Genomic DNA, 57,303 nt, shown 5'->3' with positions numbered 1-57,303 from the left:
CGCGCAACCTGTTCAACCTGTCGCTTCAAGTTTCAGTCGTCGCGATCATGGCGTCCGGCATGATCCTGGTGATCGTGACCCGCCATATCGATCTGTCGGTCGGTTCTCAAGTTGGCTTTCTTGGCGTTCTCGGCGGCCTCGTTCAAAGCGTATGGCTGCCCGACAGCATCCATGCATGGTGGATCGCCAGTCTGGTCATGCTGGGCGGAGGCGTGTTCATCGGCCTTATTCAGGGGGCCCTGGTGGCCTATGCGCGGATACCCTCCTTTGTCGTAACGCTCGGAGGGCTGCTCTTCCTGCGGAACGCGGCCTATGAACTGAACGACGGGACGACCATCGCGCCCCTGACTGAGACTTTTCAAATTCTGGGGGGCGGTCAGAATGGTGTCCTAGGCGGTCCGTTGAGTTGGCTCTTTGCCTTCGTGGTCGCAGGACTTGTCGTGGGAAGCCTGGTGCGCAAACACCGGCGCAAGAGACGGCTCGGAATCCAGAAAGCTCTTCAGGCATCTGATTACTTCTCCGCTGCAGCCTGGTGTACCTGCGCATTCGGTTTCGTCGCGATCATGAATAGCTACAACAAGCCAAGCACGGATGAACCGATGGGGATGGCGTTCCCCGTCCTGATCCTCATCGCAGCGACGGCGGCGATGACGCTTGTCGCCAAACGACACAGGTTCGGACGACACGTGTTTGCCGTCGGTGGTGATCCACAAAGTGCGCGTCTAACCGGCATCAACACCCAGCGCGTGGTCCTCAAGGTGTTCGCTCTGATGGGGCTGCTTTCGGGCCTTGCATCCGTAGTTCTGACCGCGCGGCTCAATGCGGCGGCGAGCGGCGCAGGCACGATGATGGAACTTTACGTGATTGCCGCGGCCGTCATCGGCGGAACTTCGCTTGCCGGAGGCGCGGGGACGATCCTTGGGGGATGCGTCGGCGCTCTCATCATGCAGAGTCTGCAAAGCGCCATGGTCCTCCTTGGCATTCCAAGCCCCACCCAAAGCATGGTCCTTGCAGGCGTCCTCGTCCTCGCTGTCTGGATCGATACGATGTGGCGCGAAAGGAGGCTATCATGACGACCCCTTTGCTTGAGGCCCGTAACGTCAACAAGGCATTTGGAGGCGTTCACGCCGTCGAGAATGTTAGCGTTTCACTCATGTCGGGCGAGGTCGTGGCCTTGCTCGGTCACAACGGCGCGGGAAAGTCCACCTTCATCAAGATGCTCTCGGGCGTCTTTCCGGCGGACAGCGGACAAATCCTGATCGACGGAAAGGCGGTCGACATCCGCTCACCGCATGACGCCCAGGAACTGGGAATCGAGACGATTCATCAGACGCTTGCGCTCGCCGACAACCTTGACGCCGTCTCCAACCTCTTCCTTGGGCGCGAGCAGACCGATCGCTTCGGCTTTCTCGACACGGAAGCGATGGAACATGGCGCTCGGCAGACGATCGAGCGCATGCGCTTGAGAATCCCATCGCTCAACGCTTCCGTCCGCTCGATGTCGGGCGGGCAGCGACAGGCAGTTGCGATCGCGCGAGCCTTGCATTTCAATGCCCGCATTCTGATCATGGATGAACCTACTGCGGCATTGGGGCCCGAGGAGACGAAAAATGTCGGCCTGCTCATTCAAGAGCTGAAGCGGCAGGGACTCGGGATTTTCCTGATAAGCCACGACATGCATGATGTTTTCCAGCTCTCCGATCGGATTATGGTGATGAAGTCCGGGCGGGTCGTCGGCTCCTACCCAACGAAGGAACTGACGCAGGACGATGCTCTCGAAATGATCATCCTCGGCCGCAAGCCAGCCAGGTTCGCAGCCGCTACCGCATAATCAGCGACAATTGAAGCGAGTGGAATTTCGAAATGACGGTCAAAGCTCCAAATTTCAGTCTCGATGGCAAGGTCGCGCTCGTTACTGGCGCCGCGCGTGGCATCGGACGAGCCTGTGCGCTCGCGTGTGCAGCCGCCGGGGCCGACGTGATCATTGGCGTGCGTAACGTCGAGGCGGTCGCGGATCTCGTGGCGGAACTGGAAAGCACGGGCCGCCGCGTCCTCGCGGTCCCGATGGATATCTCCGACAGCCGCCAGATCGCACAAGCGGTCGACACCGCGTTGGCGACCTTCGGGATGATCGATATCCTCGTGAATAACGTTGGCGTGGCGCCTGGCAATCTGGCGGAGCTTGTTGAAGAGAAGGATATCGACCAGATCCTGAACGTCAACATCAAGGGCACCTTCCTCGTTACTCAGGCCGTCGCACGCCATATGATCGAAAAGAAAAGCGGACGGATCGTGAACATAAGTTCGCAAGCGGGTACAGTGACGCTGCGCGGTGAGGCGATCTATTGCATGAGCAAGGCCGCTATCAATCACCTCAGCCGTTGCCTCGCAGCCGAATGGGCCCAGTACGGGATCACCGTCAATACGGTCGCGCCGACCTTTATTTGGACGGACTCGACGCGGCCAGTGCTTGCAGATCCGGATTTTTACAGTCGGACGGTGGGCCATATTCCACTTGGCCGCATCGGTGATACCGACGACGTTGTTGGGGCAGTGGTCTATCTTGCCTCGCCGGCGGCCTCGATGGTGACCGGTGCAAATCTGCTTGTCGACGGTGGGTGGTCGGTGGCTTGAATCCGTCACATGGAGGGTAACCTTTGCTTGCGTTCGGGCATCTGATAGTTCGTCAAGATATGGCATCGCCAGCGATTCGAATGCGCTGCCGACATCCTACGATAGCTCCTGACTGACATATGGTGTCCTGGGAGGAATGTTGACGACGAACAGTGTGCTACGACACATGAATGCGGTCCGTTGCCTGCGCGTGTTGCGCAGGGACGTCTCGCTTTCGCGCGCGGACATTGCACGTGAGTTGAACGTGACGCGTGCTACGGTAGGCAATTCGATCAAGCAACTCCTCGCCGAAAAGCTCGTCATCGATCTCAACGAGAGCGCAGAGGCAAGCGGCGCGGGGCGCCCGGGCGCTCTCGTATCCCTCAACCCGACGGGCGCATATTTCATCGGGCTGGACATATCCTCGGCTGAGATAAACGCGGTTCTCGTCGACTTCTCGATGCGTGTCGTGGCCAAAAGGATCGTGTCCATCGCGGATCGCTACCAAGATCCCTGCCAGGTGGTCGAGCTTCTTGCCAGGTTGCCGCAAGAACTCATCGAAGTTTCCAAGGTGCGGTCCTCGCGAGTAAGGGGAGTTTGCATCTCCGTGCCCGGCATCGTCCGGGAGGGAAAAATCATCTCGGCGCCATGGCTTAATTGGCGGGACGTCGATGTTGTCACGGCAATGGGCGAAGCCATGCAGCCCTTCCAGAAGATCCACATCTGCAATGACGCTGTCGCGCTCGCGAGCGCGGTGGCCACGGATACCGGGGAGGGCGATTTGAGCGATGCGCTCCTATTGCTGCTTGCCCAGGGGATTGGCAGCGCGCACTTGCGACAGGGCCGTGTCATTGAAGGTGCGCACGGGCTTGGTGGGGAGGTGGGGCACATGGTGATGGGCGCGCGGCCACAGATGGCGGCAACTCACACCTTCGAAATCCTCGCCGGCTACCAGAAGTTCTTGCCTTTTATCGACCATGGAGCTCCGATTCCGGAGGGGTTGGCGCGTCTGGCGTTGCTAGGGAGCTCGCCGGAGTTCGACAAGGCCTTGGACGAATGGGCGTCGGCCCTTGCGACTGGCTTTCTTAACCTCATCCACATCCTCGATCCCAAGACGATCGTTCTCGGCGGCCCCCTTGCGGTGCTCTATCCCAGGGTCGCGTCGAGAGTGGAGGCCTTGGTGGCCGAAAACCTCGTTCATGGCTTCGCAGTGCCTCCCATTTCCGTTGCTAAATTCGGTGGCGATGGTGCGGCCATTGGGGCTGCCGCGCTTTTGCGAGAAAGCCTTTTCGATCTGCCCGAACTGCCTGCAATCTAGAGGAACCGACGCACAAACACGTTTGACAGCGTATTTGTATTTGTATAAAGCAAAAGCAAATGGAACTGAGGAGGAAGAACCCATGCTGAAGCGCATCGATCCCATTCTGTCGCCTGAACTGCTCTACGCCCTGAGGGCAATGGGACATCGCCATGACATCGCGATTGTTGACGCGAACTTTCCATGTGACGGGGGAGACAACCGCCTCATCCGCCTCGATGGCGTCGATGGCCCACGCGTCCTCGAGGCCATCATAGGAGTGCTTCCTCTCGAAGAGCAGGAGCCGCACGTGGCCTGGCGCATGATCGCGGAAAACGACCCGGCAAAAATCCTCCCGGTATTCAAGGACTACGCTGCCGTTCTCGAAAGGAGCGAAGGAAAAACGATCGAGTTGACCGCGGTCGAGCCGGATAACTTCAAGGATCGCGTGCGGGCGGCCCACACGGTCGTCGTCACCGGGGAGCGGCGCTTCTATGGCGGGGTCATTCTGCGCAAGGGAGTCATCGCTCCCGAGTGAGGAGCGATGGCCTGAAGAAAACCTGATCCGAACGTTGATACATGTCCGACCATTTTTTCGACGATACCTTCGAAGCCTTCCTGTTCGACATGGATGGCACCATCCTCAATTCGATTGCTGCGGCGGAGCGCGTATGGGGGGCTTGGTTCCGAAAGATTGGCCTCGATCCGGAAGTCTATCTTCCAACCATTCATGGGAGGAAGGTATCGGAGACGATCGCGTCCCTCAGTCTTTCCCACATCGATCCGGAGGCCGAGGCGTCGGCCATCACGAAGGCTGAAATCGCCGAAGTCGAAGGGGTGGTGCCCATTCCGGGGGCATCACTCTTCCTCAACAGTCTGCCCCCGCACAAGTGGGCTGTCGTGACATCGGCGCCACTGGCCCTTGCAAGAACAAGGCTAGAGGCGGCGGGGTTGCCGACTCCAGCCATCCTGGTGACGGCCGAAGACGTCCAGAAGGGAAAACCCGCGCCGGATTGCTTCAACCTCGCTGCCGAACGGCTGGCTGTGAACCCTGTGCGCTGTCTGGCATTCGAGGACGCGGAAGCCGGAATCGCCGCGGCGGTTTCAGCCGGTTGCACCGTGATGGTTGTGACTGAGACCCGCAAGCACGGTTTTGATGGCTCCCACAACCAAATTGCGAACTATCAGCACGTCCGCCCCGAAATCCTCCGCGGTGGGCTGGGCTTGACCCGCATCTAGCGGCTATCAGCGACCCGACGATGTGCGGTTGCGGCGATAGATCAACTCTTCATTGACCGAAAGCATTCGTTTGTGCAGCATCGAGGCTCCTCCGATAGCAGGCCCTTCCGGGCCGAGTTTGGACAGGCGGATCTCCGGGATGGGGTGCTCGTCCAGCAGATTCTGGCGAACATTGGCCATGACCTGGTCCCGGCACAGGTCGTAGAGCATCGCGACGGGGCCACCGAGCACAATTCGTGCCGGGTTGAAGATGCTGGTCAGGGTGGCGACACCCCTGCCAAGGTAAAAGGACCAATCAGTCAGCGTCGACAGAGCTGCACGCTCTTGTCGCCGGGCAGCGCTGGCGAACTCATCGATGTTGCTGGCCGATCCTCCATGAAAGCGATAGCGGGCGAGCACCGCCTCACGGCCTATGAAGCTCTCGAAGGATCCGGAAATGGTCGCGAGCTCAACGAAGCCTTCATCTCCAAGGATGATATGACCAAGCTCTCCGGCATAACCGTCCTGCCCGTGCAACAATTGTCCTGAGTTGACGATCGCGCCGCCGACGCCGGCGTCGAGGAAGATGTAAATCTCCGTGTCGGTGCTCTCGTCCTTCGAGCGGTACATCTCCGCCATCGCGAAGGCGTTGGCATCGTTTTCCGCAGCAAGCAGGAGATCTTCGGGAAGCACTTTCTCGAGTTTGTCCAGGATCGGTTCCTGGCGCCACCCAAGGATCGGAGCGCGTAGGATCGTTCCGGTCCGATCAATGACGCCGGGCGCCGTCAGGCACAGCCCTCGGACCGTATGTTTCTGCGAAAGGCTCTTGATGAGCGATTTTACGGTCCTGACCAATTGCTGAATGATGCTTTCGGGGTCGGCGTCAGCCAAATCGAAGTTCGATTGCGACTGAGCGACGACCCGCGCCTCCATGTCGAGCGCGACGACCGTAAGACGACCGACGCCTATGTCTGCGCCAATGAAAACTCCGTAGTTGGAGTTGAGACGAACGAACGTGCCGGGGCGTCCGGTGCCCGCGCTCTTGTCGTCTTCCGAATTGTCTTCGACAAGCAATCCTTCTTCGGTGAGGCTCGCCACAATGCTGCTGGCGGTCGACCGCGTAAGTCCAAGTTCACGGGCGATGTTGGCGCGGCTGACCTTGCCTTGCCGAAAGACGACATCGAGCACCCTGACTTCGTTGATGTGCCTGACGGCGCTGGGCATGGACATGAAGTGCTCCGACTAGGTTGGGCCTGCAAGGCCGGTAGCGAATCCGCGCGAGATCCCCTTTCGAGCGAAAGCATATAGTCGTTTCAGGCGAGGCTGTCGCCGATTATGCGGTTTCTAAAATTGTGACAGCCTCGCCGCCGCTGCGTCTTTCTGTTCACTTTTTTGTTCGCCGCCTATCGAAGCAAGTTGACACACTCGCGTCAATATGTTTGTTTTCAATCCAAACAAACGGACGAGGAGAAGCCGTCTGTTTGCAGAGGCGGCATGGGGCCGCCCACGGGAGGAACTAAATGAAATCGACCTTCGCATCACTGGCCATCGCCGCGGCGCTCAACGCTTCGGTGTCCGGCTTCGCCCTCGCGCAGGACAGCGTCGAGGTGTTGCACTGGTGGACCTCGGGCGGCGAAGCCGCCGCCGTTAGCGTCTTGAAGGATGACCTTCAGAAGCAAGGCGTCGGCTGGCAGGACATGCCAGTCGCGGGTGGTGGCGGCGAGGCGGCCAACACGGCCCTGAAGGCGCGGGTGACTTCCGGCAATCCACCGACGGCGGCGCAGTTGCTCGGCATGGCGGTCAACGAATGGTCGGAGGAGGGGCTCCTCGGCGATCTGACCTCTATCGCCGACCAAGAAGGGTGGGGCAAGGTCGTCCCTGACGTGATCAAGAACTTCGCCGTGCACGATGGCAAGTGGCAGGCCGTGCCGGTGAACATCCATCGCCCGAACTGGCTCTGGATCAACGCAAAGGTCTTCAAGGACAACGGCCTCGAGCCGCCCAAGACCTGGGACGAATTCAACGCGGTCGCGGACAAGCTCAAGGAAAAGGGCATCGTTCCACTCGCCCACGGAGGGCAGCCGTGGCAGGACGCGACAGTCTTCGACGACGTCGTTCTCGGGATCGGTGGTCCGGAGTTCTACAAGAGGGCCATCCTTGAATTGGACGATGCCGCACTGGACTCCGATACGATGGTCAAGGTCTTTGACCAGATGCGCAAGATCCGCGGGTATGTCGATCCTAACTTCTCCGGAAGGGATTGGAACCTTGCCACCGCGATGGTGCTCAAGGGCGAGGCTGCCATGCAGCTCATGGGCGATTGGACGAAGGGCGAGATCGTCAAAGCCAACCTCACGCCGGGCGTGGATATCCTCTGCGTCACAGCGCCCGGCACCGAAGGTTCGTTCCTGTTCAACACCGACTTTTTTGCCATGTTCCCGGTGGGAGACAGCAAGTTGGCGGCCCAGCATAAGTTCGCGGCGAGCGTCATGTCGCCGAGTTTCCAGGAGGCGTTCAATCTGGTGAAGGGCTCGATCCCGGCTCGAACGGACGTTTCCGGCGACAAGTTCGACGCCTGCGCGAAGAAATCCATGGGCGATCTCAAGAGCGCGGTGTCATCCGGGACGCTTATGGGTTCGCTCGCACATGGCCATGCCGAGCCGGCAGGCATCCAGCGCGCCATGTTTGACGTCGTCACGCAGCACTTCAACTCCGACATGCCGTCCAAGGATGCTGTCGCGGCGCTTGTGACTGCGATCAACGCCGCCAGATAGAAATCCTCCCAGGGGTTGGCCGCGGCTGCGACCAACTCTTGCGCGGCACCAGTCGCCCAGGCGGCTGGTGCCGCTGAAATCGGGCAGAAAGCAATGACCCCTTCCAAACGTTTACAAGCCGCGTTGCCGGCGTTCGTCCTATCGCCATCGTTGGCGGCGATCGCGATCTGCGTTTACGGCTTTATCGCCTATACCGCGCTTCTTTCCTTCACTGGATCGAAGATGTTCGCCAGGTTCGATTTTGTCGGCTTGCGGCAATACGAACGGCTGTTCGACAATCCACGTTGGATCACCGCGGTTGAAAACATGGCGATCTTCGGCGGTCTCTATGTCGTGGTTGCGACCTGTCTCGGCCTCTACATCGCCATCCTGATCGATCAGAAAATTCGGTTGGAAGGCGTGTTCCGCGCCATATTCCTCTATCCGATGGCGCTGTCCTTCGTGGTCACCGGGGTGATCTGGCAATGGCTTCTCAATCCGGGTCTGGGTCTGGAGCACATGGTGCGCAGCCTCGGCTGGCAGTCATTCACCTTCCAGTGGTTGGTGGATCCGGACTGGGCCATCTACACGATTGTCATCGCGGGCGTATGGCAGGTCGCCGGTTTCGTCATGGCGCTGTTCCTGGCAGGTCTTCGTGGGGTCGACACGGAGATACTTCGTGCGGCGCGCATCGACGGCGCCCCCATCCATAAAGTATACACGCGCATTGTCATTCCGGCTCTCAGGCCCGTATTCCTGACCGCGTTCGTCATCGAAGCCCATCTCGCCATCAAGAGCTACGACCTCGTCGTCGCCCTCACCAAGGGCGGGCCAGGCGTCTCGACGGAACTGCCCTCGACATTCATGTATTCGATGACCTTCACCCGCAACGAACTTGGCGTGGGCGCGGCCAGTGCGACCGTCATGCTGACGAGCCTTGCCGCCATCATTGTCCCCTATCTCTATGCGGAGCTGCGCGATGACCGCCGTGCCTGACAGCAGCTTTGCGATGGCCCTGGGGCGACCACGATCGCTTAATCCGACCAAGATGTTCGGGCGCATCTTCGTCTATGGCTGCTTGGTCGTGCTCGCCGCTTTGTTCCTCGCGCCTTTGGCCTCGATGGTCATGACTTCGCTGAAGAGCATGGAAGAGATCCGCAGCGGAACCCTTCTTTCCGTACCGCAGGCCCCTACGATCGAAGCGTGGGCTTCCGTGTGGAATTCGGCATGCATCAGTGTCGCCTGCGGCGGTCTTCAGGGATACTTCGGCAACTCGTTCCTGATCGCCGTCCCGGCAACTTTAATTTCGGTCGGCCTCGGCGCATTGAATGGCTACGTCTTCTCCACCTGGCGGTTCCGAGGAGACAACGTCCTTTTCGGATTGATCCTGTTCGGCTGCTTCATTCCGCTTCAGATTGTTCTAATTCCAATGGCCGGACTGCTTGGCATGCTCGGTCTCGCGGGCACCATTCCGGGTCTAGTGCTCGTGCACGTCGTATACGGCGTTTGCTTCACTACGATGTTCTTCCGCAACTATTTCGTGACGGTGCCGGCAGAAATCTTCAAGGCGGCCCGGGTCGACGGCGCGGGCTTTTGGGCGATCTTCTTCCGCATCCTGCTGCCGATCTCGTGGCCAATCGTCATGGTGTCGATCATCTGGCAGTTTACCGGCGTTTGGAACGACTTCCTCTTTGGCGTCTCCTTTGCCGCCGGCTCCAGCCAGCCGATTACCGTCGCCGTCAACAATCTCGTCAATACCTCGACCGGGACCAAGGCTTACAACGAGGACATGGCGGCCGCGATGATCGCGGCCCTGCCAACCATCGTCATCTATGTGGCTGCGGGCCGCTACTTCCTTCGCGGCCTGATGGCCGGCGCAGTCAAAGGATAACGTCATGGCCAATCTCGGCATCAACCACGTCACGAAGAGCTTCGGAAGCCTAGCCGTTCTGAAGGACATAAAGATTTCGATCGAAGATGGAGAGTTCCTGGTCCTTGTAGGACCCTCGGGATGTGGAAAGTCCACCCTGCTCTCGATCATCGCCGGGCTGGAGGAACACACGTCCGGGACCATCACGATCGACGGCAGGCCCGTGGACGATCTGGAGCCAAAGGAACGCGACATTGCCATGGTGTTCCAATCTTACGCGCTCTATCCGGCAATGACGGTGGAACAGAACATCGGTTTCTCGCTAGAAATGAGCAAAATGCCGAAAGCCGAGCGCGTCGAGCGGGTAAGCAAGGTTGCGGACCTTCTCCAGATAAGCCATTTGCTCAAGCGCCGCCCCGGCCAACTTTCAGGTGGCCAGCGTCAGCGCGTCGCTATGGGACGAGCGTTGGTACGCGAGCCGAAAATCTTTCTCTTCGACGAGCCGCTCTCCAACCTCGACGCCAAGCTCCGCGTCGAGATGCGGACCGAAATCAAGAGGCTCCATCAACGGCTCGGAGCTACCATTGTCTACGTCACGCACGACCAGATCGAGGCGATGACGATGGCGACGCGCATCGCGGTGATGAAGGACGGGGTGCTGCAGCAATTCGGTACGCCCGAAGACATCTACGACCGACCCGCCAATGTCTTCGTCGCCACGTTCATGGGATCGCCGCCAATGAACCTTCTACCCGCAACCGTGGTGGATGGGGCCTCAGGCCCGCGGCTGAGCTTGAAGGGAGCCGACGTTACACTGCCATTACCTTCTTCAGTGACGGCGCGGTTGGAGCCCGGCAGCGACGTGCTTCTCGGACTGCGGCCCGAATGGCTTTCGCTAGCGGCGGAAGAAGTGTCTGCCAATCCGATGCTTACGCTGCATGTCGACGTTATAGAACCGACCGGTCCAGACGTGTTTGTCGCCCTTCGTGCAGGCGAGCGCGAGATCATGGCGCGCCTACCGACGGGAACACCGATCCGTTCCGGTGAAAAGCGGGCCTTCGCGCTTGATCTTTCAAAGGCTGTTGTCTTCGACGCCGGTACCGGCATCGCCCATTAAAAACTCAGTTTCAGGGACACACCAATGCCAGCAAAACAGGAAAGACGTCTTCGCGTGGGAGTACTGGGAGCCGGGCAGATCGCCCAGGCCGCCCACTTCGAGGCCTGTACAAAAGCCGCCAATGCCGACCTCTATGCGATCTGCGACGTTGCGGACGATCTACGCGAGCGGATGGTCATCACCCACGGGGCTCAGAGATCCTACAACGACTATGACCGGATGCTCGCCGATCCGGAACTCGACGCCGTCATCATCGCAACCGCAGACGCGTTCCATGTTCCGACCTCCATTCGCGCGTTGGAAGCGGGCAAACATGTGCTGTGCGAGAAGCCGGTCGGCGTGACCGTGGAGGAGTGCCTTGATCTGAAGTCGGCCGTCGAAAGGTCGGGCAAGGTGTTCCAGGTGGGGCATATGAAGCGCTTCGACGCAGGGCTCCAGGCGGCCAAGTCGTTCATCCTTGACGAGATGGGCGACATGATCGCGCTGAAGGCGTGGTATTGCGATAACACCCACCGCTATCCGATGACAGATGCCGTTCAGCCGCTGATTGTGACCAGTGCAAATGCCAAGCGTCCGTCCACCAACCCCAAGGCAGATCTTCGTCGATACTACATGCTGGCCCACGGCTGCCATCTGATTGATACGGCCCGATACTTCGCCGGCGACATCGTTGCCGTAAATGCGCGCCTCTCGGAGCGATCGGGTATCTGGTGCTGGTTCGTAGACGTCGAATTCGCCTCCGGCACGCTTGGCCATCTCGATCTGACCGTCCAAGTGCGTATGGACTGGCATGAAGGTTTCCAGATCTACGGCAAGAACGGCAGCATTCTCGGGAAGACGTACAATCCCTGGTATTACAAATCGAGCGAAGTCGACATCTTCCGCGAGGCGGACGGAGCTACCCACCGCGTGCTGGGCGCGGATGGCCACTTCTATCGTCGTCAGGTGGAGGGCTTTGCGCGCAGCATTCTGGACGGCACGGTTCTCGAAGGGGCGAACATCGACGACGGTGTAGCCTCTGTTCAGGCGATGGTCGCGATCGCGCGGTCGGCTGAGACCGGGAAGCGCGTCGCGCTGGCGGACGTTTCAGGTGGTGTGTGATGAAGCTTGGAATTTTCGCAAAGACGTTCGACGGCACTGATCCCCGCGCAGTGCTCCAGTCTGTCGCCGCCGCAGGCTATGCGAGCGCGCAGTACAACCTGGCTTGCTCGGGCCTTTCTTCAATGCCCGACGAGATTTCAGACAGTCAGGCCCAGGCGGTGGCGGAGGCGGCCAAAGCCTGCGGCGTGGACGTGGTGGCGGTGTCCGGCACCTACAACATGATCCACCCGGACCAAGGTTTGCGTGCGGCGGGTCATGAGAGGCTCGAGGTGCTTGCGCGCCATTGCGCGGGGATGTCGACGCGTCTGATCACGCTTTGCACCGGCACGCGTGACCCGATCGATCAGTGGAAGGAACATGCCGACAACAACACGCCAGAGGCATGGCGCGATCTTCTGGCCGCCATGGAGACGGCTGTTGACATCGCCGAACGGTACGACGTCTATCTCGGGATAGAACCCGAACTGGCCAACGTCGTGAATTCTGCCGAGAAGGCGCGCTTGCTGATCGACGAGATGAAAAGCTCGCGCATCAAGGTCGTGCTCGATCCCGCCAATCTTTTCGAAGTGGCAAGCCTGGATCAACAACGTAGGGTCGTCTCGCAGGCAGTCGACCGCCTGGCGGATCGCATCGTCATGGCACATGCCAAAGACCGCAACCCAGACGGCACTTTCGCCACCGCAGGCAAAGGCGTCCTCGACTACGCTCACTACTTGGGATGCCTGAAGGCCATCGGCTTCAACGGTAGCCTCGTCACCCACGGTCTGTCGGCCAGCGAAGCTTCAGGAGTTGCATCATTCTTGACGCAACACCTTCAGGACGGAGCAGGCTAATGGCCAAGACCTTCGCTCCGCTCAAGACCGCTGACGGAACCGTTTTGAACGTCGATACGGCCGGCGAAGGACAGGCAATCATATTCCAGCATGGTCTATGCGGCGACGCAGGCCAAACGGATGAAGCATTCCCGGCGAAGCCTGGCTTGCGCCGCATCACGGTCGAGGCCCGTGGGCACGGCCGCTCGCAGACGGGGGCACTCGACAGCCTGTTGATCGCCACGTTCACCGACGACGTTGCTGACTACCTCGAGCAGAACTTCCCTGATCCGGTGGTGGTCGGCGGTATTTCGATGGGAGCGGCGATCTCGCTGCGCCTTGCCGTCAAACGGCCGGATCTCGTCAAGGGGCTGGTCATCGCCCGACCGGCCTGGGTGATCGAAGCGGCGCCGGCGAACATGTCGCCCAACGCCGAGGTCGGACGGCTATTGAAGACGTTGCCGCCGGAAGAGGCGAGGGCGGCCTTTCTCACCAGCGCCCACGGTCGCAGCCTCGCCGCCGAAGCGCCGGACAATCTGGCGTCGCTCGAGGGGTTCTTTACGCGTGCTCCTATCGAAGTAACCGCGGCGCTTCTGTCGGCGATCTCGGCGGATGGACCGGGCGTGACGGAGGAAGAGGTCCGCAGTCTCGATGTCCCCACGCTGGTAATCGGCCACAAGAGGGACCTTATCCATCCGCTCACGCATGCGTCTGCACTCACCCAAATGATACCTGGAGCGCGCCTCGTAGAAATCACACCGAAGGCCGAGAGCCGACAGCGATACGTCGCCGATTTTCGCCTCGCACTGGGCAGTTTCCTAGAGAGCTTGAGAGATGACTAGACCTGAAAAGAATTGGATCGCCAACCTTCCCGCGAACCGGCTGATTGCCGAATTTTCAGTGTGGTCGGCTGAGCTTGTGCGTCTGGGTGACGATCTTGCACGCGTCGAGAGTTTCGCCGACATTCTTCACGTTGACGTCGCAGACGGCCATTTCGCGCCTGCTATGTTGTTCTTTCCGGATCTCGTCGCAAGTGTGCGCAGAGTCTCGTCACGCCCGATCCATGTCCATCTGATGGTTGCCGACAGCATCCTCCTTTCTCAGGTTGAGCAGTTCATCGATGCGGGCAGCGATCTCATCAGCATCCATGTCGAAAACGAAGCTGTGGCGAACGCCGCGCTCGACCTGCTGGATCGGCGGAACGTGGCCGCCGGCATGGTGATCAAGGTGGATACGCCCGTTGAGCGCGCGGCGAAGTTCGCATCCCGACTAAGTTTCATTACGCTCCTCGGGACCGCGATTGGCGTCAAGGGTCATGGATTGGACGAGAGGGCGGGTACCCGCCTGCAACAAGCTAGCAAGATCATCGCAGATTGCGGTGCGACGCATCGGATCGTGCTAGCCGCCGACGGTGGCATTCGCGAACACACGGTGCCCGTGCTTCGCCAGGCCGGCGCGGAGACGGTCGTACTTGGGTCCCTGGCTTTCAACGCTCCGTCGCTCGAAGAGCGAATGGGGTGGCTACACGCACTCTAACGCACGGTTCGGAAATGCATCAGGTTGCCATTGGGATAGATTTGGGAGGGACACAGGTCCGTGCGGCTCTCGTCGATGAGCGGGGCAATATTGTAGCGCGCATGGAGGAGCAGACGGAGGCCCACGTCGGTCCTGAAGGGGTCCTTTCGCAAATCAGCGGATTGGTCGATAGCTTGCTGGCAACATCGAAGCTGTCGCTAGTCGTAGGCATCGGCGTCTCCACGCCCGGCCCGATCGATACCGTGAGTGGGGTCGCCCGGGATATCCCGACGCTTTCCGGGTTTGCGGACTTCCCACTGAAGGCCGAACTTCAGCGCCAGTTCGCATTTCCGGTCTGCCTGGAGAACGACGGAATCGCAGCCGCAATCGGCGAATGGCAGTTTGGGGCCGGGCGGGGCCTGGCCAACCTGGTGTATGTCACCGTCAGCACGGGTATCGGCGGCGGGGTCATCGCGGATGGACGAGTGCTTCGCGGCAGGAAGGGCATGGCCGCCCACGTGGGCCACATGTCGGTCATGCCAAACGGGGAAATTTGCCCTTGCGGCAACAAGGGGTGCTTCGAGGCATACGGGTCCGGGACGGCGTTCACCAAGCGGGCTCGCGCACGTGCGGCAGATAGCCACGAGACTCGGCTCGGCAAAGATGGAACCGCGCTTCACAGCCGAGATGTGTTCGCCGCTGGAAGAGGTGGGGACTTCCTCGCCAACCTTCTAATCGACGAGGAGGCCGAGATCCTCGGACGCGGCTTTGTAAGTCTGATCCACATTTTTAGTCCGGACGTGGTGATTATGGGAGGTGGTCTCTCCCATGAGTTCGACCGCCTCCGCCCTGGCATCCAGGAATACGTCGCCCGCTGGGCGATGCCGGCGTTCAAGGACGTGAGCGTCGTCCGCGCCGCGCTAGGACAAAACTCCGGGCTGGTCGGGGCGGCAGCCCTCGCATTCCTTGCGGATCGCCCGAGCAAAGAAACCTTGGCGCTTGTCGCGCATCGATGAAATCCAGAGGAGCTACAGTTTTGTTGACGATCAGAAGATTGAGTCTTTCCGACGCCCGCATGCTTATCGCTGGCGCCCGTGAACGCGCTCACGAAATTGGGGTGCCGATGTGTATCGCGGTGACGGACGAGTCGGGGCAGCTCATCGCGTTCGAACGCATGGACGGCGGGAAGGTAACCAGCACGATCATCGCGCAGGACAAGGCATTTACTGCCGCTGGTGCCAAGCGCACGACGGAAAGTTACTGGGAGGCAAGTCAGCCCGGAAAACCGGCGTTCGGCATCAATTCAGCAATCGGCGGGCGGCTCATGGTGGTGGCTGGTGGGATTCCCGTCGTGGTGGACGGCGACGTCGTCGGCGCCATCGGCGTCAGTTCCGGGACGCCCGCCCAGGATAGCGACTGTGCACAGTCCGGGATCGACCATTTTCTTGCCAGCCTGCGCGGGCCCGAAGCGAGCTGAGCTCCAGGGGCCATTGGTGGCCAGGTCGAACCTCAACAACCGAGGATAACGGAAGCGATATGGACTCAGAGATACTTTTCTTGGAACCGCGCCCTGTGCCTGAACGCTCACTGATTCATGAGCCTTGACGACGCGCTTGAAGATGGAGGATTGGCGTAGAGACTATAACGAGTTCCGGCCACACAGCGCGATCGGCAACAACAAGGTGCCGATTTCGCTCATGAACGGCTCATCGGCACCCCGCCGAGTTGAGCCTTGACCCCGGAAAATTCCAGCTCCCGCTAGCCCATGGCCGTTCTCACAAAATCTTTGCGGCGGTTACTTCCACCTCGACCAGGAATTCCGGCCGGGTGAAGCCGCTGACGATGATCAACGTCGACACCGGTTTCGGAGCGCGCGTATAACGGTCGCGGACCGCCATATAGGCTGGAAAGTCCTCCCGTTTCGTGACGAAGCCGTTGATGCGGATGACGTCGGCGAAGCTCATGCCGGCGTCGGACAGGATGGCGCCGATCGCTTCGAAGCAGAGTTCGGCTTGCGCTGTCACGTCGGGCGGAACGAGGTCGTCGCGACCGATGCCCAATTGTCCGGAAGTCACCAGCAGGCTATTGCCTGGCGGCACAAGGAGGCCATGACTGTAGTTGCCGAAAGGTCGGCGGATAGAGGGGGGATTGATCACGGTCTTTTCCGACATTCCCCTTAGAACCTTTCCATCTTTGCCTTCACCTTCGCCATGAAGCGCGCCCGGGTCTCCTCCGTGCAATTGTTCATGTCGTAGTGGGCAAGAAAAGTCACCGGCGACCACGGATTGATCTGGGCGCGCAGCACCCGCTTGACGATTTTCTTCGGCGGGTTACCGGCCACGAATGCCCGGAACGGCGTCGCGCCATAGGTCATCACCGCGCCGAGCTTTCGGATGTGGCGCAGCCGCGACTGGACCTTGCCATCCACCAACTCGAAGGAAATGCCCGGCAGCCAGACGCGATCGAAATAGCCTTTGAGGATCGCCGGAAAGCCGAAATTCCACACCGGCGTGACGATGACCAGCGCCTGCGCGGCCAAAAGCCGGTCGCAATAGTCCTTCACCAGCGCTGTGTTTTCCGGATGGTCGTGATAGACTAGGCGGTCGTGGCGCGACAGGACAGGATCGAACCCTTCCGCATAGAGATTGCAGTCATCGACTTCGTGACCCGCTGCCTGCAGGCTCTCGCGAGTGAGCCTGTGCAGTGCGCCGCCGAAGCTTTCTTCGACCGGGTGGGAGTGCAACAGCAGGACACGCATCAGACCCCCAGTGCCGCAAGGCCGGGGAAGAGGTAGTTCTTGCCAGCGGTAAAGTCGAAATCCGGATTGTCCCAGGCGATCATCTTGCCGGGGTTGAGCAGCCCCTTGGGGTCGGTCTGCTTCTTGAAGGCGAGCTGGGTCGTGTCCGTCTGCTTCATGCCGCCTTCTTCCAGCGTGTAGCGATGCGGATTGAAGACCGGGCAGCCATTGTCTTCATGGATGCGGATGATCTCCTCCAGCCTCGCTTCGGTGGAATAACGCACCAGCGGCAGGCCGGAACACTGAATGGCCGCATCGAACTTGATGAACTCGAGATGCCCCGGCACTTCATCGCCAAAAATTTCCACGAGTTTTCCGACCTTGGCGACGTGATCGGGGCTTGGGTATTGCACCTGTAGATAGGTTGAGTTCGGATCGACCTTCATCGCCCGCAGCGTCGTGTGGTTCCAGGCAAGTTCATAGGCATGCGGGATGCCCTTCATGCTCTCGACCCTGTCGGAGCGGAACAGGATCTCGCCCTTCTGCTGGGCGACGAAGGCGGTGAACGGATCCATCGCATGCGGCGCGATCATGATCACCACGACCGACTGGTTGCGGTCACGCAGAAAGGACTTGTGGCGGCTGAAGTAGTCATAAGGGATGGGGGCTGCGATCGGCGCCACTTCCTTCAGCAGCAGGCCGTTCATATGGCTGAGCGCATCGGAAAAACGGACGGCATCCATGAAGTCGTCATAGCCGACCAGAACGTCCACCCAGTCATAGGCCGGGGCGAGCGGCATTTCGACTTCGGTTATGATGCCGTTGGTGCCGTAGGCATGGCTGACCTTCTGCAAATCCCAGCCTGTGAGGTCCAGCACCTGCGGGTCTGCTTCCATCGTGACGACGCGAAGGCGGAGAATATTGCCGAGGTCGCGAAGCCCGCCCCAGGTGATCGAGCCCACGCCTCCGGAACCACCGGCGACGAAGCCGCCGATGGTTGCGGTTCGGGCAGTCGAGGGATGGAAGCGCAGTTCCTGACCGGAATGGGCCCTTGTCTGCCTGTCGAGATCCGCCATCACGACCCCGGGCTCGCAGACAACCCGGCCGGGATGGATGGACCTGACCTTGTCCATGCCGGCCAGATTGAGAATGATGCCGCCAGACAGCGGCATGGCCTGGCCGTAATTGCCGGTGCCGGCGCCGCGCGGTGTCACGGGCGCCCCATGCGCGTAGGCGACCTTCAGGGTGCGGATGACCTCTTCCTCGCTCTTCGGTGAGACGACGAGGTCGCCGGTGACATTCTCAAGCTGGGCCTTCAGGATCGGAGAATACCAGTAGAAGTCGCGGCTCTTCTGGCGCACCAGCGCCGGATTGTCCTCGATGGTGATGCCTTCGAGTTCCTTCTTGATGGCTGCATAGTCGGGCATGTCATGCTCCAAGGATCGGGTCGAGTTCGCGGTAATCCGGCAGGCTGCGGTCGATGCCCATGCCATTCCGCATAACGATGCGGTCGGCCTGCGGACGGGAAAGGAATTCGCTCCAGCGGCGAGCGCCGAAGAGGACGAGATCGGCGGGGCCGCCGACGGCAATGCGGCCAAGGTCCGGGCGGCCGAGAATATCGGCGGGCGAGGTGGTGATCACGCGGGCGGCATCCGTCAGCGGGTGGTCGAGATGCAGGATGCGCACCGCCTCGCGAAAGACTTCGACCGGGTCCATGTCGCCATAGGCATAGAAGGGATCGCGGGTATTGTCGGACGAAACGGCAGTGGCGACGCCCGCTGCCGCCAGCTCGTGAAACAGCGTCACCCCGCGCCAGCGCGGCGTGCGGCCCGGATAGCGGTCCTGCAGGTACATGTTGCACATCGGCAGCGACACAACGGAGATGCCGGCACGGGCGACGAGGTCGATCGTGGTTTTTGCAACCTCCTCGTCCTGGCGGGCGAGCGAGCAGCAATGACCGACGGTGACGGCGCCTTCGAAGCCATGGCGCAGTTTGGCCTCGGCGATGATTTTCAGTGTCAGGACCTGTTTTTCTTCGGTCTCATCGACATGCAGGTCGATGTCGAAGCCGTTATGCTCGGCTGTGCGGAACAGGCGATCGAGGCGCTCCTCCAGATCCGGCATCATGTAGGTGACGCCGCCAAGCAGGCCCTTGTGCTCCTTGATGACAGAGACAAGATCACCAAAAAATGGCGTATCGAAAATCTGGTCGAGTGGAAACAGGGCGACGGCCTGCAGTGCGATCCGGTCCTTCCAGGCTTCGCGGACCTCGGAGAAGACTTCGAAGGAAATGCGGTGCTGTGGCGCAAGGGAATCGAGATGGGTGCGGATCAGGTGAGTGCCGTGCGCATATGCCGAGCGCAATGAAAATTCCATCCGTGCCCTCACGTCGGATGCCGACCAGTTGGCCTCCCGGTCGATGCGGACATTGTCGAGCGCGCCCATGAAGGTCCCGTCCGGGTTGGGGCGGCGCGGCCAGATATGGCCCTTGTCGAGATGGGTGTGCATGTCGGCAAAGCACGGCCAGACCATGCCCTGGCGCAAATCAGCCTTTGGCAGTTGCGCTGGAGCGGTGCCTGCGGGCAGGATAGTGCCGATCTTGCCGTTGGAAATCACGATATCGACGGACGCCAGCCCTTCGATGCCCGGACCAATCGGTGCGGTCACCGCGACTACCGGAACGGTGGCATTGCTGAGCGCGAAAAGCGGAGCCTCCGGCAGGGAAAGAAAGGGGCTCTGCATCAGTTTTCCCTTTTCAGGCTGCTCTCGTGCCAGCGATGCAGGCTCAGCCATGAGATGAAGGAGGTCAGCGCGAAGATCGCCACGCCGAGCAGCGACAGGAGGATCAGGGCGGCAAACAGCCGCGGAATATTCATCCGGTACTGGGCTTCGAGCAGCCGGAAGGCGAGACCGGAACCGGCGCCGGCCGAGCCCGCCGCGAATTCGGCGACGACGGCGGCGATCAGCGCCAATCCGCCGCCGATGCGAAGCCCGGTCATGAAATACGGCAGGGATGCCGGAAGCTTCAGATAGAGCAACGCCTGCCACCGCGAGGCGCCGTAGAGATCGAACAGGTTCAAAAGGTTATGATCGACGCTCTTCAGCCCCTGCACCATGTTGGACAGGATCGGGAAGAAGGCGACAAGGAAGGCGCAGATCAGCAGCGCCACCTGCGTCGAGGGCGCATAGATCAGGATCAGCGGCGAGATCGCGACGATCGGGGTGACCTGCAGGATGACGGCGATCGGGTAGAAGGCAATTTCAACCCAGCGCGACTGGACCAGAAAAATCGCGAACGCGACGCCGCCGACCAGCGCGAGCAACAGCGACAGCAGCGTGATCTTGGTGGTGACCCAGAGTGCCGGTGCAAGCGTGTGCCAATCGGTGACCAGTGCCGTTGCGACCGCAACCGGACTTGGCAGGATATAGGGTGGAACCCCGGAAACCGTGACGCCGATATGCCAGAGCAGCACCATGGTCGCGAGGACGGCAAGAGGTATGAGGATGCGCAGCAGCAGTTCTCGGTTACGGTTGTGGAACGAGGGAGAGATGACGGCTGGGATGTCCTGCGCTGTGCCTTGCGTGCTCATCAGTGCTCTCCCGATCCGATGGCTCCGAGCAGTACGGTCGAGACCTTTTCGCAGGCCTGGCGATATTCCTCCGATGTCCGGTAGTGGGCGTCGCGTTCAAGGCTGGTGTGCAGCGGAAAGTCGGCATGGACGCGGCCCGGCCGGGCCTTCATGACCACGATGCGGTTGGAGAGATAGGCAGATTCGAACACCGAATGGGTAACGAAGATCACCGTGATGCCTGTTTGCTTCCACAGGCGCAGCACATCGTCGTTGAGCTTCTGGCGGGTGATCTCGTCGAGGGCGGCAAAAGGCTCGTCCATCAACAGCAGCTTGGGTTTCGTCACCAGGGCGCGGGCAATGGAGACGCGCATCCTCATGCCGCCGGAAAGTTCGCGCGGATAGGCGTTGGCGAAATCCTGCAGCCCGACTGTGGCAAGCGCCTCCGTGATCCGCGGCCGGGCAGCGGCTTGCGAGACGCCGCGCAGTTTCAGCGGCAGATGGACATTGCCGAAGACGGTCTGCCAGGGCATCAGCGTCGGCTCCTGAAAGACGAAGCTGATGTCGCCCTCCGGCAAGCCCCGGGAATTGATCCGCGAACTCGGCCAGTCGATCATGCCCGACGAGGCATCGCCGAGGCCGGCGATGATGCGCAATGCCGTCGATTTGCCGCACCCCGACGGGCCCAGCAGGCTGACGAATTCTCCGCTTTCCACGACCAACGACATTTCGGAAAGCGCCAGCGTACCGCTCGAAAAGCGCTTCGACACCGAAGTCATGGTAACCAACGGCCGTTTGCGTCCCTCGATGGATCGCTCGGGCATGCGCGTCTCGGCTAAATTCATTGCTGTCTCGGCCATTGGACAGTTTTTGTGACCCGCCGCCGCGCCGGCGGCGGGAAATGATTGGCGATGGCTTACTTCTTCAGCGCCATTCCGACGCCCTTGCAGGTAAACTGCGCGCTGAAGGCCTTCTTGTAGTCGGTTTCGGCCTTGAAGAGCTTCATGTCGACCCCGTCTTCAAAGAATTTCTTGTAATGTTCTTCGGTGAGGCAGCCGATGCCTTTTTCCAGCGCCGCCCCCGATTCCAGGATGCCATATTCCTTCATCTTGGCGATGGAGTAGGCGATCTGGCCATCGGTCATTTCCGGATTGTCGGTCTTGATCAGCGCATTGGCCTTGGCGTTGTCGCCGTAGAGATAGTTGTACCAGCCCTCGATCGAGGCATCGACGAAACGCTGCACCAGTTCCGGTTTGGTTTCGACGAGCGATGCCTGCGTGGTGATCATCGTCGAGTAGGGCGAATAGCCGCTGTCGGCCAGCAGAAACACTTTCGGCGTCCAGCCCGCCTGCTTCTCGATTTCGTAGGGTTCCGACGTCAGATAGCCCTGCTGGGCGGATTGCTTGTCTGCAAGAAACGGCGCCGGGCTGAAATTGTAGGGCTTGTACTGCTCGTCCTTGAAACCGGGAAAATTCGCCTTCATCCACTCGAAATAGGTGAGGTAGCCGTCCTTGCCCATGAAGATCGTCGGCAGCTTGGCCAGATCCTCGAATTTCTCGATGCCCTGATCCGGATGGGCGAGCAGAACCTGCGGGTCCTTCTGGAAAATGGCGGCGACATCGACGATCGGGATGCCCTGCTCCACGGCGGAAATCTCGCTCTGCGGACTGCCCATGTAAAAATCGATCTTGCCGGAAATCAGCAGCGCGCTGTTGGCAGCGTTCGGTCCGCCCTGCACGATCGTGACGTCGAGGCCATATTTTTCATAGGTGCCATCGGCAACCGCCTGGTAAAAGCCTCCGTGCTCGGCCTGTGCCAACCAGTTGGTGCCATAGGTCACCTTGTCGGCAGCGGCGACCTGTGTGGAAGCGGCGACCAGGGCGCCGAGGCCGGCCATGACGGGAATTGCATTCGATTTCAGTAGATTGCGCATTCTGCGTCGTTCCCCTTTGATGCAACAGACGGTCGTCATTGATCGCCCATTTTCTCCATTTGAGCGGTTGCTTTGCTCTTTGAAAAGCATCAAATTTCGTCCGCATTGATGCCATTTAGGCATCTATCCGTGGACTGCGTTCAAAACATCGGGTCCGCGAACGATGGAAGAATGAACCCATGCTGCATTCCCGAAAGTTGCAATATATCAACGAAATCGCCCGTTGCGGCTCGATTCGCAAGGCCGCAGCCCGGTTGAATGTCGCGTCTTCGGCGATCAACCGCCAAATCCTGGCGCTGGAGGAGGAAATCGGAGTGCCGATCTTCGAGCGGTTGCCGCGCGGCCTGAGGCTGACGGCTGCGGGCGAACTCTGTATCGAGCATATCCGTGACGTGCTGAAGAATTACGAGCGGCTGGAATCGCGCATTCGCGGCCTGAAGATGCCGCAGGCAGGCAAGGTATCGATCGTGACCACGGTGGGGCTTGCCGCCGGGCCGTTGCCGGAAATCATCGCCAGGTTCATTAAGCAGCATCCGCGGGTGCGCATCCAACTGCGCAATGACGGCGGCTCCACCACGGTCAACCCGGTGCTGACCGGCGAAGTCGATATCGGCCTCGGCTTCAATATTCCAGCGACGCCCGGCATCCGCACGCTCGCCAATTTCGATGTACCGATTGGTGTCGTGCTACCGCCTGGACACCGGCTGGCAGGCACCGGTCCAGTCAGTCTCGCCGAAGTCGTGCAGGAGCGGCTGGTGCTGGCGCAGACCGGGACAAGCCTGCGCGATGTCATCAATCTGGCCTTGGCGCCACTGCCGGTTTCGGTGGAGCCTGTGGTGGAAACCAATGCCTCGGAGATGCTGAAACAGCTGGTCAAATCCGGCACCGGCCTGACCCTCCTCAATCCGCTGGACGTGATCGTCGAATGCCGGCGCGGCGAACTGGTGTTCCGCCCGATCGCCGAGACGCATTCCCGCCAGCCGATGAAGCTGTTTGCGCGGGCGCGGGCGCCGCTCGATGCCGCTACCAGCCTGTTCGTCGAGTATCTGATGGCGGAATTGCTGGCGGTAATGCAGGAACTGCAGGCCAATGGCCACATTCTGGCAGCGGAGAAATGAGCCCGGACCGTCCTATTTCGCATAGAGATTGGCGAGAGGATAGCTCGTCAGATCTTCCAGAAGCGCGATGAAGCCCTTTGCCTGGTGCCGGGCGATCAAAGCCCCCTTTTCCGCTGTGCCGAGCGACGCGTCGCCAACGACGCCGTTGGGGTTCAGATCATGCGCGATCCAAGCCAACGAATGCGGCGGCAATGGCTGGAGATAGCGGGTATTGTCCTTCATCCATTCCGCCTTCGAGGCGAAATTCTCGGCTCTGTTCATGCGCACCAGATCCGGACGGAAATGCAGCATCATCGAGGTTTCCATCTCACCGCCATGGATGCCGAATTTCTGCTCGTGCTCGCTGATCAAGCCTTCCGGGCAGCCGAAGCGCGACCATTGGGTGGCCACGACCGCCATGGAGAACCGCACCCTTAGTTCGCGTGCGACGATGTTCATGACCTCGAGATTGCCGCCATGCGAATTGACGATCACCATCTTGCGCACACCAGCCTCAGCCACCTTGCCGCCGATCGCAGTCCACGCCGGAATGAGGATATCCGCGCCGAGCGACAGGGTACCGGGGCCGTAGATATGCTCGTTGGCCTTGCCGATCTCCTGGGTCGGGAGAACGAGCACATCCACCGTTTCCGGCATTAGCTTGCGTACCTCAGCCAGCATGCTGTTGGCGATGGTGACGTCAGTGGAGATCGGCAGGTGCGGGCCGTGCTGCTCGGTGGAGGCGATCGGCAGGATCGCGATGGTCCGGTCGACTGACAGATCAGCAAAGTCGCCGGTGTTCAGCTCGTTCCAGAAAAAAGGTCTGCCCATGGCCGCGTCCCCGTTCGTCATCCAGTGCGAGGAATACGGTAAGAAGACAGGCAACGAAAAGCATCAATTTGCGCCCGGGACGATGCTTTTTTGCGTGCGGAGTTTGGCGTTACTACAGCGCTCAGGCCGACCGGATCGAGCGTGATACCCGTTGACAGGGTCTGGTTCGTTCCCTGTGCCCGGCTCGACATCGCCGATCGGGCGAAGACCACAGTCGAGTGGACAGCTGGCTTCCAACAAAAAGCACGCGCGTCACCGGTGAAAGGAACACTGCGAAGCGCCTTGCCGTCAGCGGCGGGCAGATGGCACCTCAGGCCTGCGCAGAGATTTGCGCGCCCGGACAACGCTGTGAGGCATCCTTGCAGCCGACATCATCGGCTGGGCAACCTGATCCAGCAGTTGCGCCGCATTCTGTTCTTCACCGAGTGATCTGGTCAACAACTGAGCGACCGTCGGCTGCGCAAGCTGAAGTGCAAGATTGCGAGCGGTGGTATAGGCGGCAATCTCATAGTGCTCGACCCGCAATGCGCCGCCTATCAAGGCCAAATCAGCGGGGGCATCTTCCTTTTTCTTGGCTTCGGCCATGATTTCCTCGCCTTCCTCCACCAGGCCGGCCATACCCTTGCACGGCTTTGCGCGCGCGGCGGAACCAAGGATGCGGAGGCATTCGGTCAGGCGTTCAACCTGCTCTTCCGTCTCCGCGAGGTGGTTTTGCAGCAACGTTTGGAGCTGCTGTGATCGGGCTGCTTTCTGCATCTTCGGGAGCGCTTTCAGCAGCTGCCTTTCTGCGTGCAACAGGTCGCGGAGCTCGTCGACGAGGACTTCCTGGATCGCGTCCGATCCTTCTGGCGGGGCACTTCTGGCCTCAATCGCGGGTCCTTCATTCCGCCCTCCGTTAAGGCCTTGGAACGCTGGCGCTTCAACGAACTCCCAGCGCTCCCCTTCATTCCATGGACCTCGCGTATCGACCTCACCAAGATCGCCGTCGCCGGTCGAGTCATTAAAGAATTGATCAACCAGTCCCGGGGTCGGCGCGATCCTGCCGACACTCAGTGGCGGTTTGCACATGCTCTCCAGCGCCAGGGAAAAGGCCCGCATATGGGTGATCTCTCTGGTCATCAGGAACTGCAGCGCATCCTTGGTGCCTGGATCGCGACAGAAATCGATCAGACGCTCATAAACAATCTTTGCACGCGCCTCCGCGGCAATATTGCTCCTCAAATCTACATCCAACTCACCCGTGATCTTGAGGTAATCGGCGGTCCAGGGATTCCCCATTGAATTAAAGAGGTTTACACCGCCGCCGCCGGCAATTGCGATCAGCGGATCGGCTTCCGCCTCGTCTCTCACCGATTTCAGTGGTTTCAGGTGCATTCGGGCCAACGTGCCAACGATTTCCAGATGGCTGAGTTCCTCAGTGCCAATGTCCATCAGGAGGTCCTTGCGCCCGGGATCCTCGCAATTCAGCCCCTGGATAGAATATTGCATGGCGGCCGCGAGTTCACCGTTCGCGCCACCGAACTGCTCAAGTAGCATGTTGCCGAATTTCGGATCGGGCTCGTCGACACGAACGGTGTACATGAGCTTTTTGACATGGTGGTACATCGGACCCTCCCTTTTGGATCCCGACTAAACCGTCCTATCCGAGGAATGTTCCATTTCCGCAGAGACGCGGGCGGATCCGTGGGGTAGCCATCCGGCGAGGACCCCGGCCGTATGCCGTGGCACCATCACACTTCGGAAAATCCTTGTTGGCAAACTTCCCGAGGCTTCAGTGAGGGATGCGATGCGGTGCTGGCGCGCTTGACCTCAACACGCCGAATAGTCGTCGGCCCTCGTGGCGTCCGTATCGCAGATAGTGCTCAAGTGGATTGATCTTCGCGGCGGCAACGTCGGGGTACTCGTCGAGATAAGAGCAAGTACTGAAGTCTGGCCCCGGATCCCGCATGCTGTTGGGCTCCGCGACCAGTCAATGCACCGCTCGCGGCGACACACCACTAGCCGCGTCGCGATTTTGGTCCTTCGAAACCATGAGCAAACTTGCGGCCGCACCTATCAAAACTTGGTGCGTCGCGGGCTTCGAGACGACAACCGCGCCGCTATACATTCTTCTCATCTCCTGCGGCAGGGCTTGCGCGGAGTAAAAATAGAACGGAATGCCCCGTTCTGTTAACCGGTCACCAATTCTTGCGGTCGTCTCCTGACCAAGACGAATGTCCAGGACCGCAAGTGAAAGCTCCTCATTGCTGGCCGCTTCCAAGGCTAAAATAACCGTCGCGCAAGGCCCCACAACCTCTGCCCCAGCCTCTAGAAATGCCGCCTCCATATCAAGCGCTATTAAAAACTCGTCCTCGGCGATTAAAATTCTGGTCCCGGATAAAGGCCGGTTGCCATCAATGTTCAGCACCATTTTGCGTAGCCTCCGCAAGCTCGATGGCTATCGTGCAGACGACGCCCTCCGGCTGGAAGTCGCGATGGACCTTTCCCGCGGGCAGACTTTTTTCAATCAGGATCCCGCCGAAGCCCTGCACGACGGGCGGCTGGACCGGGGGGCCGCCGCGCTCCTTCCATACAACAGTCAGATGCCGGCCATTGTTCCCAACCTCCCAACTCAACTCGACGTGACCGCCTTGCGTCGAGAAAGCCCCATATTTGGCGGCATTGGTAGCCAGCTCATGGAGCACGAGGCCGAAGGGCGTGGCGACATCCGGCGGCAAGGCTACCGGCACCCCTTCGAGCGTCAGTCGATGCCGATCGCTGCCGGCGTAGGGGTCAAGCTGTGCAAGCGCCAGGGCTCTCAGCTCGGCGCCACTCCAGTCCGAATCGACCAGCAATTTGTGCGCGTTCGCCAAGGCAGCGAGCCGCCCGTCGAAGCGCGTAACGAAATCCTCGCTCGAGTGTGTGGTACGTAGCGTTTGCCGGGCGAGCGACTGGACGACAGCAAGCGTGTTTTTGACGCGGTGGCTCAATTCGTTCATCAGCAGTTGCCGGCGCTGCTCCCAACGCTTGCGATCAGTGATATCGCGGGTGCTCTCGAGCACGAGGCGCCGATCGCCCAGCGGCATGAGCTCAATCTGGCTTTCCACCGCCAGTACCTGCCCGTCCTTGGTGGTGTGGCGCAATTCGCCGGTCCAACGCCCCTTTTCGAGGAGAGTCCGCCTCAGCTCGACGAATGAGGAGCCAGGCACGGTTGTCTGAAGGAGTTTTTCCTTCTGCTTTCCGACGGCCTCCTCGCGCGTATAACCATAGAGCTCCTCGCTGCCACGGTTCCACTGCTTGATACCGTCGTCGAAGTCCCACAGGAAGATCGGCGAGCGCGAAAGTTCGACAAGCCGCATTTCCTGCTCAAGCCGCTGGGCGCTCTCTTTTGCCGCTTCCTCCGCCCGGCGCCGCTCGGTAACGTCGACAAAGGTCACTACGACACCATCGATCTTGTCATCTATGGTGCGATAGGGACGTATACGCACCAGATACCAGCCGTCGTTGCGACTTTTGACCTCCCGCTCGATCGGCGTGAGGTCTTCCAATACCGACCGCGCCTCATCGGCCAAATCCTCATAGTCCAGTTGATGCGTAAAGTCCGTGATCGGTCGTCCCTCGTCATTCGTCGTGACGTTGAAGATCTCCGTCAAGCGAGGTGTGAATCGCTTGATGCGAAGCGATGGACTGAGAAACAGCGTTGCGACGTCGGTTGCCGCCATCAAATTCTGCAAATCACTGTAGGCCCGCGACACACTTTCCAGTTTCAGCTTGAGCTCGTTGTTGACGGTCTGCAGTTCCTCGTTGATCGACTGCAACTCCTCCTTGCTGGTCTCCAGTTCTTCCGCCGTCGAACGATATTCCTCGTTCATCGATTGAAGTTCTTCGTTGGCTGCGCGCAATTCTTCATTGGCAGCCTCGGACTCTTCCCGTGTGATCCGAAGCCGGTTCTGTGCGAGTTGCAGTTCCTCCTGCAACTGGCGAATTGGCTGGTTGTTGCCCGGGCGGCCTTCGAGTGTTTCCTCCTCCGACTTGTCGACGGCCTCGCCTTCGATGAAAAGCACCAGCGCATGGCGTGCCGGGTCGCTTCCATGCAGGATAGGCTTAACCTGCAGGTAGACGCGATGCGGCAGCCCATCGAGCTGAGCAAGTATCGGCATGCTCAAGGTCGTTTCATTTCGCTCGAAAGCGCGATGCAGGGCCGCCCGAAGATCGAAGCGAAATTCCTCGCGAACCAGGTCCGTCGCGTCGGTGCTGACCGGACCGCCGGAAGGCCGAAGGAATCGACCGGCGTTTTCAGAAAGGTGAATAGCCCGTTGGCTCTCGTCGACGAGCATGCTCGGCGGGGCGATTTTCTCCAACATCTGGCGATGAAGGGCAGCTTCGCTGACGCTACTGGCCAGCGAAGGCGGGCGTACGATCACCGGCGCTCGTTCTGCCGACTGGTGCGGTCCAAGCAACACCGGCAAACCCGGGCGTCGGTCGCTTGCAGCGGCGGCAGACCGATAGATGCGTGCCTCGCGATCCACTGTGCGGAAGAGGCCAGCGGGGTTATCGGCGCTTTCGGACGATCCGAGGAAAAGGAAGCCGCCTGGATTGAGCGCATAATGGAAGGTGTTACAGACTTGCTGTTGGAGCTGCCGATCGAGGTAGATGAGCAGGTTGCGACAAGAAATCATATCAAGATGCGAAAAGGGCGGGTCTTTCAGCAGGCTGTGGCTGGCGAACAGGACCACGTCACGAAGTTCGCGGCGTACGCGATAATGGTCACCTTCACGTTGGAAGAACCGGCGCAGCCTTTCCTCCGAAAGGTCGCTTTCGATCGTCGCTGGAAAACGCCCCTCACGCGCGATCGCGAGAGCTCCCAAATCGAGGTCGGAACCGAAAACCTGGATTTCGGGCGCAAGATCACGACGGGCAGCTTCCTCGAGCAGCAGGATGCCGATCGTGTAGGTCTCCTCTCCGGTGGCGCAGCCGGGCACCCAAACCCGGATACTGTCCCCGGCCGCCTTGCCGTCGAACAGCTGCGGAATAACGTTGTCGGCCAACGACTTGAAGGCTGCGGGATCTCGAAAGAACGTGGTGACGGAAATCAAAAAATCGCTGAAGAGGGCCTGCGCCTCTTCGACGTTTTCCCGCAGATAGGCATAGTATTCGGCGAGCGTCTCCTTCCTCGTCACCTGCGCCCGCCTGCTGATGCGCCGCAGGATCGTCGCCCGCTTGTATTGCGAGAAGTCGTGTCCGGTGCGCACGCGCACATGCGCCAATATGCGGCCGAGCGTGTCCTCGTCGTTGGGTCGGATATGGTGGGCGACGACGCTCGCTGGGATGTTTAGCAGTTCGGTTAGCTGATCGGTCAGCTCGCGAATGGGCAGGACGAAATCTGCGACCTCCGTTGCGATCGCATTGCGCGGCATCGAGGCATATTCGGCCTCGCTCGGATCCTGGACGAGCACAATGCCGCCTGCTTCCTTGATGGCCTTGACTCCGATCGCACCATCCGCGCCTGCGCCCGTGAGAACGACCGCGAATCCGCTGCGCTGTTGCTCGGCGAGCGATCGAAAGAAGAGATCGATCGGCGCACGATGGGCGCGCGGTTCCTCGAAGGGAAGTGCCGCGATCGTTCCGTCGGCGATCTTCAACCGCCGGTTCGGCGCGATCACGTAAACATGATTGCTTTCGAGTCGAGCCTCGTCTTCGACCTGGGTAACGGGCATTTGTGTCCGCGACGCCAGAATACTGGCGAGCTCGCTCCTGGCGTCGGGATCAAGGTGGACGATGACGACGAACGCTGCATCGGTGTCGCTTGGCAGGCCGGCGAAGAAAGTCTGAAGGGCTTGAACGCCCCCTGCTGATGCCCCGATTCCGACTATCGGCGGATCCGATTGGTGATCCATTCTTCTACCTCGCCTGACGCTCACCGGCCACGATTTCTGCTCGGACGAGTATTCCTGACCGGGACTTTTTGTCACCCAAAGGGGCCGAAGCAGTCGGCCATTCGGCACCGACGCTGGGCAGCGGCGCGCTCCGTTATAGCAGGCCGGAAGATCGCGCCAAGAGCGTCTGGCGGCGAAACTCGCGCATTATCTGCTTTTTTACTGCTGGTGAAAAGCGTACAGTCCGAGGCCGTTTTCCTTTCGCCCATGTCCTCTGAACTTTATGGGTTGTTCGCGCGTTATAGGGGAAACGGAGCACGCGATGGACCGCCGCCGCGACATTATAGCCATAGGAGGGTCGCTAGGCGCGGTCGGTGCGATGAACAACCTGCTTCGCAGCCTTCCTCCCGACTTGGCCGCCACCCTCTTCGTCGTCATTCATGTGGGCGCGCATGGCAACAAACTCCTAGCTGATGTTCTCGGGGTAAACCCCTGTTTCCCCGTCACGACGGCGGTCGATGGCGAGCGCGCTCATCCGGGGCGCGCCTATGTTGCCCCCGCAGACCATCATCTGCTCGTTATTGACGACATCATCCGGCTTGGCCGTGGACCCCGCGAAAACCTCTCCCGACCAGCCATCGACCCGTTGTTTCGATCCGTCGCCGCAAATTTTGGACCCCGAACCATCGCGATAGTACTGACGGGAATGCTAAACGACGGCGCGGCAGGGCTCGCCGATGTGAAGCGCTGCGGCGGCGTGACGGTCGTTCAGAACCCATCGGACGCGATCGCGCCGGACATGCCGCTGGGAGCCCTAAACGCGAACAGGGTCGACTACCGCGCCTCGCTTGTCGATCTTCCGGGGCTGATCCACAGCCTCACGAGCGAAGAAGCAGGTCCCCCGGTTCCGGTCCCGCCCGATATCAAGCTTGAGATCGACATCGCGCTGGGCCGGGAAATCAACGCCCACATGCTATCGACCATCGCCGATCCGGTTGTGATCTCGTGCCCCTCCTGCGGCGGTGTCTTGTCGCAAATCAAAAGCAGTCCACCCCTGCGGTTCCGTTGTCAGGTCGGCCACGCCTATACGTCCGAGGCGCTAGCCGCTGAGAAGGAAGGCGCCGTTGACGAGGCGATGAGGGTGGCTCTTCGGATCATTGAAGAGAGGGTGGCGTTGAGCGAAAAAATGGCTGAGGACGCCCGCCGCAGCGGCTTCGATGCGGCGGCTGCCGCAAACAGGCGACGCGCCGCCGAAGCGCGACGACACAGCGAGACACTGCGCCGCGCCGTTCTCGGCAAAGCCGAAAACACCGCGGACCAATCAGAGGATTTGGACGAGACCGCTGCACCTCCTTCGACCTCGTGATCGAAATGGACGGGTAAGGGTGGCGCGGTCGAGGCTCTTGTCTTTGGTCCCGCACGAGGGATTTTTCGCTGCTGCGGCGCTTCTTCCAGCGAACCCCGTAGGAACATTTCCGGCGGCGTTGAGTTTGGCCACTTCCAACTAAAGGAGTAGCCGCAATGTCGACCAGCGCGCGTGACAACCTGATCGCCTGGCTTCGTGACGCCCATGCGATGGAACAGCAGGCAGCAACCATGCTCAAGGCTCAGTACGAGCGCGTGGAGACCTACACCGCGCTTAAGGAGCGCATCGGCAGGCACATCGAAGAAACCAAACAACAGGAGATTCTTCTCCAGGAATGCCTTGATAGGCTCGGCGAGGGCAGTTCGACCATGAAGGACGTGGCGGGCAAACTTACCGCCATGGCCCAAGGACTTGGCGGCGTCTTCGCGAGCGATGAGGTGGTGAAAGGCGCGCTGGCAGGCTATACGTTCGAGCATATGGAGATCGCCAGCTACCGTATTCTCGTCGCTGCTGCCGACTACGTCGGCGATAGGGAAACCGTATCCGTCTGCCAGCGGATCCTGGACGAAGAGATCGCGATGGCGAAATGGCTGGAAGACAACATTGGCTTAGTCACGCAGGAATTTCTTCGTCGTGACGAAGGAGACGAATCCGCCAAGCGTTAGCGACGGTGGGTTTACCTTTGCGCATAATGGAGACGAGCTTCACTGTCGGCGTTTTGCTGGAAGGATGCGTGAATATTTCCGTTGGCGTTTCGAGGTGGCCATTACGGGACCATCTCCGTAGCAAGCGGCGCGGGGCTCGGCTGCTTGGCCACCGTCTGCTTATGGTTCAAGCGTCGGGTGTTGTGATGATGAGGGTCTAGGTTTTAGGTTCATCGCTGTTATCTCGTGCGTATCTCAAAGCTCGGAGGCGTTCCGTTTTCTTCTGTCGAGCGCTTCGCTCCTCACGCTGCTGGGCCTCAACGAAGGCTTTGGTATCTTCGAAGTTACCGCCTGCGCCAGGACCTCTGGGCCGGCGTGTTTTCGCTCTCTTTTCTGTTCCGGACATCACAATCCTCCTTGTCGCATAATGGGGAATCGCATCGGCGGCTTTCCTCCGACGTCAGGTTTCAGCCATTCTGCGGACGAGCGCGGCAAGCATGCTCTCCTTGGTCATTCCGGACAGAAATGAACGCGTGACGACGTCGACAAGTTCCTCAGAAGGATCCTCTAGCCTGCGCATGAGCCGTACAGATTAAGTTGTGATGCCGGTGGAACATAACTCGGCGGCCAGCATTGAGGTCGAACGGCTGGTCGAGGTTTTCGAACTGCTTGGAAAACCCGCCCGCGGCAAGACCTGCCCTGCGATTGCGTAATTGGTCCAAGGCGGCGCCACGGGCGGCGCCTTTTCATTCGTGCGTTGGAGTCGACGATGAAGTTTCTCAGGGACAATGGACTGACAATAGTTCTGCTGCTGGCAACGGCCGCCACCATCCTCGGGATGCTTCTGACAGGGTTATCGGTTCACAATGAGGAACTGGCGCAGCACGGCGCTCCCACCCTCTCCTTGGCGCAATACGTTATCTCCGGGCATTTCCTTTCGGCTCTCTTCGAGAACTGGGAGTCCGAATTCCTGCAGATGTCTGCCTACGTCATGCTCACGGCCTTGCTCTTCCAGCGTGGTTCTGCTGAATCGAAGGACCCCGATGAGTCCGCACCCCAGGACGCCGATCCCGCCGAGGACGCGCGCGATCCGCATGCGCCTCTTCCGGTGAGAATGGGTGGGTTACCCAGGTCGCTATATTCCTATTCCCTCGGCCTGGGTCTGTTTTTGCTGTTCGTCGTGAGTTTTCTGATGCACTTGAGCCAAAGCGCTGCGGCTGAAGCCGCCGAAGCCATGATGCATGGGCAACCGGCTCCGTCGACCGCCGAGCATCTGCTGAGCACGCACATGTGGTTTGAGTCTTTCCAGAACTGGCAGAGCGAGTTTCTTTCGACGGCCGTCCTGGTTGTTCTCTCGATCTTCCTGCGGTTTCGCGGATCGCCCGAGTCAAAGCCGGTGTCGGCTCCCCATTCGGAGACAGGGGCGTAGGGTGACCATGTATGATGCAGCAGTCGTTGGTGGTGGCCCGGCGGGCCTGGCAGCGGCTCTTTATCTTGCGAGGTTTCATCTCTCGGTGTTCCTCGCTGATGCGGGGAACAGCCGGGCGGCGCTCATTCCCAAAACGCACAACCAGCCGTTTTGGCCCGAAGGAATTAGCGGGATTGATCTGCTGGATCGGATGCGGAGCCATCTGATAAAATATCCCATTGATATCGTGAGGTCGGAGGTGGCGGAAATCCGGCGGGGGCAAGCGGGTTTTGAACTGGCGGCCGGGGGAAGACAGGTTATCTGCAGGGCCATTGTCCTCGCGACGGGCGCAGTCGATCGCAGGCCCAGAATGTCGGAGTCGGACCATTCAGCAGCTCTTCACAGCGGTCTTCTGAGATATTGCGCCATATGCGACGGATACGAGGCCACCGATCGAGCAATCGCCGTCGTCGGCATGGGCGACAGATTGTACGGCGAAGCGAAGTTCCTCCGCAGCTATACATCTACAGTCACTGCGCTTTCCGAGACGGGTTTGGTAGGCTTGTCCTCTGAACAACACAGCGAACTCGCTGCGATCGGAGTAGAAGTCATCGATAAACCTGTCATTGGCTATCGACGCCTGGATCGCTCGCTCGAAGTTCTGTTCCTTGACCGGGGCAGGACATTCGAAAGTTTGTATGCCGCCCTTGGTTCTGTCGTCCAGTCCCGCCTCGCCGCTGCGCTGGGGGCGAAGATGTCCGAGGAGGGGTGTCTTCTAGTCGATGAGCATCAGCGAACGAGCGTCCGCGGACTTTATGCCGCCGGTGATGTCGTGATTGGCGTCGATCAGATAAGTCACGCCATCGGGCAAGCGGGGGTCGCGGCCACGGCCCTTAGAAACGACTTGTGCGGTGCTACATCGCTTCTCCGATGAGCCGCTAGACTCGGGTCCGCCGGGTCGGCAGAGGCTTGCGATTCTTGAGCGTGATCGCCCCCGGTTACAGCAGATGGAAGGCGAAATGTTCGATCACCGAACTGGGCGAGAAGCCTGTCGGTACGACCCGCATCAGCTGAAGACTACTCCATTGACACTGTTCTTTGGCCTACTGCCATGGCCATCGGGCGAGGGACCGCCTCGATCAGTGCTGCGGACGGCCGCACGCCGTCTCGCTCCATCCTCGCGCAAGCTATCTGGTTGACTTTAGGGGATCACCCGACATGCCGTTAACTTCCTGTTAACCATTCCCTCGTTAAGCCATGCAACGCAAAATTAACAAAGTTGAATGATGTGTTAACCCAACCGCGCCCAATCCGTCTTAAGGGACGATCTTTCCTCGCGCTCGCATTGAGCCCCGAGATGCCGGTCGACGATTGGCTGGTCCAGCTGGATAATCTCGCGGCCCGATCCGCGGGTTTCTTCCTTAGGAAACCGATCGTACTCGACTTGACTAATCTCGATATCGGGCAAGACGAGCTTCGAGATCTCGTGGCCAAGCTCGCGACCAGAAAAGTCCGCATCATGGGCATCGAGGGCGCGAAGGCTTCTTTGCTCGCTCCCGATCTGCCGCCCGCGTTGACCGACGGGAAAGGCACTTCCGACGTAGAAATACCCGCGGTCGATGAGTCCTCTGCCCCGGCGGCGGCAAATCTTGAACCGACGGTCTCGGCACCATCACGCTCCAATTCATCAGTGGTCGTAAGCCAGCCCGTTCGCTCGGGCCAGTCGCTTCACCATGCGGAAGGGGATGTAACTATCGTTGGTTCGGTGGCGTCTGGCTCCGAGGTGGTCGCCGGCGGCTCTATCCACATCTATGGCGCCCTAAGGGGCCGCGCCATGGCGGGGACGATGGGCAATTCCACGGCACGAATCTTTTGCAGGAAGTTGGAGGCGGAACTGATTGCGATCGATGGCTTCTATCTGACGGCCGAGGATCTTGAGCCGAGTTTGCGCGGGAAAGCAGTCCAGATCTGGCTGGAAGGCGAAACCATAAAAGTGGCCGCGGTGATCTAAATCGATGAGTTTTGGAAAAAATGGAGATGATATGGGCAAGGTCATAGTCGTTACGTCTGGCAAGGGCGGCGTCGGAAAGACGACGTCCACGGCCGCGTTGGGAGCCGCGCTCGCGCAGAATGGCGCGAAGGTCGTTGTTGTGGATTTTGATGTCGGCCTACGCAATCTCGATCTGGTCATGGGCGCGGAACGGCGGGTCGTGTACGATCTCGTGAATGTCATCCAAGGTGAAGCGAAACTCACGCAGGCCCTGATCCGTGACAAGCGCCTGGAGACACTGTTCCTGCTTCCGGCGTCGCAAACCCGCGATAAGGACAACTTGACGCCCGAGGGGGTTGAGAAAGTCATCACGGCTCTCAAGAATGCCTTTGATTGGGTCATTTGCGACAGTCCGGCAGGCATCGAACGCGGAGCGACGTTGGCAATGCGCCACGCGGATGTGGCCATCGTCGTCACCAATCCCGAAGTTTCCTCGGTTCGTGACTCGGATCGCATCATCGGCTTGCTGGATTCCAAGACGCTGAAGGCGGAGAATGGCGAGACGATGGAGAAGCACCTTCTTTTGACCCGTTACGATTCCGCACGCGCTGAACGAGGCGACATGCTGAAGGTCGATGATGTGCTGGAAATACTGTCGATTCCCCTTCTTGGGATCATTCCGGAGAGTATGGACGTACTGCGGGCCTCGAACGTTGGTTCTCCCGTAACCCTGGCTGACGGCCGCAGTGCCCCGGCAATCGCGTACTTCGAGGCTGCCCGTCGGCTCAACGGCGAGGCGTTGCCGGTCGTTATCCCCGCAGACAAGCGAGGCCTGTTTGGGAAGATTTTCGGCAGGAGAGCGGCATGAATCTCCTCCGAATGTTTTCCCGGCAGCAATCCGGAGCGGCCGCGCGCGAGCGACTTCAAGTCTTGTTGGCGCATGACCGCGCCTCCACGGGCGATTCCGAACTTGTAACAAAGTTGCGCGACGAAATACTCCGCGCGATTTCCAAGCACATGGAAGTCGACGCTGATAAGGTCAGCGTGAAATTGGAACGCGGTATCCCGGTATCCACACTCTTCGTCGACGTCGAAATCCCCCATGATGCGGAAAGGAAGGCGGCCTAAGAGCCGCCTTCGAAGCACCGGAAGGCGCGCCGAACATCCTGATCGTTATCACCCACGACGCCGAAGCAGACCAGCGCTCATCCCGGAAAACTTTCATGATCATCGCATGCGGGAACATTATAGCTTCTTGGCGGTTGGGAGCGTTTCGCCAAGCCCACCCCGGAGGTCACAATGCGAGTGATCAACATCGCCATCGCCGCTGCACTGGTAGCCGGCGCGTCATACGCCTACGCGCAACAAATGTCGTCGGAGGAGTTCGTTACCATGGCTGCGAGCTCCGACATGTTCGAGGTGCAAACCGGTCAGCTCGCAGCCAAGAACAGCAAGCAGGCAAGCGTTCAGCAATTCGCCGAAATGATGGTAGCCGACCATACAAAGGCGAGCCAGGAGCTGAAGGCTGCCGCCGCAGACGCAAAAATCACTGTTCCCACCCAGATGATCGACAAGCACGCCGCGCAATTTGAGAAACTCCAGAAGGCGCAGGGCGAGGCGTTCGACAAAGCTTACGTCGAGGCCCAGCTCTTGGCCCACCAGGAGGCTCTGAAGCTCATGCAAAGCTACGCCCAGACCGGCGAAAGCCGACCCCTGAAAGCGCATGCGGCCAAGGCATCGCCGATCGTTCAGCGTCATCTCGAACACGCCGAGAAGCTGGCTGGGCAATAGCAGGAACGCATTGCGTGAGCTTACCAAGCCTGAGGGCGCGGCGGGAACGTATTCCAGAGGCTGCGCCAGAGCAACGGTTTCGAACGAGTCAGAGTGGAGGGCATCGGATTGCATCACATCTGACGCGCAGGGTTTGAAGTGCAAAACACAAAGACGCCCTTCGATGATCGAACAAAATCACAATCGATCTGGCGAACCTATAAAATCGAACGGGCTCCGGAACGTTCACGCCTGGAGCATGTTTAGGTCTCTCACGATGGCTGAGAGGTTCGAGCAGGATGAGACAGCATACGGCGTTGCGCCACAGAAGGGTGGGGTACCAATCGTTACACGTGCTGGAAACGGCAGTTTACCGGGGACCGCATCTTTATAGTCGAACGCCGATGATCCGCCTGCGGCTCGGACTGGGCTTGTTCGAGCTCCTGCCGACGAGCCGGTTGCCGGACTTCCCGACTCAACTGCTCGATCAACTGCCCGGCCTTGCCGAGCACGGTTGCAGTTATGGCAAACCGGGCGGATTTGTCAGCCGCATGCGCGAGGGTACCTGGCTCGGGCACGTGGCGGAACATGTCGCGCTTGAACTCCAATGCATCGTGGGTGCCAAGGTCAGTCGCGGGAAGACCCGTTCCGTACGGGGGCTGACGGGCGTCTACGACGTGATGTACGCCTACCAGGACGAGGAGGTGGGTCGGCTCGCTGGGCGGTTTTCGCTGGAACTGCTGCAGTCCCTGTTGCCTCCCGGGTTAGCACCATTCGACCGTCTCGACCGTGTTGCGCCTACCCCCCTCGGACATTTTGATCTTGGCTCAGCCATTGAGCACCTTCGCGCGCTTCAGGCAGGGCGAGCTCTGGGCCTAACGACCGCATCGCTCGTTCAGGAGGCCGAGTGCCGCGGTATTCCCTGGTCAAGGACGGACAACTCCAGCCTCATTCAATTTGGCTACGGTAAATACCAGAAGCGTATAAGGGCAAGCTGCACGAGCCTGACCTCTGAAGTCGCGACCGAGATCGCCTGTGACAAGCAGTTGACGAACAAGCTGCTCTCTGAAGCCGGGATACCGGTCCCCGAGGGCAAGATCGTCAGCACGGGCGACGAGGCGATCGCTGCGGCAATTCAGATCGGATTTCCAGTTGTCGCCAAGCCAGTCGATGGGAATCACGGCCGGGGCGTGAACGCTAATCTGGACGATGTCGACGAGGTTCGCTGGGCGTTCGAACAGGCGAGACGCGAGGGCGAGGAAGTACTCGTCGAGCGGCACTTCAGCGGGAACGATTACCGCATTCTCGTGATCGGTGGCGAAGTGGTCGCGGTGGCCGAGCGTTCGCCGGCACATGTGATTGGAGACGGCAAGAGCACTATCCAGGGGCTCATCGAGCGAGAGAACAACGATCCGCGCCGCGGCTTTGGCCACGAGGCGCCTCTGACCAAGATAAAGGTGGACGACTGCCTGCTCCACCATCTCGGAAGGCAGAACCTCGGTCTGTCGAGCGTTCTTGCGAGGGGCCAAGTCGTCTTCTTGCGCCCGACCGCCAATCTGTCGTCGGGCGGGACGGCAGTTGATCGCACCGAAGACATTCATCCCGACAACGCGCTTGTCGCAAGGCGCGCGGCAAAGATCGTCGGTCTGGACATCGCAGGCATCGACTTCATCGCTCCCGATATCAGCCGTTCCATTCACCACACTGGAGGCGGAGTGATTGAAGTCAACGCCGGACCTGGTTTCCGCATGCACCTGCAGCCGAGCGAGGGGCGGTCCCGGAACGTAGCCGGCGCTGCCCTCGATCTGTTGTTCCCGGCGGGAGCACCAAGCCGGATACCCATATTCGCGATCACAGGGACGAACGGCAAGACAACGACGGCAAAGATGCTCGCCCACATCCTTGCCGGCTGCGGTGCGAAGGTGGGCCTCACCTCCAGCACCGGTGCCTATCTCGACGGTGAGCGAATAATAGCCGGCGATTGCTCCGGACCGAAAAGTGCCCGCCTCGTGCTGCGCGATCCCGACATTGACGTTGCCGTGCTGGAAACGGCGCGCGGCGGCATATTGAGGGAAGGGCTGGGTTTCGATCGCTGCGATTTCGGCTGCGTGCTGAACATCGGCACCGATCACCTTGGGCAGTGCGGGATCGAGACTCTCGAGGACCTGGCGAAGGTCAAATCCGTCGTCGTCGAAGCTGTATCCGACCAGGGATGGAGCATTCTCAATGCGGATGATCCCCTGACCGCAGCCATGGCCGACGTGGCAGGTGGACAGATCTGTTACATTTCGCTTCTGGCGAAGAGCGAATGGCCTGCCTTTCTCACCGAACACGTCGCCAATGGCGGAAGGGCGGTTTCCTGCCATGGTGACGCGGAAGATGGCTGCAACATAACCCTCTACGATGGTGGGCAGGCACTTTTCGTCGCCAACACCATCGACTTCCCAGCCACGGTGGGCGGTCTCGCTGCCTTCAACGTGCAAAATGCAATGGCCGCGGTTGCGCTTGCCTATTCGAGTGGCGTCTCTTTGCCGGTGATCCGGTCCGGTCTTTCAACCTTCCGGACGACATTCGAGCAATCGCCCGGTCGGCTCAACATCTTGGAGGCTCACGGCTTCAAGGTCATCGTCGACTATGCGCACAATCCTGACGGTCTACGTGCCCTCGGCCAATTGGTAGACAAGCTCAGGTCGCGGCATCGCCGCGCGATCGGCCTCGTCGGCATCGCGGGTGACCGGCGCAACGAAGACATACGGGCGATGGGGGCGCTTGCCACTTCCTTCTTCGACAAGGTCGTCTTCAAGGAGGATGCCGACCGTCGCGGACGAGAGGCTGGCGAGGCGGCGTCCCTTCTCCATGAAGGAGCCCGGACGATGGGGGCGCAGTCGACCGACGTTTCGGTAGTGCTCAGCGAGGAGGAAGCAGTGGATTATTGTCTTCGCTTTGCCTTGCCGGACGACCTGGTCGTGCTGACGGCGAGCGATGTCGGATCGGTCTGGAGGCAGGTTTGCGCCTTTGCAGCCGCACCTTTACCCATGGGGTCGGGCTCTGCAGCCCGGCTGGAGAGGGCGGGCTGATGTGGGCGATCAACCTCCATGGCGGCGCCAAAACGATAAAACATGAGCACAGCTCGATGCGTCATCCTCGCGTCCATCTCTGCAAGCAGGAGGAGGACGAGCGGCATGGCTGAGAAGCGCCGCGGCCGGAACTCTAAAGACGGCGTGTTGATCATCATCGGCGGACGCGAGGACCACGTCGGTGATCGCGTCATCCTCAAGGAACTTGCACGTCACGTCGACGACGGCAGGCTCGTCCTTGCGACGGTCGCCTCACGCGAGCCGGATGGTTACCGCGACAAATACCAGGCAGCCTTTTCCGATATTGGGCTCAAGGAGATCATCGAGCTCTATGTCGACGAGCGCGAGCAGGCCGTCGACCCTGAAAAGGTCAAGCTGCTCGATGGCGTCAACGCAGTCTTCTTTTCCGGCGGCGACCAATTGCGCATCACCAGTCAAATCGCCGACACACCGATCTCGGAACGCGTGCACGAGATATTCGCCGGCGGCGGCGTGATCGCCGGGACCTCGGCCGGCGCTTCGGTCATGAGCGAGACGATGCTTGTCAAAGGACCTAACGCCGCTTCGTTTCGAATGGGCGATCTCGGCACGGCGCCCGGACTAGGCCTTCTGCCGAATGTCATCATCGACCAGCACTTTGCCGAGCGTGGGCGCATTGGCAGATTGATCGGCGCGGTGTCGCAAAACCCTCGCGTTCTCGGCATCGGCATCGATGAAGACACGGCGATCGTCGTAGAGGGACACAAATTCAAGGTGATCGGCAGTGGCGCCGTCTATCTGGTCGATGCAAGCGGCGTCAGCCATTCGAACATCGCCGAAGCCGCCGCAGACCAGGCGCTGTCCATCTACGACCTGAAACTGCACGTGTTGAGCTCGGGGGACGGGTTCGATCTCGAAACCCGCCGGCCTGTCCATCTGTCGGAACCCGAGCATCGCCGCAGCAACGCTTGACGGGCTCTTATAGCGGGAGCGGCGCGGCAACAGTTCCTTGGCGACTGTCGCATGGCGTCCTGACGTGAGAAGCCGAGAGTATCCAAGCCAGCCGTGATGTTCCGCGCGCTTCAGCCAGCTTCGTGGGCGTTCTGAAATGTGAATTTCGACTCCTTCTGCTATATTGCGGCCATGGATCACCTTGCCCTCATTCATGAGCACTTGGCAGCGGCGGAAAGGCGCGTCGCGGATGGCGAGCGCCATGTAGCGCTTCAGCGCGAGATTGTCGCCAAATTGGAGCGGAATGGCAGTGATACTGCGAGGGTGCGTCAGTTGCTCTCAACGTTTGAGGAAGCGCTGATGTGGCACATCGCGGAGCGCGATCGGCTCATTCGAGAAAAATTGGATGCCAGCCGCTAGACTAAAAGCGCGGGAGATGTCGGCACATGCGCGGTCGGTCAATACCCTCATCTGGCCTAAGCATCGGCCGATTCTTCCGGTTCCGGTCCGTCGCGGTTGGGCGCGTCTTCGATGAAGCGATGCAGCCTTCGATTTCCCTCTTCCGTATGAGAACCGGGAGTGATCGTGGCGGTCAGGGCCACCCCGAGCTTTTTGGCGCTCAGGACGCATAGCGGAGGTGACCTGGCCACAATCAAGAAGCGGTGATGATCGCGTAAAGCATGAGGACCGAGTAAACTACAAAGGCCGCTACCGCGATAACGCTGACAATCATCATCACCCTTTCCGGACCGGGGACGATCTTTCGTGTTTTGTTGGGTGGCTCTGCTAGAACCCCAAAGCGCGAGGGGGCTTTGTCGGTGCGCATTGGTGTGACCTCCCAATTTGGCTGGGCCCTAACTGGCGACCCGCACGGGTGTTCCCCCCCTTCTACGTCGGTACGCTGTGAAACAGCGGGCATGTCGATTCCATCTCGTTCAGAACCGCAAAATTTCTCCTGCGGCGGCATTTTCCATTATCTATCAGGCCACGGCGAAGCCTAGGGTTCGTAGTGGTTGCGAGGGGTGTGGCGTGAGAAAGGCCCGGTCCACAAGCCGACCACTGCGACAACCAGAGGCAAAACGCCGATAGACAGGAACAAAACCGTATTCATTTCATCCTCTACCGCTCCCATCACGCTGGGCTGCGCGGCCGTCACCTCAAGACATTAGACACGCGCCCAGGACAACGGAGCTGGTCGACGACAACGCAGCGGTTTAACGACCGGCATGCCAGTCTCGAGGCGAGCGTTCCTGAAATTGTCGCCGCCCACCTCGCCGTCCTTCGACGCGCCTTCGGGCTGCTTGTCGTCATCCATGGAGGCAATGCCGGGCTTTGAGCTATCCCCCGGCTGTTGCCGGCGATTGTGGTGACGGCTTTCCGCTGGCTGGTTCGGCATTTCACCAATTTCCCGTTTGAACGACGGGAGATTCAACTTCGATTATGGAAGGTGGTTCCGGGAAAATTGTCGCCTTTGCGCGATTGTCTGAAAGCGTACGGTCGACATTTTCATCCGCCGGCGCGCAGCGAAATGGCCGGAAGATTTCGCCGCCCGCTCCCCTCCGCTGAGGTCACCGCTCACACTGGCAGCATGGCCGGGCCGACCGCGTGCATTATTCTACGGAGGCGGGAACCGGCTGTCACTCTGCGGGTTCGAACAGTTTTCGAGCATGTCGAAGTGTGGTCAGAATGGGACGGTCATCTCTCGGCGGAGTTGGGACAAGTGAAAATGGAGAAAACGCAGATCTCCTGGCATTCACCTCGCTTCCGGAGTGGGTCGTTCGCGCGCTTGCGGACAATGGCGTGCGTCGGCTGAGCGAAGTATCAGCGATGAGCGACGAAGAATTGCTTTCGCTCCGGGGCGTAGGCAAGCGCTCGGTCAGGCTGATCAGACTGGCCATAGTTGCTCAACGACGACGCATAAAGCTCGGCCTCATAAAACGTTGAAGGTGTCCGGCTCCAAAGCCGATCGAGAGCAATAAGGAGAGCTGCCCAATGGAACCGAGAAAAACCAATCTCCAACGCCAGATCTCAGCCCTTAGCCCGTGGTTTCACAATCTGAGGATCAATGGAATCCAAACTGCACCCGATCACTTCTTGGGCGATTACCCGTCCTTCAAATGGGCCAAGTTCCAGAATGCGCTCCCCGACGATCTGCACGGATGCAGCGTGCTGGATGTCGGATGCAATGCTGGATTTTATTGCCTCGAGATGAAGCGCAGGAACGCCGGACGAGTCGTCGGCATTGACTCAGACGCGCATTACCTGCGCCAGGCAGAATTCGCTGCACGCCAGAACGGAGTTGAGATCGAGTTTATTCAGATGTCCGTCTATGATGTCGCTTCGCTCAACCAAAAATTCGACCTGGTGATCTTTATGGGCGTCCTCTATCACCTTCGTCACCCATTGCTGGCGCTCGATCTTCTTCATGAGCACGTCGTGGGCGATCGGATGCTTTTTCAATGCATGCAGCGTGGTGAGAAGGAGATCGTCGGGCTGCAACCGAACTATGATTTCAGCGATGAAGCCGTTTTTGCTCAGCCAGGCTATCCCAAGCTCTACTTCATCGAGGAGAGCTATGCGAACGACCCGACCAACTGGTTCGTTCCTAACAAGGCCGCCGTCGAAGCCATGCTGAGGAGCGCGGGATTCGTCATTAACGCCAATCCCGAATGGGAAGTCTATCTTGTCGAACGCAGCAAGCGGCCTGTGTCAGCTGAGCCGCCTCCAAGGATCGTGTCCTCTCCGCTCATTTTTCCAGAAGCACGTTCAGGGAGCCAAGATAGCGCCTGATCGTTTCTTCAAGTCGAATGCGATCGTCGTCATCCGCAACGGCCGTAGCAGCATTGGTCCAGTGCCCGATCTGGAAGGCGAGATAGCAGAGTTCGAAAAGCTTCAGGACCTCTTCATCCGTGTTGGTGCCTGCCTCGCTGCCAACGATCTCAGCCAGACGATTGGTTTCGGCCGCAGACAGATCAAACTCCACGGCGGCACCGGCTATATCCCAGGCAATATCCTGACATCCGACAAAATCATGCGCAGCATTGTGGTCGAGCGCATCAGTCTTGATCATGGTCCGATTGCTGTCGACGAGCCACTCCCACCGGTGAAGCCGATTGTCGGTATCGACGCGGCGCAATCTTCGTTCAATGCGGGCAGCGTTGCTCATCAGCGCTTTTGCCTTTCTCGCGCCCTCCTCGCCAAGCGCCTCGCGCGTATTTGAAATGCTCATTGCGCACAGTTCCGACAACGAGGCGCCGCCATGCAGCGGAGGCAGATGGCGCGCGCGAAAACCCAAATAGCGGCCGACACGGTCTACGGCTTCGTCCCTGGTAATTGCAGCCAGATTGCCGGGCGTTTCCTGGACCCAGTGTTCTACGATGAAGCCATAGGTGAGCCCGACGCATCTGGGGGTAAACCCAGCCTCGCCGAGCATGGCACTGCGTCGCAGCTTCTGGTGCGCCAGATCATCGAGCCCGGCGAATTTCACCAGCAGAGGTCGCTGTTCGGTGTGCATCAGAAATTTGCGCTTCTCCATCCATGTCTGGCTCGGCGGCCAATTCTTATCGTGGGAATAACGGACCGCTCGCCATCGGCCGCCTGAGATGTCCTGCAATGCCTGCAGTCGCTCGCCTGTCAGTCGTGATACCCACGCGGACAACCGCCTGCGGGGATCTGGTGAAGACAGAAGAAGGTCGTCGAGGCCGGTGAAATGGCGCGGCACGGTGTCAAAGTACACGCTGTGAGTTGCGCTCACCTTTGGTCCCGGCTTGCCCTCATGGCTTGGAAAGAAATGGATGCGGTGCATCGCCACGCCGTGAGATGTCAGCCAGTCCGTGACGCTGCCGAAAGAGCTTCCGGATAAGCCTGGACCTTCATCGACGATCGCGAAATTCGCCTCGCTATCGCTTAGAATCTTTCGGGTCAAAGCCTTGCCGACAGCTAGCCGCCGACCGAAAGGATGTCCAACGGGTCGCAGCGTAAAAATGGTGGAAGCGCCAATGGCAGCCGCAACGAGAGCCGCCAGGCTTGTCCCTATACTGCGCAGTCCGATCACGACCGTGTTGGGCGTCAATCCGGACCGTCGGGCGGCTTCGAGATAGCTTTCCGGGTACACAGCATAAAAGGCGTAGCCTTCCCCGCGCTTCAGACGAACGGGATCTGGGCTTTCGAGCCGTTCGAGTCTGGCGCGCCAATCCCCCGGAAGTTCAATATTTCCGCAAAAACCGTCGTCCCCCGAGCGAAGAATTGCCCTTCCTTGCTCAACCAGTAGGCCGGCGGCGACCGCTTGCAATTCGGATACGTCGTCCGCACCGCGAATTGCGAACTCCTGATCGGCCAGACCCTGGACGAGTTCACCTGTTTGGATAAAGGCGCGCACCAGAAGTGCGTGGCGATCAGGCCCTGCCGGTGCCAGCGCCACTGCCTCAAACTTCGCTGCAACCGATCGACGCAACAGCGAAGTCGATTCTATGCGAAGGACATCACCGTAGGACAGCAAATCACTACCTCCTCGCACAACGCCAGAACGCGCAAAATCCTGCGACGATCCCGTGAGAGGCAAACTTTTTCGGGAACGATTTCGAAATCCGGTTGTTCAGCGAAGCATTGTAGATGCTGGAGTGCGAAAAATGTGTGCGCAAAAAATTCGCGTCGGGATCATCGGAGTCGGCAATTGCGCGTCGTCGCTCGTGCAGGGTCTGACCTACTATCGTGATGTTCGCACCGACGGCGAGCCGATTCCCGGCCTCATGCATGTCGATCTCGGCGGATATCGGATCGGTGATATTGAAATATCCAGCGCATTCGACGTCGCCGCCTCAAAAGTCGGACGTGACGTTTCCGAAGCCATCTATGCCGAACCAAATAATACTCAGCGTTTCGCGGAAGCCGAGTTGACTGGCGTTCGCGTCGAGCGTGGGAGGACACTCGATGGAATCGGCAAATACCTCAGGGGTGAAATCGAAGAATCGGTCTTGCAGGAAGCGGATGTCGCCGAGATCCTGCGGCAAACCGGGACGCAGGTGCTGGTCTCATACCTGCCGGTCGGCGCGGAAGAAGCTACGAAATGGTACGCCGAGCAGGCTCTGGAAGCAGGCTGCGCATTCATTAACTGCATTCCCGTCTTTATCGCCTCAAAGCCCGAATGGCAGCGGAAGTTTGCCGCGCGCGGCCTCCCAGTCATCGGCGACGACATTAAGAGCCAGGTTGGCGCCACCATCGTCCATCGCGCGTTGGTCAATCTTTTCCGTGATCGCGGAGTAAGGATCGATCGGACCTACCAGCTGAATTTCGGAGGGAACACAGATTTCCTCAACATGCTTGAACGCGAGCGGCTGGAATCGAAGAAGATTTCAAAAACACAGTCCGTCACCAGCCAGATGGACATCCCCCTTTCTGCCAATGATATCCATGTCGGGCCTAGCGATCATGTACCATGGCTGAAGGATCGGAAGTGGGCCTATATTCGCCTCGAAGCAACGACGTTCGGCGGTGTGCCGCTTAATGTCGAACTCAAGCTCGAGGTTTGGGATTCGCCCAATTCGGCAGGTGTTGTCATCGACGCCATTCGCTGCGCCAGGCTCGCGCTCGACCGTGGCCTCGGGGGGGCGCTCACCGGACCATCCAGCTATTTCATGAAATCTCCGCCCTGTCAGTTCACCGACCACGAAGCCAGGCGCAGGGTTGAGGATTTCATCGCCGGCGGAAACGATCTTGTTCGGAGTGCCGCCGAATGACGCTGACGATCTTCCTGGTCCGGCATGCCGCCCACGATAACCTTGGGCGCTTCCTTGCGGGTCGCTTGCAAGGACTTTCCCTCGGGACTGCCGGCAAGGCGCAGGCCCTACGCCTCGCGCAAAGAATGACCAGGGAAAAGATCGATGCGATTTACACGAGCCCGCGCGAGCGCACGCGCGAAACCGCCGAGGCAATCGCATCCGTCAATGACTTACGGGCACCCGCTGTCGTGGAGGAACTCGATGAAGTCAATTTTGGCTCCTGGTCGGGACAAACCTTCGACACGCTCAATGCAGATGAACACTGGGTCCGGTGGAACACGGTGCGCAGCCAAGCGCGTACGCCTGGTGGCGAGAGCATGCTTGACGTTCAGCGAAGAGTGCTACTGTTCATCGAAGAACTCGGACGCCACAACGACGACAAAGGGCTGGCGCTGATCTCGCATGCTGACGTCATCAAGGCAGCAGTCTCCTGGGTCCTCGGTCTGCCAATCGACGCCTGGCCGAGATTCGACATTGCTCCAGCCTCAATCACCACGGTCATGATAGGAGATTGGGGGGCAAAGATCGTCACGTTGAACGAAATCACGCAGTGAAGCCGAAGATCCAATTATCGGGTAAAGCACATGATCGAAGCAGCGATGATCTGGAACGAGCCAAATAACAAATCGCATTGGGATCCCGAAATCGACCCCGACTGGAGCCAGTTCGCGCGAATGGCAATTCTGGCGGCTGACGCCATCGCCATTCAGAACCCCGCGCTCATCAAGGTCCTTGGCGGCATCTCTCCCATCGACACGGGTTTCATGAACAGGATGAAGGCATATGGTGTGCTTGATCATGTGGACGCCGTCGCGGTGCATGGCTTTCCGCTTGATTGGAATCTGTGGCAGATCCATCAATGGCCGGAGAAGATCGCTGAAATCAGGAGCGTAACTGACCTTCCGATCTGGGTAAGCGAGGTCGGAGTCTCGACCTTCGGTGCGGAGGAGGTCCAGCTCTGGGGCCTCAGACGCACCGCCGAACTGCTCAAAGGCAAGGTCGAGCGCTGTCAGTGGTACAGCCTTTATGACCTGCCCAGCGCGTGGGAAGCGACCACACGACATCGAGAAGCAGAAGGCTCCTCCTACTACCGTCATTTTTATATGGGTTTGTTGCGGGAAGACGGAACTGCCAAACCAGCACTAGCCGAGTTCGCCCGGCATACGCCCGAACTCGGACTGGTTCAGTGGTTTCATTTCGAGGACCACAGGCTCGATGACGCCGTTGCGTGGATGAAACGGCTCGGCGTCACATCGCTACGCACTGGGCTCTCGTGGGCCGACCGATTCCGGCCGAACGCGCTGGATTGGTTCGATCGCCAAATGCAAGCTCTTGAGGACTTCGATGTGACGGTGACCTTTTGCTTCACGCCAGAGCACCGCGGCGTCGCATCGCACCACACCAGCCCACCCTTGGTGCCGGAAGAATTCGCGGAGTTCTGTGCCGAGATGATCAGCCGCTATGCGCCTCGATCGGGTGTGCGGGATAGACGCCTGAATGTCAGCGCGAGCACTGTCTGAAACCGGCCTATCCCACGCCACGCAACCCAAGATGATCGGCAATGCGCCCGATGGTTCCGCGCGAATATGCTAACCCCTGATAAGCCGACAATACTGCCCACGCCCAGCGAGTGTATAGCCGCGGAGCATTGAGAGCTCGCGAAAGCCAGAATATTCTGTGGCTCCAGGCACTAATGCCGGCTCGGATGATAAAGATCAGCTTGCGCCTCGTCCCCAGTGCGCGTGAGGCAGGGCCAACTCGCTTGCATGGTCGAAGGCCAAGACGTCGCCGTTGTAAGCGGAATGCCAGTCCCTCACGGCGATGGCGGAAACCGGCCGCTTGCGTCGCGATCACAAAGGCCTCATCCACGCAAGTGAGTGCCAGGCGGCCCCTCGCATTTGCTTCCTCGATAAGACGAGCCATTGGCCGCGACCGGACGATCACGACGCTCGTACCGCGACCATCCGACGAATAGGGCTCCAACCAGGCATCTCCGAGCGAGATGTCAGCGGTTTCAGCGACCACGTCATCGCAGAAATTGCAAGCCGAATATTGGAAGAAGCCGGCCCCCCAATCACCGTCCACGAGGTGCCACCAATCCTGGCTGCGGGTTGTCCCATCGTGCATGGTGAATTCGGCACGATACCAATTCGCCGGCCGGTCGGGATTCTTCGACCGGTAGTCGAGATCTTCCACCTCACCGAGATCCACACCCATTTGCAATGCGAAACTCTCGGTCAATCGCGCGCTTTTCATGTGGCCACAGAATAGCCCAATGGTGGCGGCGATGCGCTCTTTGAGGACTGGGTCCTCAGCACAGCTCAGCCGCACAGCCTTGATGAAGCACGGAATGCCGACTACGGCATATCGCCCGGGAGTCTCGCGAATGATGTCGAGGACGCCCGATAATTCGACGGGATAGTATCGCGATTTGGCACCTCGGCGGAGTGCATGGATATCGCGCGAAATCGCGTAGTGGAAGAGGGGGCCACTGCACGATTTGTTCGGCACGACGTGAGCGACGCCATCCACCAAACCTTGCCGCATCAACTCGGACGCAACCCAGGTCACAAGACCACCTGAGCTGCCCTTTTCTCGAAAGTTGCTCTCGGCGACAAATCCCACGTAGGCGCTCTCGTAGCGGCCCAGCAGATCGCTTTGGCTTGCAGCAGATGGATAATGCATCGCGGCAAGCTCATCCTCATTTTGAGCAGCGGGTGAAAACGGGCAGATTTTTGAGAAGCTTTTATTCGGTTTGTCTATCCAGCCCTTGTCGGCGCGCGGCTTGATCTGGCCGTAGCAGTCAAAATCCATCCGAACTCCGGGCATGGTGGCGCAACCCCCGCATCCAATGCAGAGCCCCGACGAAATGATCTGTCCTGGCGCAAATGTTGCCAGCCGATCCGGCTCACTGGAGGACATGGCCGAAATACCTGTTTGAGTTGTTGCGCAAAGTGGCGATGCTTCCGGCAATCTCTGCTTCCAATGGACTGGTAATAACCTCCCGATAGTATGACTGCGGGGTCGCCTCGGTCACCACACGCCTCCTGGCGCCCAGCATTTCGGTGAGATCCTGCACCTTGTTTAATCGATAGCTGGACAGAGCGCAGACAAATGGCTTCTCGTTGATGAGGGCAAAGATGCAACCATGGAAGAAATTGGTAGCCACTGCGGTGGCACCGGCAATCGACCTTGCAAAGGCTTCCGGCCCTGTGTCGATCCGTTGCTCGTCGGCCCAATCGTTGTGATAGCCGATGCTCACAAGACGAAGCCCGTTATCGCGGGCAGAGCGTTGAACCCCACGCTTGAACCAGTCAGGGAACGAATGCCCGTAGATGGCAAGGTACGGTTCGCTCATGGCTTCTCTCCCGAGAGCCCGAATACTCTGCGGGAACTGCAGGCAAGGATCGAGCACCAAGTCCGGATCGACACCAAGCGTGGTTTGTATCAACCGCTGCGAATTGAGATCACGAACAGCAATTCTATCCAGCCGGCGCAACTTGTCGCACCAACCTTTCCCCAGTCGATCAGGGGAGGTGAAGCTTCCGAAGCTTGCGGCGTAGGAGGCGATACGCTTGGCTCTCAATCCTTCGCCGAAGAACAGCGGCACATGACCGTACCAAGGGTGTTCAAGGTTCCAGACCTCGTCGCTACCGACGATCACAAGTTCGTAGTTTTGCATCTCCGCAGGGTTTTCCATTGGGAACGGCGAAGAGAGCGGCAGTGAGCCCGAAGCCGCGACGAATTTGCGGATCTTGCTCGCATAGAGTTGGCGATCGGCGGCGGTCGTAAGGACCGGTGACGCGGGCTGCAGCGCACATCGCCACTCGGCCCGATCAACGCGACCCGACCTGTGCTCGAGCAAGACCGCTGACATGCCCTTGGATCTTAGCCCTTCTACCAGGCAGCGCGCCTGCCAATAGGAGCCGTAGTTGATGCAGCGGTGAAAGGTGAGTACGCCGATTTCTTGCAATTGTCTTCGATCTCCGGGCTGTCACTCTCATCTAACTGCTTGAGCCGGACAGCGTTCCCGGTCAGGACGGTTTTTCTATTCGCTGGGGAAAATGGCCACGCTGTCGAGGGGGCATTAATGGGTGGCCTGCGGTCTGGACCCTTCAGCGCGAAGCACCTCGCTGTTTGGTGTTTGGGATACTCGCGCCGCAGGCCCGCGGCGCTGTCGCGAGCAGAATCGCAAATCAGCCAAAGGTCTGCTGGCGGCCCACTCGAACAAGCTGAAAATTTGTGTTTGGCAGCGGGAACAAACGTCAACCGAGAGAATTGCGCTTCCGTAAAAAGGGAGAGACGGATGGCCTTCGAGAGTCATGACCTTCGGTCCGAAATAGTGGACCTTATTCCAGCCCTTAGAGCGTATGCGCGGCGTCTGCACAGGAGACCAAATGATGCGGATGACCTGGTCCAGGAAACGCTCTTTCGTGCACTCACTAACATTGACAAGTTCCAGCGCGGCACAAAACTCAAGTCGTGGCTCTTCAGGATCATGCATAATACGTTCTGCACAAAATTTGGGATCGCAAAGCGCGAAACGACTGGTGTCGGAATGTGCGTCTCCGATCAGCCAACGGTCGGCGCTTCTCAGGAATGGTCGATACAAATGAGAGAATTAGACCGAGCCTTTGCTCGGCTCCCTCTCAAATTTCGCGAAGCACTGGACATTGTCGTGATGCAGGGTGAAAGCTACGAAGCGGCGGCGGCGCGCTGTCATTGCCCAATCGGGACAATCAAAAGCCGCGTGAGTCGCGCCCGACTGCTTCTATCAGAGGAACTTGGCGGACCGTTCTAACATTTTTTGTCGGACGCTCCAAACAAGGCGCGTGTGAGATTTTCCATTTCGAAAGGCTCCTCGGCGAGAACAAGGCCCTTGGATTAGACGGCACCTTGTTGACGACAACTTGGCTGGCGAGCCTTTCGGCCGCCGCGGGCAATCTTGACTGCCCTGTCCGATGGCGACGGCGCGGTGATTGAAGAGCAGGCTTGAAGCTGCCTTGGCAGCGTGGCGTGGAACCAATCCGCAGTAAGCCGCAATCCTTCCGACAAATGGATTTTCGGTTCCCACCCCAGCAGGGCACGTGCGCGCGAGATATCCGGTCGACGGCGCTGGGGATCGTCTTGGGGCAGGGGCCGGTGCACGATTTTCGACGTCGTTGATACCATCAAGAGAACCATCTCGGCGAGCTCCAATACGGTGAACTCGCCAGGATTGCCGAGATTGACTGGCGCGCCTGGATTCGGATCGACGTTTATCAGTGCGATAAGGCCGGCGACGAGATCGCTGACGAAGCAGAAGGAACGTGTCTGCTCCCCTGTGCCGTAGATGGTCAGGGGCTCGTGTGAGATCGCCTGAACCAGCAGGTTCGAGATGATGCGACCGTCATGTCGCTGCATGCGGGGACCATAGGTGTTGAAGATCCGTGCAACGCGGGCATCCACCCGATCGGCCCGCACCATGTCGAAGCAAAGCGCTTCGGCAGCGCGCTTGCCCTCGTCATAGCAGGCTCGTGGACCTGTACAGTTGACATTCCCACGATAATCCTCCTGTTGCGGATGCTCGACTGGATCACCATAGACTTCGCTAGTGGAAGCCTGCAGGAAGCGGGCCCCGCATTGCTCTGCGATCGACAGCAGATTTCGCGTTCCCGCCACACAGGTCATCATTGTGTGGACCGGATCGGCCTGGTATTGCGGCGGAGAGGCCGCACAAGCGAGATTGTAAACGTGGTCGACTGGCTCCCCGATACCCTGCAACTCACAAATATCCGCTTCGATGAAGCGGAAAGAAGGGTGGTTCATCAGCGGCAAGACGTTGTCAGGGGAGCCCGTCAGATAGTTGTCAATGCAGATCACGCGGTCCCCGCGAGAGAGTAGCGCATCGCATAGATGTGAGCCGACGAACCCGGCGCCTCCAGCAACGAGGACCACCTTGCTGTTCTCTTTTCTGGCCCTTTGCAGCATGGCTAGTCTCCTTAGGCTTGGATCGAGCGAAGCGGCTGTTGCCTCGGCTGGACATTGATCGGCAGATTTTTCAAGGCAGCAGCGAATTGGCGGGCACGTGCGCAGCCGGTATGATCTTGGGCAACGATGTTTAACGCAGCCGCTGCAAGCAAGCGCCGTTCGGTCTCATCGACGCGGCTCAGAAGAGAAACGACATCCTCAGTTTGCCGGGCAATATAGATCGCGCGCCCATCGGGAAAGATCTCGTTGAGACCGCGCCAGTAATCGCTGATGACCGGCGTGCCGCAGGCAGCGGCCTCGAACAGCCGCACGCTTGGGGACCAACCGGCCGCGACCATGTCGGCGCGGGTTACATTAAGCGTGAAGCGCTGCCGGCTATAGAAGCTGGGGTGTCTTGCGGGCGGAAGATGCTCGATTCGCGCTACATTTTGAGGCCAGTCGACGTGCTTCGGATACTGCGGCCCCGCGACGACAAAGCGAAGATGCGGCATCCGTCGGGCAGGTTCGATCAGCATACACTCCAGGGTGGGCTGGCGGTCCGGACTGTAGGTGCCGAGATAACCGAGATCCCACTCAAAGGGTTCGTTTGTGTTCGCGTAAAGGTCGAGATCCACCGAACAATAAAGCGCGATCGCACGATGGGCGCCGTATGCGCGCTCCAGCGTCGTCAAAACACCGCCGCCGGAGAAAGAGAAGTACGTGTCAAACAGCGATACCTGTCGCGCCGCCAGATATTCCTCGTCTCCCTGGTTGAGTTTCGCGAGGGTGACAGGCGTATCAATGTCATAAAAGCATAGCCGCTTTGGCTTGAGGGCGGCTATCTCATCGATAATTTCCACGCCGAAGGGAACATAGGAGCCGATAACAACCGCGTCTGCTGCGAGAATATGACTGCCATGGACGTCGAGCATCGTTTGTATGTCGTCGTAGTAGGCGAGCTTGCAGAAGTCCGGCTCGGGCAGATCGCGCTTGCACGCATACCAGGGAACGTCGCGTTCGAGAAACAGAATATTATGACCCTCCTTTGCCAAGCCACGCAGCAAGGCCCGGAACGTGGTTGCGTGGCCATTCCCCCAGGAGGAGGACAGGGACAACCCGAGGAAGACGATGTCGAGCGAAGTGGTCATTCGGCAACCTCCACGCGGGCCTCTAACCGGGAGCGGAACAGCGCGTCGACACGCTCGGCACGGTGACCATAGGTGTGCTCCGCCAAAACACGAGCGCGTGCCCTTCTGCCGATCTCCGATGCCTTGGCCTGTGTAAGCTCCACGAGAATGTCCCGCACATCCCGGCCGTCACGCGCAATGAGCACCTCGTCTTGCGGTTTCAAGAAGAGCTCAATCCCCTCCCAGGAATCGGTGATCAGACAGGCACCGGCTCCGGCCGCCTCAAACACACGGGTGGCCGGCGAAAAGCCGTTTTCCGCCATGCTGGTACGAGAAACATTCAAGACCGCCTTAGCCGAGACATTGAAGGCATTGTGGTCGCGTGTCGACACGTGACCGATATAGGAAATGTTGGAGGGCAGGGGCTTGTCCTCCCAGCCGGAGCCGCCGAGCAGAAAGCGTTGGGCTGGTAGGCATGCGGCAGGCTCGAGGAAGAAGTGCTCTACGCGCGCCTCGCGGTCCGGTAGGCGATTGCCCAGAAAGCCGAGATCGGCAGCAAAGCGAGGCTCTCTCGGTACCGGATGATGCGTTTCCGGGTCGAGCGCATTGTACACGGGGAGGCAATCGCGAGCCCCGACCGATCGGTACGCGCTGACGACCGGGTCACCGCCGCCATAGGTGAGAATTAGATCAAGCCTCTTAAGGGCCTTTCTAAGCGGGTGGTCCGGGGCCGCATGGATTTCGGCGAGCGTGGCCGGTGCATCCACATCCCAAAAGATCTTCAGCGCTTCCAACCGGGCATTGGCGAGGACTGCCTCAAGCAGCAGGTCGTCTTCAAAGCCGACGCCGCTTGCCTTAACAACGATATCGGCCCTGCCCGCGTCCGCGGCCACCATCCTCAGCGCATTGACCGTGCCGTCATAGACGACAACCTTACACCAGTCCGGCGGATCGATGTCGCGATTTTGCTGGCGGCCATAGACGTCGGGCTCGTAGAAGGTGATGTCATAACCTCTGCCTGCGAGAGCACGCAACAGGCCGCGGTAGTAGGTCGCCGCACCGTTCCAGTAGGCGGACAAAAGACTTGAGCCGTAAAAAGCGATCTTCACAATGCGACCTCCTTTGCAGCGAGCTTTTCAGTGACACGGCGCGAGCCACACTCGGAAAGAATGGACAGAAGTTCCTGCACGCGATGCCGGCACGTGTGCCGGGCGCTGATCGTCTCGAGTCCGGAGGTTGCGAGTGAACGTGCAAGGTCCTGATCGGCAAGGACGTCTTTGAGACAGCGCATCATCTCATTACTGTCGCGGGCAATGAGATAGTCGGTGCCAGGCCGGAAAAGATCCTCGGCATCGTTCCAAGGCGCCGATATCAGTGGAATCCCGCAGGCCAGCGCCTCGAAAACGCGGATCGTCGGTATTCCTGGTAATGCCTCGACATAGGCGCGGCGCGGCACATGAATTGTCACCCTATGTCGGGCGAAGGCCACGGGGACATCTGCGTTGGCAATCCAGCCGCGATAGACAAGGCCAGCCTCGTCGAGGGCCTGAAGCGCCTCATCGGGGTATCGGACGCCGTGTACTGACGCATTGATCCCGAGACGGCGTGCGGGCTCCACCAGATAATTCATGAGCTCGCAGGAACGCTCGCCATCCCCCCAATTGCCGATCCAGATCAACTCGCCGGTCTTGGGCACCTCCATCGGCCGAAACAGAAGATCGTCTGCCGCTTCATGCCAGGTGAAGACCGATTTTCCCCAACCGGACTTTTGATAGCATTCGCGCAAGGTTTCGCCGAAGGCCAGGACGCCGTCGAAGTCATCGAGGCAAAGGCGGCCGATTTCGGTTTCAGCGGAGACCGCGCGATGGTGAGTGTCATGAAACAAGAGCGTGAAGGCTCCGCCCCCGCGGCGTGCACGTCCCAAACGCTCCACTATGGCCGGATCTGTCCATTCATGAACGATGACCACATCAGCATCGCTTATCGCCTGTTCATGGTCGAACGTGGCGTCGTATGTGGTGGAGATCAGTTGCGGAAATGCGCTTTGAAAATCTTCGAGGGCTCTTGCTCCCTGGTCCTTCAGAAGATTAATCCTGCTCCAGGCATCCTGCGGCTCCAGGGCCAGCGCCTCCTCTCCCCGGCGAAGCAGATCGCGCATGACCCCGCGCAGAAAATGTACATTGCCGTGGTTCCAGTCCGAAACCAGAGAATGGGTGTAAAACACAAACTTCATGGTAGACACGCCACGGTTGTTGCAGGTTTTGACGACAGGAGCCGGCGATAGTGACGGACCATTTCCTTGGTCTGACATTGCGAAGAAAAGCGCCGAGATGCTTGTTGCGCCCTGCGTGCCATCTCGAAGCGATGCGCCGGGTCACGCGCCAGGCGGTTGACGGTATCGGCAAATGAATTGGGGTCGCGGGCATCGGCAAAGAGTGCAACACCGTCCCAGAGTTCCCGGTAGGTGGGGATGTCGGCAAGCACGAGCGCGCTGCCACTGCGCGCCGCTTCCAACGGTGCGAGACCGAAGGGTTCGTATAATGACGGCGACACGAAGATCGCCGCCTGCCCCAACAGCATCATTGCCTCGTTATGCGCCAACTCGCCCCGGGCAACCGCGTTGCATATGGCTAATGATTGGCCGCCGGGGCCCTTGGTGGCGCCGGCCATGATTACGGGCCAATCAATCTGCGGCGCCGCTGAATCGAGAACGGCGCCATTCTTTCCCTCGTCCCACCAGCGGCCCGCGGCGAACACGAATTTCTTCTTAGGCAGGCCAAGATCCGTCACGTTGCTGGTGTTATAGACGACGTCCAGCCCGGCAATATGCCCATAGACGGTCTGAAGCAGATCCGCATGGCTGCGGCTGGGCGCGAGCACGGCATCCGCCCGATCGAAACCCATCCGGTTCAGTCGCGCCTGCCACTGCCAGGTGGCTGGCACGACC

General features: G+C 59.6%; 54 protein-coding genes and 1 pseudogene (2 of these 55 running past the window's edge). 34 read left to right on the top strand and 21 right to left on the bottom strand.

What is annotated here, in order from left to right:
* The 6 genes from JNB71_RS13950 to JNB71_RS13925 all read left to right on the top strand — a co-directional run.
* Positions 1–1,073, top strand: the 3' portion of a protein-coding gene (locus JNB71_RS13950; protein WP_220372413.1) for a sugar ABC transporter permease. 166 nt of this gene lie to the left of the window's left edge; only the last 1,073 of its 1,239 coding nucleotides appear in the window; its start codon lies off the left edge, out of view; it ends in the stop codon at positions 1,071–1,073.
* A complete protein-coding gene (locus tag JNB71_RS13945) occupies positions 1,070–1,831 on the top strand; it encodes an ATP-binding cassette domain-containing protein (protein WP_220372412.1) in 762 nt (253 codons plus the stop codon). The genes JNB71_RS13950 and JNB71_RS13945 overlap by 4 nt, the downstream gene beginning before the upstream one ends.
* 32 nt (positions 1,832–1,863) lie before the next feature.
* Entirely contained in the window at positions 1,864–2,634 is a 771-nt protein-coding gene (locus tag JNB71_RS13940; protein WP_220372411.1) for an SDR family NAD(P)-dependent oxidoreductase, read from the top strand.
* Between the two features lie 136 nt (positions 2,635–2,770).
* Positions 2,771–3,931: an ROK family transcriptional regulator gene (locus tag JNB71_RS13935; protein ID WP_220372410.1), complete on the top strand. Its 1,161-nt coding sequence runs from the start codon at positions 2,771–2,773 to the stop codon at positions 3,929–3,931.
* 82 nt (positions 3,932–4,013) lie between these two features.
* Entirely contained in the window at positions 4,014–4,448 is a 435-nt protein-coding gene (locus tag JNB71_RS13930; protein ID WP_220372409.1) for an RbsD/FucU family protein, read from the top strand.
* A gap of 41 nt (positions 4,449–4,489) precedes the next feature.
* The gene (locus JNB71_RS13925; protein ID WP_220372408.1) at positions 4,490–5,149 is read left to right on the top strand and encodes an HAD-IA family hydrolase; all 660 of its coding nucleotides are present in this window, start codon (positions 4,490–4,492) and stop codon (positions 5,147–5,149) included.
* A gap of 6 nt (positions 5,150–5,155) precedes the next feature.
* Here the strand turns inward: JNB71_RS13925 and JNB71_RS13920 are convergent, their stop codons facing one another.
* Positions 5,156–6,316, bottom strand: coding sequence for an ROK family transcriptional regulator (locus tag JNB71_RS13920; protein ID WP_220372407.1), 1,161 nt, complete (start codon positions 6,314–6,316; stop codon positions 5,156–5,158).
* A gap of 332 nt (positions 6,317–6,648) precedes the next feature.
* On the opposite strand from JNB71_RS13920, the gene JNB71_RS13915 reads away from it, so the two are divergent.
* The 11 genes and pseudogenes from JNB71_RS13915 to JNB71_RS13865 all read left to right on the top strand — a co-directional run.
* Positions 6,649–7,902: an ABC transporter substrate-binding protein gene (locus JNB71_RS13915; RefSeq protein ID WP_220372406.1), complete on the top strand. Its 1,254-nt coding sequence runs from the start codon at positions 6,649–6,651 to the stop codon at positions 7,900–7,902.
* A gap of 93 nt (positions 7,903–7,995) precedes the next feature.
* The gene (locus JNB71_RS13910) at positions 7,996–8,877 is read left to right on the top strand and encodes a carbohydrate ABC transporter permease (RefSeq protein WP_220372405.1); all 882 of its coding nucleotides are present in this window, start codon (positions 7,996–7,998) and stop codon (positions 8,875–8,877) included.
* A gap of 13 nt (positions 8,878–8,890) precedes the next feature.
* Positions 8,891–9,772, top strand: coding sequence for a carbohydrate ABC transporter permease (locus tag JNB71_RS13905; RefSeq protein ID WP_223215880.1), 882 nt, complete (start codon positions 8,891–8,893; stop codon positions 9,770–9,772).
* A gap of 4 nt (positions 9,773–9,776) precedes the next feature.
* The gene (locus JNB71_RS13900; RefSeq protein ID WP_220372403.1) at positions 9,777–10,868 is read left to right on the top strand and encodes an ABC transporter ATP-binding protein; all 1,092 of its coding nucleotides are present in this window, start codon (positions 9,777–9,779) and stop codon (positions 10,866–10,868) included.
* 24 nt (positions 10,869–10,892) lie between these two features.
* On the top strand, positions 10,893–11,969 hold the full coding sequence (locus JNB71_RS13895; RefSeq protein WP_220372402.1) for a Gfo/Idh/MocA family protein: 1,077 nt from the start codon (positions 10,893–10,895) through the stop codon (positions 11,967–11,969).
* A complete protein-coding gene (locus tag JNB71_RS13890; RefSeq protein ID WP_220372401.1) occupies positions 11,969–12,802 on the top strand; it encodes a sugar phosphate isomerase/epimerase family protein in 834 nt (277 codons plus the stop codon). Before JNB71_RS13895 ends, JNB71_RS13890 begins: the two co-directional genes overlap by 1 nt.
* Complete coding sequence (locus tag JNB71_RS13885) at positions 12,802–13,623, top strand: alpha/beta fold hydrolase (RefSeq protein WP_220372400.1); 822 nt, start codon at positions 12,802–12,804, stop codon at positions 13,621–13,623. Before JNB71_RS13890 ends, JNB71_RS13885 begins: the two co-directional genes overlap by 1 nt.
* A complete protein-coding gene (locus tag JNB71_RS13880) occupies positions 13,616–14,317 on the top strand; it encodes a ribulose-phosphate 3-epimerase (protein WP_220372399.1) in 702 nt (233 codons plus the stop codon). The genes JNB71_RS13885 and JNB71_RS13880 overlap by 8 nt, the downstream gene beginning before the upstream one ends.
* A gap of 14 nt (positions 14,318–14,331) precedes the next feature.
* Positions 14,332–15,312 carry an ROK family protein gene (locus JNB71_RS13875; RefSeq protein WP_220372398.1) on the top strand — a complete coding sequence of 327 codons (981 nt, stop codon included), beginning with the start codon at positions 14,332–14,334 and terminating at the stop codon, positions 15,310–15,312.
* A gap of 23 nt (positions 15,313–15,335) precedes the next feature.
* A complete protein-coding gene (locus JNB71_RS13870) occupies positions 15,336–15,773 on the top strand; it encodes a GlcG/HbpS family heme-binding protein (RefSeq protein WP_346657269.1) in 438 nt (145 codons plus the stop codon).
* Positions 15,774–15,860: 87 nt separating this feature from the next.
* A pseudogene (locus tag JNB71_RS13865) lies at positions 15,861–16,032 on the top strand (integrase core domain-containing protein); the annotation flags it as partial.
* Between the two features lie 39 nt (positions 16,033–16,071).
* Here JNB71_RS13865 and JNB71_RS13860 read toward each other — a convergent pair.
* The 7 genes from JNB71_RS13860 to JNB71_RS13830 all read right to left on the bottom strand — a co-directional run bounded on the left by JNB71_RS13860 (position 16,072) and on the right by JNB71_RS13830 (position 22,535).
* Entirely contained in the window at positions 16,072–16,467 is a 396-nt protein-coding gene (locus tag JNB71_RS13860) for a RidA family protein (RefSeq protein ID WP_220372396.1), read from the bottom strand.
* A 5-nt stretch (positions 16,468–16,472) separates the two neighbouring features.
* A complete protein-coding gene (locus JNB71_RS13855) occupies positions 16,473–17,054 on the bottom strand; it encodes an NAD(P)H-dependent oxidoreductase (RefSeq protein WP_220372395.1) in 582 nt (193 codons plus the stop codon).
* Positions 17,054–18,460: an FAD-binding oxidoreductase gene (locus JNB71_RS13850; protein WP_220372394.1), complete on the bottom strand. Its 1,407-nt coding sequence runs from the start codon at positions 18,458–18,460 to the stop codon at positions 17,054–17,056. Before JNB71_RS13850 ends, JNB71_RS13855 begins: the two co-directional genes overlap by 1 nt.
* 1 nt (position 18,461) lies before the next feature.
* On the bottom strand, positions 18,462–19,775 hold the full coding sequence (locus tag JNB71_RS13845; RefSeq protein ID WP_220372393.1) for a cytosine deaminase: 1,314 nt from the start codon (positions 19,773–19,775) through the stop codon (positions 18,462–18,464).
* Entirely contained in the window at positions 19,775–20,623 is an 849-nt protein-coding gene (locus tag JNB71_RS13840; RefSeq protein ID WP_220372392.1) for an ABC transporter permease, read from the bottom strand. Before JNB71_RS13840 ends, JNB71_RS13845 begins: the two co-directional genes overlap by 1 nt.
* The gene (locus JNB71_RS13835; protein WP_220372391.1) at positions 20,623–21,447 is read right to left on the bottom strand and encodes an ABC transporter ATP-binding protein; all 825 of its coding nucleotides are present in this window, start codon (positions 21,445–21,447) and stop codon (positions 20,623–20,625) included. Before JNB71_RS13835 ends, JNB71_RS13840 begins: the two co-directional genes overlap by 1 nt.
* A gap of 71 nt (positions 21,448–21,518) precedes the next feature.
* Entirely contained in the window at positions 21,519–22,535 is a 1,017-nt protein-coding gene (locus JNB71_RS13830) for an ABC transporter substrate-binding protein (protein WP_220372390.1), read from the bottom strand.
* A gap of 179 nt (positions 22,536–22,714) precedes the next feature.
* On the opposite strand from JNB71_RS13830, the gene JNB71_RS13825 reads away from it, so the two are divergent.
* Entirely contained in the window at positions 22,715–23,653 is a 939-nt protein-coding gene (locus JNB71_RS13825; protein WP_220372389.1) for a LysR family transcriptional regulator, read from the top strand.
* A gap of 12 nt (positions 23,654–23,665) precedes the next feature.
* Here the strand turns inward: JNB71_RS13825 and JNB71_RS13820 are convergent, their stop codons facing one another.
* The 4 genes from JNB71_RS13820 to JNB71_RS13805 form a co-directional block, all read right to left on the bottom strand.
* On the bottom strand, positions 23,666–24,463 hold the full coding sequence (locus JNB71_RS13820; protein WP_220372388.1) for a creatininase family protein: 798 nt from the start codon (positions 24,461–24,463) through the stop codon (positions 23,666–23,668).
* 288 nt (positions 24,464–24,751) lie between these two features.
* Entirely contained in the window at positions 24,752–26,068 is a 1,317-nt protein-coding gene (locus JNB71_RS13815; protein ID WP_220372387.1) for a DUF892 family protein, read from the bottom strand.
* A 364-nt stretch (positions 26,069–26,432) separates the two neighbouring features.
* Positions 26,433–26,873 carry a response regulator gene (locus tag JNB71_RS13810; RefSeq protein ID WP_220372386.1) on the bottom strand — a complete coding sequence of 147 codons (441 nt, stop codon included), beginning with the start codon at positions 26,871–26,873 and terminating at the stop codon, positions 26,433–26,435.
* Complete coding sequence (locus JNB71_RS13805; RefSeq protein ID WP_220372385.1) at positions 26,857–30,339, bottom strand: chemotaxis protein CheB; 3,483 nt, start codon at positions 30,337–30,339, stop codon at positions 26,857–26,859. Before JNB71_RS13805 ends, JNB71_RS13810 begins: the two co-directional genes overlap by 17 nt.
* Before the next feature lie 301 nt (positions 30,340–30,640).
* On the opposite strand from JNB71_RS13805, the gene JNB71_RS13800 reads away from it, so the two are divergent.
* The 11 genes from JNB71_RS13800 (at position 30,641) to JNB71_RS13750 (ending at position 41,923) form a co-directional block, all read left to right on the top strand.
* Positions 30,641–31,684 (top strand): chemotaxis protein CheB, encoded by a 1,044-nt coding sequence (locus JNB71_RS13800; protein ID WP_220372384.1) that lies wholly within the window; start codon positions 30,641–30,643, stop codon positions 31,682–31,684.
* Positions 31,685–31,839: 155 nt separating this feature from the next.
* On the top strand, positions 31,840–32,349 hold the full coding sequence (locus JNB71_RS13795) for a ferritin-like domain-containing protein (protein WP_220372383.1): 510 nt from the start codon (positions 31,840–31,842) through the stop codon (positions 32,347–32,349).
* A 748-nt stretch (positions 32,350–33,097) separates the two neighbouring features.
* Positions 33,098–33,757, top strand: coding sequence for a DUF6766 family protein (locus JNB71_RS13790; protein WP_220372382.1), 660 nt, complete (start codon positions 33,098–33,100; stop codon positions 33,755–33,757).
* 7 nt (positions 33,758–33,764) lie between these two features.
* Positions 33,765–34,670 (top strand): NAD(P)/FAD-dependent oxidoreductase, encoded by a 906-nt coding sequence (locus JNB71_RS13785; protein WP_220372381.1) that lies wholly within the window; start codon positions 33,765–33,767, stop codon positions 34,668–34,670.
* A gap of 345 nt (positions 34,671–35,015) precedes the next feature.
* The gene (gene minC, locus JNB71_RS13780) at positions 35,016–35,747 is read left to right on the top strand and encodes a septum site-determining protein MinC (RefSeq protein WP_220372380.1); all 732 of its coding nucleotides are present in this window, start codon (positions 35,016–35,018) and stop codon (positions 35,745–35,747) included.
* A 31-nt stretch (positions 35,748–35,778) separates the two neighbouring features.
* A complete protein-coding gene (gene minD, locus JNB71_RS13775; RefSeq protein WP_220372379.1) occupies positions 35,779–36,594 on the top strand; it encodes a septum site-determining protein MinD in 816 nt (271 codons plus the stop codon).
* The gene (gene minE, locus JNB71_RS13770; protein WP_056331628.1) at positions 36,591–36,854 is read left to right on the top strand and encodes a cell division topological specificity factor MinE; all 264 of its coding nucleotides are present in this window, start codon (positions 36,591–36,593) and stop codon (positions 36,852–36,854) included. Before minD ends, minE begins: the two co-directional genes overlap by 4 nt.
* Positions 36,855–37,025: 171 nt before the next feature.
* A complete protein-coding gene (locus tag JNB71_RS13765; RefSeq protein ID WP_220372378.1) occupies positions 37,026–37,517 on the top strand; it encodes a DUF4142 domain-containing protein in 492 nt (163 codons plus the stop codon).
* A 278-nt stretch (positions 37,518–37,795) separates the two neighbouring features.
* On the top strand, positions 37,796–40,573 hold the full coding sequence (gene cphA, locus JNB71_RS13760) for a cyanophycin synthetase (RefSeq protein WP_220372377.1): 2,778 nt from the start codon (positions 37,796–37,798) through the stop codon (positions 40,571–40,573).
* 105 nt (positions 40,574–40,678) lie between these two features.
* A complete protein-coding gene (locus tag JNB71_RS13755) occupies positions 40,679–41,524 on the top strand; it encodes a cyanophycinase (protein ID WP_220372376.1) in 846 nt (281 codons plus the stop codon).
* 138 nt (positions 41,525–41,662) lie between these two features.
* The gene (locus tag JNB71_RS13750; protein ID WP_346657268.1) at positions 41,663–41,923 is read left to right on the top strand and encodes a hypothetical protein; all 261 of its coding nucleotides are present in this window, start codon (positions 41,663–41,665) and stop codon (positions 41,921–41,923) included.
* 232 nt (positions 41,924–42,155) lie between these two features.
* On the opposite strand, the gene JNB71_RS13745 is transcribed toward JNB71_RS13750, so the two are convergent.
* Positions 42,156–42,329, bottom strand: a complete 174-nt coding sequence (locus JNB71_RS13745; protein WP_220372375.1) for a hypothetical protein — start codon at positions 42,327–42,329, stop codon at positions 42,156–42,158.
* A gap of 1,166 nt (positions 42,330–43,495) precedes the next feature.
* On the opposite strand from JNB71_RS13745, the gene JNB71_RS13740 reads away from it, so the two are divergent.
* Entirely contained in the window at positions 43,496–44,293 is a 798-nt protein-coding gene (locus JNB71_RS13740; RefSeq protein WP_220372374.1) for a TIGR04290 family methyltransferase, read from the top strand.
* Here JNB71_RS13740 and JNB71_RS13735 read toward each other — a convergent pair.
* Positions 44,250–46,001: a hypothetical protein gene (locus JNB71_RS13735; RefSeq protein ID WP_220372373.1), complete on the bottom strand. Its 1,752-nt coding sequence runs from the start codon at positions 45,999–46,001 to the stop codon at positions 44,250–44,252. The two genes, JNB71_RS13740 and JNB71_RS13735, sit on opposite strands and share 44 nt — an antisense overlap.
* 130 nt (positions 46,002–46,131) lie before the next feature.
* Between JNB71_RS13735 and JNB71_RS13730 the strand changes: the two genes are divergently transcribed.
* Genes JNB71_RS13730 through JNB71_RS13720 form a run of 3 tightly spaced genes read left to right on the top strand, consistent with a single transcriptional unit; the run spans position 46,132 to position 48,800 of the window.
* Positions 46,132–47,238 carry an inositol-3-phosphate synthase gene (locus tag JNB71_RS13730; protein ID WP_220372372.1) on the top strand — a complete coding sequence of 369 codons (1,107 nt, stop codon included), beginning with the start codon at positions 46,132–46,134 and terminating at the stop codon, positions 47,236–47,238.
* On the top strand, positions 47,235–47,834 hold the full coding sequence (locus JNB71_RS13725) for a histidine phosphatase family protein (RefSeq protein ID WP_220372371.1): 600 nt from the start codon (positions 47,235–47,237) through the stop codon (positions 47,832–47,834). The genes JNB71_RS13730 and JNB71_RS13725 overlap by 4 nt, the downstream gene beginning before the upstream one ends.
* 30 nt (positions 47,835–47,864) lie before the next feature.
* Entirely contained in the window at positions 47,865–48,800 is a 936-nt protein-coding gene (locus JNB71_RS13720; protein WP_220372370.1) for a beta-xylosidase, read from the top strand.
* Positions 48,801–48,807: 7 nt separating this feature from the next.
* On the opposite strand, the gene JNB71_RS13715 is transcribed toward JNB71_RS13720, so the two are convergent.
* Together JNB71_RS13715 and JNB71_RS13710 are read right to left on the bottom strand one after the other, a co-directional pair.
* Positions 48,808–50,094, bottom strand: coding sequence for a Coenzyme F420 hydrogenase/dehydrogenase, beta subunit C-terminal domain (locus JNB71_RS13715; protein ID WP_220372369.1), 1,287 nt, complete (start codon positions 50,092–50,094; stop codon positions 48,808–48,810).
* 94 nt (positions 50,095–50,188) lie between these two features.
* Complete coding sequence (locus JNB71_RS13710) at positions 50,189–51,253, bottom strand: polysaccharide pyruvyl transferase family protein (protein WP_220372368.1); 1,065 nt, start codon at positions 51,251–51,253, stop codon at positions 50,189–50,191.
* Positions 51,254–51,586: 333 nt separating this feature from the next.
* Here JNB71_RS13710 and JNB71_RS13705 point away from each other — a divergent pair, with 333 nt between their 5' ends.
* Positions 51,587–52,081, top strand: a complete 495-nt coding sequence (locus JNB71_RS13705) for a sigma-70 family RNA polymerase sigma factor (protein ID WP_220372367.1) — start codon at positions 51,587–51,589, stop codon at positions 52,079–52,081.
* Between the two features lie 83 nt (positions 52,082–52,164).
* On the opposite strand, the gene JNB71_RS13700 is transcribed toward JNB71_RS13705, so the two are convergent.
* The 5 genes in view from JNB71_RS13700 to JNB71_RS13680 are tightly spaced (at most 11 nt apart) and all read right to left on the bottom strand, a layout consistent with a single transcriptional unit that may run on beyond the window.
* On the bottom strand, positions 52,165–53,250 hold the full coding sequence (locus JNB71_RS13700; protein WP_220372366.1) for a UDP-glucuronic acid decarboxylase family protein: 1,086 nt from the start codon (positions 53,248–53,250) through the stop codon (positions 52,165–52,167).
* Between the two features lie 11 nt (positions 53,251–53,261).
* The gene (locus JNB71_RS13695; protein ID WP_220372365.1) at positions 53,262–54,377 is read right to left on the bottom strand and encodes a CgeB family protein; all 1,116 of its coding nucleotides are present in this window, start codon (positions 54,375–54,377) and stop codon (positions 53,262–53,264) included.
* Complete coding sequence (locus tag JNB71_RS13690) at positions 54,374–55,465, bottom strand: CgeB family protein (protein WP_220372364.1); 1,092 nt, start codon at positions 55,463–55,465, stop codon at positions 54,374–54,376. The genes JNB71_RS13695 and JNB71_RS13690 overlap by 4 nt, the downstream gene beginning before the upstream one ends.
* On the bottom strand, positions 55,462–56,589 hold the full coding sequence (locus JNB71_RS13685) for a CgeB family protein (RefSeq protein ID WP_220372363.1): 1,128 nt from the start codon (positions 56,587–56,589) through the stop codon (positions 55,462–55,464). The genes JNB71_RS13690 and JNB71_RS13685 overlap by 4 nt, the downstream gene beginning before the upstream one ends.
* Positions 56,586–57,303: the 3' portion of a glycosyltransferase family 4 protein gene (locus tag JNB71_RS13680; protein WP_220372362.1), read on the bottom strand. Its footprint extends 362 nt past the window's final position; only the last 718 of its 1,080 coding nucleotides appear in the window; its start codon lies beyond the right edge, outside the window; it ends in the stop codon at positions 56,586–56,588. The genes JNB71_RS13685 and JNB71_RS13680 overlap by 4 nt, the downstream gene beginning before the upstream one ends.

This window comes from Rhizobium herbae (genome assembly GCF_019511375.1).
GTDB lineage: Bacteria > Pseudomonadota > Alphaproteobacteria > Rhizobiales > Rhizobiaceae > Pararhizobium > Pararhizobium herbae_A.
The sequence above is the reverse complement of the archived record's forward strand: the minus strand, read 5'-3'. Positions and strand labels throughout refer to the sequence as shown.

Excerpts from the sequence above, each read along its gene's own strand:
- JNB71_RS13900 (WP_220372403.1), top strand. The coding sequence starts at position 9,777 with ATGGCCAATCTCGGCATCAACCACGTCACGAAGAGCTTCGGAAGCCTA.
- JNB71_RS13905 (WP_223215880.1), top strand. The coding sequence starts at position 8,891 with ATGGCCCTGGGGCGACCACGATCGCTTAATCCGACCAAGATGTTCGGG.
- JNB71_RS13815 (WP_220372387.1), bottom strand. The coding sequence starts at position 26,068 with ATGTACCACCATGTCAAAAAGCTCATGTACACCGTTCGTGTCGACGAG.
- JNB71_RS13715 (WP_220372369.1), bottom strand. The coding sequence starts at position 50,094 with ATGGATTTTGACTGCTACGGCCAGATCAAGCCGCGCGCCGACAAGGGC.
- JNB71_RS13840 (WP_220372392.1), bottom strand. The coding sequence starts at position 20,623 with ATGAGCACGCAAGGCACAGCGCAGGACATCCCAGCCGTCATCTCTCCC.
- JNB71_RS13845 (WP_220372393.1), bottom strand. The coding sequence starts at position 19,775 with ATGCAGAGCCCCTTTCTTTCCCTGCCGGAGGCTCCGCTTTTCGCGCTC.
- JNB71_RS13805 (WP_220372385.1), bottom strand. The coding sequence starts at position 30,339 with ATGGATCACCAATCGGATCCGCCGATAGTCGGAATCGGGGCATCAGCA.
- JNB71_RS13830 (WP_220372390.1), bottom strand. The coding sequence starts at position 22,535 with ATGCGCAATCTACTGAAATCGAATGCAATTCCCGTCATGGCCGGCCTC.
- minE (WP_056331628.1), top strand. The coding sequence starts at position 36,591 with ATGAATCTCCTCCGAATGTTTTCCCGGCAGCAATCCGGAGCGGCCGCG.
- JNB71_RS13695 (WP_220372365.1), bottom strand. The coding sequence starts at position 54,377 with ATGACCACTTCGCTCGACATCGTCTTCCTCGGGTTGTCCCTGTCCTCC.
- cphA (WP_220372377.1), top strand. The coding sequence starts at position 37,796 with ATGAGACAGCATACGGCGTTGCGCCACAGAAGGGTGGGGTACCAATCG.
- JNB71_RS13890 (WP_220372401.1), top strand. The coding sequence starts at position 11,969 with ATGAAGCTTGGAATTTTCGCAAAGACGTTCGACGGCACTGATCCCCGC.
- JNB71_RS13795 (WP_220372383.1), top strand. The coding sequence starts at position 31,840 with ATGTCGACCAGCGCGCGTGACAACCTGATCGCCTGGCTTCGTGACGCC.
- JNB71_RS13730 (WP_220372372.1), top strand. The coding sequence starts at position 46,132 with ATGTGTGCGCAAAAAATTCGCGTCGGGATCATCGGAGTCGGCAATTGC.
- JNB71_RS13740 (WP_220372374.1), top strand. The coding sequence starts at position 43,496 with ATGGAACCGAGAAAAACCAATCTCCAACGCCAGATCTCAGCCCTTAGC.
- JNB71_RS13685 (WP_220372363.1), bottom strand. The coding sequence starts at position 56,589 with ATGAAGTTTGTGTTTTACACCCATTCTCTGGTTTCGGACTGGAACCAC.
- JNB71_RS13755 (WP_220372376.1), top strand. The coding sequence starts at position 40,679 with ATGGCTGAGAAGCGCCGCGGCCGGAACTCTAAAGACGGCGTGTTGATC.
- JNB71_RS13860 (WP_220372396.1), bottom strand. The coding sequence starts at position 16,467 with ATGTCGGAAAAGACCGTGATCAATCCCCCCTCTATCCGCCGACCTTTC.
- JNB71_RS13725 (WP_220372371.1), top strand. The coding sequence starts at position 47,235 with ATGACGCTGACGATCTTCCTGGTCCGGCATGCCGCCCACGATAACCTT.
- JNB71_RS13935 (WP_220372410.1), top strand. The coding sequence starts at position 2,771 with ATGTTGACGACGAACAGTGTGCTACGACACATGAATGCGGTCCGTTGC.
- JNB71_RS13785 (WP_220372381.1), top strand. The coding sequence starts at position 33,765 with ATGTATGATGCAGCAGTCGTTGGTGGTGGCCCGGCGGGCCTGGCAGCG.
- JNB71_RS13875 (WP_220372398.1), top strand. The coding sequence starts at position 14,332 with ATGCATCAGGTTGCCATTGGGATAGATTTGGGAGGGACACAGGTCCGT.
- JNB71_RS13705 (WP_220372367.1), top strand. The coding sequence starts at position 51,587 with ATGGCCTTCGAGAGTCATGACCTTCGGTCCGAAATAGTGGACCTTATT.
- JNB71_RS13850 (WP_220372394.1), bottom strand. The coding sequence starts at position 18,460 with ATGCCCGACTATGCAGCCATCAAGAAGGAACTCGAAGGCATCACCATC.
- JNB71_RS13880 (WP_220372399.1), top strand. The coding sequence starts at position 13,616 with ATGACTAGACCTGAAAAGAATTGGATCGCCAACCTTCCCGCGAACCGG.
- JNB71_RS13925 (WP_220372408.1), top strand. The coding sequence starts at position 4,490 with ATGTCCGACCATTTTTTCGACGATACCTTCGAAGCCTTCCTGTTCGAC.
- JNB71_RS13810 (WP_220372386.1), bottom strand. The coding sequence starts at position 26,873 with ATGGTGCTGAACATTGATGGCAACCGGCCTTTATCCGGGACCAGAATT.
- JNB71_RS13855 (WP_220372395.1), bottom strand. The coding sequence starts at position 17,054 with ATGCGTGTCCTGCTGTTGCACTCCCACCCGGTCGAAGAAAGCTTCGGC.
- JNB71_RS13940 (WP_220372411.1), top strand. The coding sequence starts at position 1,864 with ATGACGGTCAAAGCTCCAAATTTCAGTCTCGATGGCAAGGTCGCGCTC.
- JNB71_RS13885 (WP_220372400.1), top strand. The coding sequence starts at position 12,802 with ATGGCCAAGACCTTCGCTCCGCTCAAGACCGCTGACGGAACCGTTTTG.
- minD (WP_220372379.1), top strand. The coding sequence starts at position 35,779 with ATGGGCAAGGTCATAGTCGTTACGTCTGGCAAGGGCGGCGTCGGAAAG.
- JNB71_RS13700 (WP_220372366.1), bottom strand. The coding sequence starts at position 53,250 with ATGCTGCAAAGGGCCAGAAAAGAGAACAGCAAGGTGGTCCTCGTTGCT.
- JNB71_RS13825 (WP_220372389.1), top strand. The coding sequence starts at position 22,715 with ATGCTGCATTCCCGAAAGTTGCAATATATCAACGAAATCGCCCGTTGC.
- JNB71_RS13835 (WP_220372391.1), bottom strand. The coding sequence starts at position 21,447 with ATGAATTTAGCCGAGACGCGCATGCCCGAGCGATCCATCGAGGGACGC.
- JNB71_RS13945 (WP_220372412.1), top strand. The coding sequence starts at position 1,070 with ATGACGACCCCTTTGCTTGAGGCCCGTAACGTCAACAAGGCATTTGGA.
- JNB71_RS13765 (WP_220372378.1), top strand. The coding sequence starts at position 37,026 with ATGCGAGTGATCAACATCGCCATCGCCGCTGCACTGGTAGCCGGCGCG.
- JNB71_RS13895 (WP_220372402.1), top strand. The coding sequence starts at position 10,893 with ATGCCAGCAAAACAGGAAAGACGTCTTCGCGTGGGAGTACTGGGAGCC.
- JNB71_RS13745 (WP_220372375.1), bottom strand. The coding sequence starts at position 42,329 with ATGCGCACCGACAAAGCCCCCTCGCGCTTTGGGGTTCTAGCAGAGCCA.
- JNB71_RS13930 (WP_220372409.1), top strand. The coding sequence starts at position 4,014 with ATGCTGAAGCGCATCGATCCCATTCTGTCGCCTGAACTGCTCTACGCC.
- JNB71_RS13915 (WP_220372406.1), top strand. The coding sequence starts at position 6,649 with ATGAAATCGACCTTCGCATCACTGGCCATCGCCGCGGCGCTCAACGCT.
- JNB71_RS13790 (WP_220372382.1), top strand. The coding sequence starts at position 33,098 with ATGAAGTTTCTCAGGGACAATGGACTGACAATAGTTCTGCTGCTGGCA.
- JNB71_RS13800 (WP_220372384.1), top strand. The coding sequence starts at position 30,641 with ATGGACCGCCGCCGCGACATTATAGCCATAGGAGGGTCGCTAGGCGCG.
- JNB71_RS13820 (WP_220372388.1), bottom strand. The coding sequence starts at position 24,463 with ATGGGCAGACCTTTTTTCTGGAACGAGCTGAACACCGGCGACTTTGCT.
- JNB71_RS13910 (WP_220372405.1), top strand. The coding sequence starts at position 7,996 with ATGACCCCTTCCAAACGTTTACAAGCCGCGTTGCCGGCGTTCGTCCTA.
- JNB71_RS13720 (WP_220372370.1), top strand. The coding sequence starts at position 47,865 with ATGATCGAAGCAGCGATGATCTGGAACGAGCCAAATAACAAATCGCAT.